The sequence below is a fragment of the Massilia sp. UMI-21 genome (assembly GCA_015277795.1).
Lineage (GTDB): Bacteria > Pseudomonadota > Gammaproteobacteria > Burkholderiales > Burkholderiaceae_D > Telluria.
The window spans coordinates 4,074,309-4,131,707 of record CP063848.1 but is presented as its reverse complement, the minus strand read 5'-3'; the positions used below and the strand labels follow the sequence as shown (position 1 = coordinate 4,131,707).

Sequence of the window (57,399 nt, the reverse complement as noted above, 5' to 3'; positions counted from 1 at the left end):
TACGTCGACCTGATCGAATCGTACAAGTCCCTCACCGAGGCGCTGCGCCACGCCGGCATCCACACCGAGAGCCGCGTCAACATCGAGTACCTCGACTCGGAAGAGATCGAAAGCCGTGGCTGCGAGCACCTGGCCAAGTACGACGCCATCCTGGTGCCGGGCGGCTTCGGCAAGCGCGGCGTGGAAGGCAAGATCATGGCTGCCCGCTACGCCCGCGAAAACAGGATCCCTTACCTGGGCATCTGCCTGGGCATGCAGGTGGCGCTGATCGAATACGCGCGCCACGTGGCCGGCCTGCCGAATGCGAACTCCACCGAGTTTGACCCGGAAACCGACCAGCCGGTGGTGGCGTTGATCACCGAATGGCAGAACCATGACGGCAAGGTCGAACGCCGCGACACGAATTCGGACCTGGGCGGCACCATGCGCCTGGGCGCGCAGACCTGCGCCGTGAACCCGGGCACGCTGGCCGCCGACATCTACGGCAACGTCGTGACCGAGCGCCACCGCCACCGCTACGAAGGCAACAACTTCTACCTGCCGAAGATCGAAGCGGCCGGGCTGGTGGTGTCGGCGCGCACCCCGAACGAAGACCTGCTCGAGATCATGGAACTGCCGCGCAGCGGCGACAATGCGCATCCGTTCTACATCGGCGTGCAGTTCCATCCGGAGTTCAAGTCGACCCCGCGCAACGGCCATCCGCTGTTCACGGCATTCATCAAGGCAGCGCTGGCGCACCAGGCGGCCAACACCAACGTGGCGGCGAACAATTCGCCGGCTTTGCAAGGAGACGCAGCATGAAACTTGCCGGATTCGACGTCGGCCTCGAGCACCCGATTTTCCTGATCGCCGGTACCTGCGTGATCGAATCGCGCCAGATGGCGCTCGATACCGCCGGTACGCTGAAGGACATCACGAGCAGCCTGGGCATCCCCTTCATCTACAAGTCGTCCTTCGACAAGGCCAACCGCTCCTCCGGCAAGACCTTCCGCGGTCCCGGCATCGACAAGGGCCTGGAGATCCTGGCCGACGTGCGCAAGCAGATCGGCGTGCCGGTGCTCACCGACGTCCACGACGAAGAAATGATCCCGCAGGTGGCCAGCGTGGTCGACGTGCTGCAGACCCCCGCGTTCCTGTGCCGCCAGACCGACTTCATCAACGCCTGCGCGCGTTCGGGCAAGCCGGTCAACATCAAGAAGGGCCAGTTCCTGGCGCCTGGCGACATGAAGAACGTGATCGACAAGGCACGCGCCGCCGCCCGCGAAGCGGGCCTGCCGGAAGATAACTTCATGGCCTGCGAACGCGGCGTCTCGTTCGGCTACAACAACCTGGTCTCGGACATGCGGTCGCTGGCCATCATGCGCGAATCGAACTGCCCGGTGGTGTTCGACGCAACCCACTCGGTGCAGCTGCCGGGCGGCCAGGGCACCTCGTCCGGCGGCCAGCGCGAGCACGTGCCGGTGCTGTCGCGCGCGGCCGTGGCGGCCGGCATCGCCGGCCTGTTCATGGAGACCCACCCGGACCCGGCCAATGCGATGTCGGACGGCCCGAACGCGGTGCCGCTCGGCCGCATGAAGGAACTCCTGAGTACCCTGGTCGAGATCGACCGCATCGTCAAGAAGACCGGCTTCCTGGAAGCCGACTTCAAGTAAGAACAGCAGCAGAGTATGCAATCGTACGAAGCAGCGCGGGCGCCCGGCGGCCGGGTGCGCGCGCGCTTTTGCTACAATGGCAAGTGCCTTGGCTACGAAGTAGCCGCTACAACATTCTTACCCTTCGGAGATTGAAAAACATGAGTGCTATCGTTGATATCATCGGCCGCGAAATCATTGATTCGCGCGGCAACCCGACCGTGGAATGCGACGTCCTGCTGGAATCGGGCGTGATGGGCCGCGCCGCCGTGCCCTCGGGCGCCTCGACCGGTTCGCGCGAAGCGATCGAACTGCGCGACGGCGACCCGAAGCGTTATTTCGGCAAGGGCGTGCTGCAGGCCTGCGAGAATATCAACACCGAGATCTCCGAAGCGATCATGGGCCTGGACGCCAATGAGCAGGCCTTCCTGGACCGCACCCTGATCGATCTCGACGGCACCGAAAACAAGGGTCGCCTGGGCGCCAACGCCATGCTGGCGGTCTCGATGGCGGTCGCCAAGGCGGCCGCCGAGGAAGCCGGCCTGCCGCTGTACCGCTACTTCGGCGGTTCGGGCGCGATGCAGCTGCCGGTCCCGATGATGAACGTCATCAACGGCGGCGCGCACGCGGACAACAACCTCGACATCCAGGAGTTCATGATCATCCCGGTCGGCGCGCCTTCGTTCAAGGAAGCGGTCCGCTGGGGCGCCGAGGTGTTCCACACCCTGAAGAAGATCCTGCACTCGAAGGGCCTGAACACCGCGGTCGGCGACGAAGGCGGTTTCGCTCCGTCGGTGGCCAACCACGAAGAAGCGATCAAGCTGATCATGCAGGCGATCGAGCAGGCCGGCTACGTGGCCGGCCAGGATATCGCGCTCGGCCTGGACTGCGCGGCCAGCGAATTCCACAAGGACGGCAAGTACGTGCTCGAAGGCGAAGGCGGCCTGCAACTGTCGGCGCAGGACTTCACCAACATGCTGGCCACCTGGTGCGACAAGTACCCGATCATCTCGATCGAGGACGCGATGGCCGAAGGCGACTGGGAAGGTTGGGCCACGCTCACCGCCGCGCTGGGCAAGAAGGTGCAGCTGGTCGGCGACGACCTGTTCGTCACCAACACCAAGATCCTGAAAGAGGGCATCCAGAAGGGTATCGCCAACTCGATTCTCATCAAGATCAACCAGATCGGCACCCTGACCGAGACCTTCGCCGCCATCGAGATGGCCAAGCGCGCCGGCTACACCGCCGTGATCTCGCACCGCTCGGGCGAAACCGAAGACTCGACCATCGCCGACATCGCGGTGGGCCTGAACGCCCTCCAGATCAAGACCGGCTCGATGTCGCGTTCGGACCGCATGGCCAAGTACAACCAGCTGCTGCGTATCGAGGAAGACCTGGGCGACGTCGCCTCCTACCCGGGCCGTGACGCGTTCTATAATCTGAAGTAATCCTGAGGTAAAGGAATGGAGCCGGACAGCCCCTGGGGCCGTCCGGCTTTTGCATGCCATGCGACTCATCACCATCGCGCTCACCGTCCTGCTGCTGCTGATCCAGTACCCGCTGTGGCTGGGCAAGGGCGGCTGGCTGGCCGTGGCCGACATGCGCGACCAGGTCGCGCAGACCCGCCAGAAGACCGACTTGCTGGAGGCGCGCAACGCCAAGCTCGAGTCGGAAGTGATCGACCTGCGCGAAGGCCTGGGCGCGGTCGAGGAGCGCGCCCGCTACGAGCTGGGCATGATCAAGCAGAACGAGATCTTCGTGCAGGTGCTGCGCAAGGACGAACAGCCGGTGGTCTCGATGACCGTGCCGCCGCCGCCGCCGCCGCCGAAGGAAAAGCAGGGCGGCCACTGACCGGCCGGCGAGATCAGGCGTCGCGACTCCCCTGTGGCGGCAGGTAGCCCGGCTGGAGCAGGCCGGCAATCGGCGCGTCGCCTTCGAACAGGACGATCTCGCCCATGTTCTGCGGGCTCAGGGCGATACGGTCGCCATTTTCGACGTGGCTGCCGACCAGCGCGATCGGCCGGTCGCCGAAGGTCGACGCATTGCCCGCTCCCGAAACGATGATGCTTTCGCTGCCGTCGGGATAGCGCACCCGGTCGCCGACGCAGGCGATGCGAAAGCCGTCCGCGTGCCGTTCATGATCGGCCGCGACGACCTTGCCGCCTTGTAGAGTGTGCGATCCGACGGTCGCGATCGGATAGCGGGCCATCAGCTTGCGGCCTGCCGGGGCAGGGCTTGCCGCTTCATGATCGATCGACGACATGGCAACTGCGGACATACGTTTCATTGACGCTCCTTGAGAAGTGACCAGTGAATTCTTGCTACGCAGGCGTATTGAAAGTCCTTGTGGCAAGTAGATCTCTGATTTATATCAAAGTAATCACCATGTAGGACTGGGACTACAAGAAATTTTCTGGAAGCGCCGGAAGCGCCCCATCCCGCGCCATGGCTGAAGCACCGCTTCGCCAGGCCGCTGGCGACGGTGTATGATCGACCGAATGAACTCTCCGCGCAGCAATGCGCCTTTTCACGAGAACCAGGCATGACCCAAGAAAACACGCCCCTGAACCCCGCCGAGCTCGATTCGCTCGACAGCATCGCCGACTGCCTGGCCGAGGCCTTCGAAGAAGGCGACGGCGCCGCCATTACCCTCGCGATGCAGGCCGTGGCGCGCGCGCCGGGCCTGGCGGCGCTGGCCGCCGCCGTGGGCATGCCGCGCGACGCCCTGCACGCCGCCCTGGTCGCGGAGGAGTTCAACCTCGAGCTCACGCTCGAGATCATGAAGGTGGTCGACCTGCACATGTCGGGCGGGCGCGGCTGATATCGCGATCCTGCCCGGACGCGACTGCAAAAAAAACGCGCCTCACGGCGCGTTTCTCGTTCTGGGCGCGTATCGCGGGCTCAGTCCGACGACGCGTCGCCCTGCGTCGCGCCGGCGCCCTGTTCCAGGAAGGAGCGCAGCATCCAGGCATTCTTCTCGTGCACCTCCATGCGGGTGGTGAGCATGTCGGCGGTCGGGAAGTCGTCCAGATCGTCGGCCACCTTCACGCCCGCGCGCATGGTGCGCACCAGGATTTCGTTGCCTTCGACCAGCTGGCGGATCATTTCCTTGGCCGACAGCACGTCCGGCTCTTCCTTGATGTTCGACAGTTCCGCATAGCGCTTCGAGGTCGCCGGTGCGAAGTGGCCCAGGGCGCGGATGCGCTCGGCGATGTCGTCCAGCGCATTCCATTGCTCGGTGTACTGCTCTTCGAACATCACGTGCAGGGTCGAGAACATCGGCCCGGTGACGTTCCAGTGGAAGTTGTGGGTCTTCAGGTAAAGCATGTAGGCGTCAGCCAGGACGGTCGAGAGCGATTCGACGATCTTGGCGCGGTCCTCGTTGCTGATTCCGGTATCCATGTGCATCGTTTTTCTCCTGATTAAGGGCAGTTATTTTAAAGAAATGACAACACTGCCAAAGATGCATCAGCTTAGCACCGTCGCGGAAAATGCGTATTTTGAGTGTCCCGGTTCATTAGCGGGGCGGTGGAAATGTGTGCGGATTGGCAGGCGCAGGGTCTGTCCAATGCTCCCGACCCTCACCGCCGAAGGATGTGCGTGAAGCGACTTTCCATCATCGCCACGCTGCCGGCGATGGCCGCGCCCTCGTTCGAGGCGCTGGCGGTGTACGAGTTCGCCGAGGCGCCGGCCGCCGGCAAACCCCAGGGTGGACAGGAACGCGCAGCCGGCGCCGCCGGCCGCGCGTTCGGCAGCGGCGTCAGTTGATGGAACCGCTCGGCGGCATCATGGTTTGCACCGGGGTGTCGCTGGCGAACAGCTGGGCGCAATCGACCTTGTCGAAGGCGTAGTGCTTGCCGCAGAAGTCGCAGTTGATACCCAGTTCGCCCAGGTCGGCCAGCGCCGAGTCGACTTCTTCCTGCCCCAGCATCTTGAGCATGTTGCCGACCTTCTCGCGCGTGCAGCTGCAGTGGAACTGCGGGTGCTGCGGATCGAACACGCGGATCGTCTCTTCCCAGAACAGGCGCTTGAGCAGGGTTTCGATGCCGGTGCTGAGCAGTTCCTCGCGCTTCAGGGTCTGGCCCAGCATCACGGCGCGGTTCCAGGTTTCCAGGTCTTCGGCCTCGGAGGCCTGTTTCTGCTGGTCGTCCTTGCCGCTGTGACGCGGCAGCTTCTGCAGCAGCAGGCCGCGCGAGACCCGGTCGTCGGCCGCCAGCCACAGGCGGGTGTCCATCTGCTCGGAACGCAGCATGTAGTTCTCGATGACGGTCGCCATGTCTTCGCCGATGAGCGGCACCACGCCCTGGTAGGGCTGCTGGCCGGGCACCTTGTCGACCGGGTCGAGGGTGATCACGAAGCGGCCCTTGCCGTGCGCGTTGAACATCTGGGTGAGCGTGGCGTCGTCGGCCAGCTCGGCGTCCGGCGCCAGTTTCGCGGTGGCGCGGATGCGCAGCTGGGCGTCGCACTCGACCACCAGCAGGCGCACCGGCCCGTCGCCGAAGATCTGCATCACGATGGCGCCGTTGAACTTCAGGTTGGCCGACAGCAGGGCGCTGGCCGCCACCATTTCGCCGAGCGCGGCGCGCACCGCCTTCGGGTAGGCGTGACGGGCCTGGATCTCGCGCCAGGTGTCGGAAATCTCGATCAGCTCGCCGCGCACGGCGGCGTTGTCGAAGATGAATTTTTGCAGGGTGTCGCGCGTGTCAGTCATCACTTCAGTCGTCATTCTTTATCCAATTTTCTTGAGCTGCGCCTTGAACAGCTGGCCGCGCGCCACGTAGCTCGCGGCGCTGGCCTGCAGGCGCAGCATGTCTTCTTCCGTCAGGGTGCGCACCACCTTGGCAGGCGAACCGAGGATCAGCGAACCGTCCGGGAATTCCTTGCCTTCGGTGACCAGCGCGCCGGCGCCCACCAGGCAGCCCTTGCCGATCCTGGCGCCATTGAGGATCACGGCCTGGATGCCGATCAGCGACCCGTCGCCGACCGTGCAGCCATGCAGCATGGCCTGGTGGCCGACCGTCACGTTCTTGCCCAGCGTGAGGGGAAAGCCCATATCGGTGTGCATCACCGTGCCTTCTTGCACGTTGCTGTTTTCGCCGATGGTGATCCGTTCGTTGTCGCCGCGCAGCGTTGCGCCGTACCACACCGAGGCATTCGCCTCCAGCGTGACCTTGCCGATCAGGGTTGCCGAATCGGCCACGAAACTCGAGGCGTCGATCTCGGGCGCATGCTCGCCCAGCTGGTAAATCGCCATGGATGTGCTCGGGGAAGGGTTGATATGCCGCTATTGTAAACCCTGCGCCCGCCATCGTCCGACCGCTGAAAGATGGGGCTGGCCAGCGCAATATCAAGCGCAGGGCTATAATGCGAACGACCGTACTTTTTTAGCCGCACTTTTGTCCAGACTCCCATGATTCCGTCCCGTTCAGAATTCCTCACCGTACGCGGCCTGCGCACGCACGTGCGCCACTGGGGCCGCGAAGGCGCGCCCAAGCTCTTCATGCAGCACGGCTGGATGGATGTCTCGGCCTCGTTCCAGTTCGTGGTCGACGCCCTGCAGGGCGACTGGCACGTGATCGCCTTCGACTGGCGCGGTTTCGGGCTGAGCGAACGCTCGCATTCGGATACTTACTGGTTTCCCGACTACCTGGCCGACCTCGAGGCGGTGCTCGACCATTATGCGCCGGGTGAACCCATCAATCTGCTCGGCCACAGCATGGGCGGCAACATCGTCAGCCTGTATGCGGGCGCGCGCCCGCAGCGCATCGCCAAACTCATCAACCTGGAAGGCTTCGGCCTGCCGGCCACCCGGCCGTCGCAGGCGCCCGGCCGCTTCGCCAAGTGGCTCGACGAACTGCGCGCCAAGCCCGAGATGCGCGGCTACGCCAGCCTGGAAGAGGTGGCGGCCCGCCTGCAGAAGACCAATCCGCGCCTGCCGGCCGAGCGCGCCGCTTTCCTGGCCGGGCACTGGTCCGCCAGGGACGCGGACGGCCAGTGGCGCATCCTGGGCGACCCGGCGCACAAGATGACCGGTCCGCTGCTCTACCACGCCGACGAGGTACTGGCCTGCTGGACCCAGATCACGGCGCCGGTGCTGTGGATCGAAGCGGAAGAAACCGAGATGTGGCGCTGGATGGGCCCGAAGGAGCAGGCCCGGGCCGAAATCGACCGCCGGCGCGAGCACCTGGCCGATGTGACGGCGCGCATGATGCCGGAGGCAGGGCACATGCTGCACCATGACCAGCCTGCGCTGCTGGCGCGGATGATCGAGGCCTTCCTGACCGGCGCCGAAGTGCCGGGCGCTTGACCGACGGCGTTTGGCGCGGCGTTGTCGGCAGCCCTCAGTATCCTCATCCATAATTGCCGCACGGAAACGCGTGTGCTACAGTCCCATCCCGAAGCGGCGCCATTTTGCGCCATCGAGACAGACTGACAGGACACACATGCGATTTCGCGCCGGCCTCGCGCTTTGCGGCGCCCTCTTGATGACGGGCTGCGCCGTTCCCTACAGCCCGGCCCCGGTGGCCACCAATTTCCCGAGCACCCAGCAGGCCAGGCTGCAGGCGGCGGCGCACTGGGGCGTGATCGCGCGCCACATGGCCGGCCAGCTCGCGCCCTCGCTCAAGGTGAACGCCAAGCGGCCGCTGTACGTCACCTCGCAGCAGTCGAGCGCCTTTGCCCAGGGCGTGAGCGCGCACCTGGTCACCGCCCTCGTCAACCAGGGCTATATCGTGGTGAAGGTGCCGGATGCGAACGCATTGCGCATCGAGCTCGACACCCAGGTGCTCGCTTTCTCGCCCGAGCGCCCGCAGTACAAATTTGCCGGCGAGCGCACCGCTTTGGTTGCGGGCGCCTGGGTACTGACCGGCATCGAGCACAGCATCGAATGGCTGGTGTCGAGCGCCATCGCGGGACAGGACGCCCATGCCTGGTTCCATTCCCAGTTCGCCACCGGCGCTACCCCGAAGACCGAGATCATCGTCAGCCTGTCGCTGGCCGACGACAGCCGTTACTATGCGCGCAGCACCGCGGTCTACTACACGCTGGATACCGACCGCGCCCTGTACGACGCCGCCTTCCAGCCGACCAGGACCTTCGCGGTCCGTAATCATTGAACCGAGCACTGAACCGAGCACCGAGGCCCTGATGCGATTCCCGACCCTTCGCGCGACCGCGCTTGTGCTACCTGCGCTGCTGCCCGCGCTGCTGCTGGGCGCCTGTTCCACGCAGCCGCAGGAAGACACCAACTACACCTCGGTCTCGGCCAACGCCTTCGTCGCCGCCAACTACCGCGCCGCCGACGCGCTGGCGCTGCAGCTGCGCGGCAAGCTGCAGGAGGACAAACCCCTGATCATGGCGACCATCGTCAACATCGACGCGCTCGAACAGACCTCGATGCTGGGCCGCCTGGTGGCCGAACAGCTCTCGACCCGCCTGGCCCAGGGCGGCATGAAGATGCTGGAGATGAAGCTGCGTAACAGCGTCTACCTCAAGCGCGGGCAGGGCGAGTTGATGCTCACGCGCGAGATCGGCGATGTGGCGCACACGCACAACGCCCAGGCGGTCGTGGTCGGCTCGTATGCCGAGACCCGCGACGCCGTGTTCGTGAACGTCAAGGTGATCCAGCCGAGCACCAACCTGGTGCTGGCCGGCCACGACTACGTGCTGGCGAAAGAGAACACCGTGCGCTCGATGCTGCAGTCGAACTAGCCGTTGCGCGATCCGCACGGCGGGGCGATTGACGCGTACAATGTTCCGCTCCATCGCCATCGAATACGCCAGCCAGGCGCCGTGCCATGAAAGCCGATCTCCACTGCCATTCCAACGTCTCCGACGGCGTGCTCGCGCCAAGCGCCGTCGCCGCCTACGCCCGCAAGGGCGGCGTCGAGCTGTGGGCGCTGACCGACCATGACGAGATCGGCGGCATCAAGGCGGCGCGCCAGGCGGCCGGCGCGCTCGGGATGCGCTTCGTGGCCGGCGTCGAGATCTCGGTGACCTGGGCCGGCGAGACCGTGCACATCGTCGGCCTGCAGGTCGACGAGGACGACCAGGCCCTGGTTGCCGGCCTGGCCGCCACCCGCAACGGGCGCGAGGCGCGCGCCCGCGAGATCTCGGCCCAGCTGGCCAGCGCCGGCATCCCCGGCGCCTATGAAGGCGCGCTGCGCTACGTCGGCAACCCGGACCTGATTTCGCGCACCCATTTCGCCCGCTACCTGGTCGAGATCGGCGCCTGCGGCTCGACCTCGGAGGTGTTCCGCAAATACCTCACCGAGGGCAAGCCGGGCTATGTGCCGCATCGCTGGGCCACGCTGGCGCAGGCGGTCGGCTGGATCCGCGGCGCCGGCGGCGTCCCCGTGATTGCCCACCCGGGCCGCTATCCGTTCACCGACACGGCCGAGGGCGCGCTGTTCGACGAATTCCGCCAGCTCGGCGGCAAGGCCATCGAAGTGGTGACCGGCAGCCATACGCCGGACCAGTACCAGATCTACGCCGAGCAGGCGCGGCGCTACGGCTTCCTGGCCTCGCGCGGCACGGATTTCCATGCGCCGGGCGAGGCGCGGGTGGAGTTTGCCGAGCTGCCGCCGCTGCCAAGCGGACTGACGCCGGTGTGGCACGACTGGTAGGGTGGTCCGGGGCGCGTGGCCGGCTTCGCCGACCGTGCGTCCAGAAATACCTTGGCTGCAGACCGCTCCTCTTTTCATGCGGCGCTTGAACGCGCGGTCGGCAGAGCCGACCACCCTACTTGAATTTCGGCTGGACAGCCCAATCTTGGCAGCCTGACATCATCAAGCTGCCAGGAGACCCTGCCATGAAACGCGTCGTTCTGTTCCTCGCCACCAACCTTGCCGTCGTGCTGGTGGTGTCGCTCGTGCTCAACCTGCTCGGCGTAGGCCGCGCCGTCACGGGGCAGGGCATCGATATCGCGAACCTGGCCGTGTTCTCGCTGGTGGTCGGCTTCACCGGTTCCTTCATCTCGCTCCTGATGAGCAAACCCATGGCCAAGTGGTCGACCGGCGCGCGCGTCATCGCCCAGCCGGCCAACAGCACCGAACTGTGGCTGGTCAATACCGTGCGCAGGCTGTCCGAGCGCGCCGGCATCAAGATGCCGGAAGTCGCGGTCTACGAGGGCGAGCCGAATGCCTTCGCCACCGGCGCCTTCAAGAACTCCGCGCTGGTGGCGGTGTCCACCGGCCTGTTGACCAGCATGAACCAGGACGAGGTCGAGGCCGTGCTCGGCCACGAGGTGGCCCACATCGCCAACGGCGACATGGTGACGCTGACCCTGATCCAGGGCGTGGTCAACACCTTCGTCGTGTTCCTGGCGCGCGTGGTCGGCTTCTTCGTCGACAAAATGCTGTTCCGCAGCGAGGACCGCGGCCCCGGCATCGGCTACATCGTCACCGTGTTCGTGTGCGAGATCGTGTTCGGCATCCTGGCCTCGATCATCGTGGCCTGGTTCTCGCGCAAGCGCGAATTCCGTGCCGACGCCGGCTCCGCCAAGCTGCTGGGCAGCCCGCTGCCGATGCAGCACGCGCTGGCCCGCCTGGGCGGCCTGGCGCCAGGCGCGCTGCCATCGTCGATGGCCGCCTCCGGCATCTCCGGCAGCGGCGGCGGCTGGGGCGCGCTGTTCTCGACCCACCCGCCGATGGAGCAGCGCATCGCGGCGCTGCAGGCGCTGCGTTGACATCCTGCGCTGCAGGCGCTGCGTTGACATCCTGCGCTGCAGGCGCTGCGTTGACATCCTGCGCTGCAGGCACTCCGATAACAAGATAAAGAAACTAAAGAAAGGCGACCCATGGCCCAGCACTTCCAGATCCATTCCGAGAACCCGCAGCCGCGGCTCCTGAAGCAGGCTGCCCAGATCATCAGCGCGGGCGGGATCGTGGCCGCGCCCACCGATTCGGCCTATGCGCTGGTGTGCCGCCTCGACGACAAGGCCGCAGTCGAGAAGCTGCGCCGCATCCGCGGCGTCGACGACCGCCACCACCTGACCCTGCTGGTGCGCGACCTGTCCGCCATCGCGCACTTCGCGCGCGTCGACAACACGCAGTACCGGCTGCTCAAGGCGACCATGCCGGGGCCCTACACGGTGATCCTGGAGGCGACGCGCGAAGTGCCGCGCCGCCTCTCGCATCCGTCGCGCAAGACCATCGGCGTGCGCGTCCCCGAGAATCGGATCATGCTGGCGCTGATCGAGGAACTGGGCGAGCCGCTGATCGGCACCACCTTGCAGCTGCCGGGCGACGAGCACATGCTGTCCGACCCGGACGAGGTGCTCGAGCGCCTCGGCAAGCAGATCGAACTGGTGATCGACGGCGGCGCCGGCACCCTGGAGCCGACCACGGTGATCGACCTGACCGGGCCGGCGCCGGAACTGGTGCGCGCGGGCAGGGGCGATCCGGCGGCCTTCGGGCTGTAGGGTGATCTGGTCCAGTAGACCGGATCACGCTCCCCGGCCTTCAGCATCGTCTAACTGCCGGGTCCCCGGGACCTGATAGAATCGCGCACATGGATCCAGAACTGATACGCAACATCGCCGTCTACGCGCTCCCCGTTCTTTTTGCGATTACCCTGCATGAAGCCGCCCACGCCTACGTCGCCCGTTATTTCGGCGACAACACCGCCTATGCCGCGGGGCGCATGACGCTCAATCCGCTGGTGCACGTCGACATCCTCGGCACCATCGTCATCCCCATCGCGCTGTACCTGACGAGCGGCTTCGTGTTCGGCTACGCCAAACCGGTCCCCGTCGACTTCAACCGCCTGCGCAACCCGAAGCGCGACATGGCCTGGGTGGCCCTGGCCGGTCCCGGCGCGAACTTCATCATGGCGCTGATGTGGCTGATCCTGGCCTTGCTGCTGGTGGCCTTTGGCGTGAGCGAGGAATTCCCGCACAAGGTGGCGCAGGCCGGCGTGTTCGCCAACCTCCTGATGTTCGCCTTCAACCTGCTGCCGATCCCGCCGCTGGACGGTGGCCGTGTGCTCACCAGCATGCTGCCCACCCGCCTGGCCTACAAGTTTTCGCGCATCGAGCCCTATGGCTTCTTCATCGTGCTGGCGCTGATTTTCATGAACCTGCTGGCATTCTGGGTGTTCCCCGTGATGCAGCTGGGCCGCATCCTGCTGCAGCTGATCGCTTCGCCCCTGACGCTGTTGCTCAACTAAGCTGCTGCCGACATGAACATGATGAACCTGCCGGTCTCGCCCTGGGTCGCGCGCTTCGCGCCGCTGGCGAAAGCGGGCGAAGCGCTCGACCTGGCTTGCGGCAGCGGCCGCCACACGCGCCTGCTGGCGGCGCAGGGCATGCAGGTAGTCGCGCTGGACCGCAATGCCGAGCTGTTGGCAACGCTCGCCGGTCCGGAGGTCAGCACGCTGGTGCACGACCTGGAAGCCGAGGGCGCCGTCTGGCCGTTCGAGGCGGGGCGTTTCGCGCTGGTCGTCGTCACCAATTACCTGTACCGCCCGCTGTTCGCGCGGCTGGCCGCCAGCCTGCGCCCGGACGGCATCCTGGTCTACGAAACTTTTGCGCAAGGTAACCAGGTCTACGGCAAGCCGTCGAATCCGGACTTCCTGCTGGCGCCTGAAGAACTGCTGGGTCTGGCACGCGAGGCCGGCCTGCAGGTGCTGGCCTACGAGGACGGCCATGTCGACCGTCCCCACCCGGCCCAGGTGCAGCGCCTGTGCGCGGCCGGGCCGGCCTTCGCCAAAACCGAAGCGAAGCTCGACCATTAATGTGGTCACGAATGAACCATAGAAGCGGGCGATCCGCTACAATCAGACTTTTAGTGCGACACGTAATGTGTTGCTCTTATGCATAAGCTGGCCGTGCGGGTTTGGGCGAGCATGAGACCGTAGTTTCTCTCTAGTGGAATACCGATTTTCTCCTGAAAATCGCTGTCATTCGGTTCCTCTTGGAACCACGTGAAGTCGTTGTAGACCGGCAAACTTTGCGGTCGAGGGCGAAGCCTTATCTCATCAAGATGTAAGAGGTAAGGTTGAGTGTGGTATTTATGTCAAAGTAGGCAGAGTCGTAACAAATGCTTACAACATTCCTTGCGTCATGTAGAGGGCGGACTCATTAATCTTTTCCACTAAGAGCATCCTGCTCTGCAATGCCTTGTCGGGCCCGGCTAATTGGTGCCCCGACCGGATGTACGACCATCTGTAGCCAACCTGAGCGGGCTCTACTGGTAACGGTAGGGTTTCGAAGCCTCGTGAATAACGTATCTCCCGTTTTACGGCACATAGTCTGCGTGAGCAGACGTGTGGAGGTCGTTCGCAGCAAGCGACCAAGAGGCTAGGCTAGTGCCGCATGGGTAAATTAATTGAACCATCGTGTGAACCCTCGTGATGATTGAAAGGCTTACGCTGCTCAAAGGCCTTGGCCAAATGGCGCGCGACCTGGTTACTCCGGTTAAAAGTCGGGGTACGTTCGTCTTAGTGTCGCCGGGGGAAAGATGGGCCCTAAACGGCTAGTCACAGTCCGCAATTGGGACTGTGTCGGTATTGCAGGGAACGTGGTAAGCCCGTTATCTCGCCTTACTCGGAGCAGTGGGTAAGGCAGGGAAACTGTTGAGGTAGCGGGTATGGGAGCGTGGAGAAAGCGAACGCCGGGTTGTAACCATCCGGATAGGGATTCCAACTTTGTCCTGTGTCAACGGCGATTGAAAACTGATACAGATTTCGTCGTGCCAGCGATTTAAAACTGATACACCGCCGTTGCCGAACACCGTCCGCGTTCAGCCAACTTCTGCAACATCGCTCCCCCTCATCATCCCGGCCTGGCGCTGGTGCTTCAGCCGGTAGCTTTCCCCTGCAATCGGCACGATGTGCGCGTGGTGCAGCAGCCGGTCGAGCAGGGCCGCGGTCAGCGTCGTGTCCTGCGCGAAGGTCGTGTCCCACTGCCCGAACGGCAGGTTGCTGGTCACGATCAGGCTGCTACGCTCATACAGGGCCGCGATCACCTGGAAGAACAGGTTGGCCTGTTCCCGGTTCATCGGTAAATAGCCGATCTCGTCGATGATCAAGAGCCGATACGCCTTGATCGCGCGGTGCATCACCGCTTTCAGATTGTTCTGCGTATGCGCCGTCGACAACGCCAACATCAAGTCGGCCGCCGTCGTGAAGCGCGTCTTGATGCCTGCCTGCGTGGCCTTGTAGCCCAGTGCCATTGCCAGGTGCGTCTTGCCTACGCCGCTGGGCCCGACCAGCACCACGTTTTCATGCCGTTCAACGAAGCCCAGGCCGGCCAGTTCCTCGACCTGGCTGCGCTTGACGCCTTTGGCGAAGTCATAGTTGAACTCGTCCAGCGTCTTCACTGCCGGGAACCCGGCCAGCCTGGTCATCATGCTCTGCTTGCGTACGTTGCGTCCGGCGGCTTCTTCCCTCAAGAGCCCCTCCAGGAAGTCGCTGTAGGCCATCTCCTGCTTCGCCGCCTTCTGGGTTGCGGCGCCATAGCCCTGTGCCACGAACGGCAGGTTCAGGCTCTCGCACAACGCCGCGATACGCTCATGCTGCAGGTTCATGCCGCCACCCCTTCAGTAACCCGCACCAGCAGCGCGTCGTACACCTGTAGCGGATGCTGTACTGGAGACGGTTGCGCGATCCGCTCCACCACCGCCGCCGGCCGCGGCGCCGCAGGTGCTGCAGTACTCGTTTGCGGCCTGGCTGCCGCGATGTCCGCCCGCCACGGTGCCGGTAGCGCTTGCAGGTGCTCCACCTCCCGCTTCAATGCTTCGGCTGGCGGCTCTCCGGTTGTTCCGTGGATGCGCGCATTGGCCACGTCGCGCAACCAGTGGGCCACTTCCACGTTGGCCGTCACGACGTCGAGCTTCTGGCCGCTCTGCGCGAGCCGGCTCGCCAGCGGCACGTAGAACGAACGACGCAGGTAGCCGTTGAATCGTTCGACCTTGCCCTTGGTCTTGGCCCGGTACGGCTGGCACAGCTTGATCACGAAACCGCTATGCCTGGCGTAGTCCAGGAAGCCGGCGTGGAAGCGGTGCTCGCCTTCGCCGTACGCATCGCGTTCCAGCACCACCGTCTTCATGTTGTCGTACAGGACCCGCCGCGTCACGCCACCGAACGCCGCAAAGGCGCGCTCGTGGCAAGCGATCAGGGTCTCCACCTTCATGTTGCTGACGAACTCCACGTAGCTCGCCCGGCTAAAGCCGAGCGTCGCGCAGAACGCGTGCAAGGGTGCGCTGCCTTTACGGAATTCGACCCAGTCCACCTGCAGCTGCTCGCCCATCGCCGTCTCGAAACGCACCACCGGGTCGGCTGGAGGCGCCGGGCGCAAGGTGCGCAGAAAGGCCCTCAACTGGCTCATGCCGCCCTCGTAGCCGCGAGCGGCGATCTCGCGGTACAGCACGGTGGCCGGAATCACGTCGGGCTGAGCGGCTTGCTGCCGATCTCTCAGGTACTGCTCGAATTGCGCCAGCTTCGTCTGGCGTTTGACCTTGCGTTCGTACTTCGGCACGGCCTCCAGGGCCAGATGCCGGCGTACCGTGTTCACTGCGCAGCCTACCTCGGCGGCGATCTGCCGAAGGCTTAACCCATGCCTCTTCAGGAGTTGAATTTCCACGTACACCTCTTTGGGTTTCAAGGCCGCTCCGCAAAGCGGCCATCTTCTCAAAATGGTGTATCAGTTTTCAATCGCTGCCTGTATCAGTTTACAACCGCTGCTGACATCCTGACCCGAAAGGGTGCAGACTTCCACGCGGCGTAGTAGTCGTTAGCGGCTGTATCGACTTTTGTAGTTTCAGGCTTCCCGAAGGGACGTTATCACCCCTGAGGGGGAGGATGCGTCTCCAAGGGGTTCCCACGGACTATTGGAGGTTCAGCATGAGAGTAACTGATCGTTCTATGATCGGTTCTGCGTCCTCACACAAACCGACGGGCTGGGCGAGCATCGACTGGCGTCTGGTCCAAAGGAATGTGAGAGCCATGCAGACACGACTAGCGAAGGCAACAGAGTGCGGCGACTGGCGTAGGGTCAAGGCCTTGCAACGGTGGCTCACCCGCTCGTTTTCAGCAAAGGCTTTAGCTGTCCGACGAGTTACCGAGAACCAAGGCAAACGAACGGCAGGTGTCGATCGGGAGCTGTGGGACTCGCCACAAAAGAAATTCGTGGCGATTTCCCAATTGAAGAGGCAGGGGTACCACCCTCTGCCATTGCGTCGGGTCTACATACCGAAGGCCAACGGCAAGATGCGGCCATTAGGAATACCCACAATGCGGGATCGAGCGATGCAGGCGCTGTACCTGTTTGCGCTAGACCCTGTGTTGGAGACGAAGAGCGATCCGAATTCTTATGGGTTCAGACGGAACCGCTCGACGGCTGATGCGATGTCCCAGATATTCATTCGTATGTCCAAACCGGGCTCTGCAAAATGGGCGCTCGACGCAGACATCGAGGGATTCTTCGACAACATCAACCACGAATGGATGCTGCAACATATCCGAATGGACCAGCAGGTCCTGAGGAAATGGCTGAAATGCGGAGTGGTTGATAAGGCAGGCCTGTTGGCGACAAGGGATGGGACGCCGCAAGGAGGAATTATCTCTCCGGCGTTGGCGAACTGGACGTTGAATGGTCTGGAAACCGAACTCCTGAAGGATTGCGTAAGCAAATGGGGAGTGGGGCGGACCAAGAGGCTGAAGATTGGTGTGATCCGATATGCGGACGATTTCGTTATCACAGGTGACTCGCGAGAGTTGCTGCAGGACGAGATACAGCCTTGGGTTGAAGCGTTCCTTGCGGAGCGTGGACTGAGGTTGGCGGCTGCAAAGACGAAGGTAGTCCACATCGACAACGGCTTCGACTTCCTCGGGTGGAACTTCCGAAAGTTGAATCGCCACGAGTTTTCTAGACACTCGACAGCCGTTGAAAATACTGCTTTTCGTACTCGACCGGCGACAAGTCATTGCTGAAGCTGTGCCGCCGCTTCGGATTGTAGAACATCTCGATATAGTCAAAGACGTCCTGCTTTGCTTCTTCACGGGTGCCGTATGTTTTGCGTCGAATTCGCTCCCGCTTGAGCAGTTGGAAGAAACTCTCAGCGACGGCGTTATCATGGCAGTTTCCGCGCCGGCTCATGCTTTGCTGCAGATTGTGCGCGTCCAGGAAATCGCGCCAATCATAACTGCTAAATTGACTGCCTTGGTCCGAATGCACCATCACCATATTCTTGGGTTGCCGGCGCCAGACGGCCATTAGAAGCGCGTTCATCGCCAACTCGCGATCAATACGTGAACTCATCGACCAACCGACTACCTGGCGCGAAAAAAGGTCGAGTACCACGGCCAGATAGAGCCAGCCTTCATACGTTCGGATATACGTAATGTCCGTCACCCAAACTCGATTGGGCTCCTGCACGTCGAACTGGCGCTGTAAATGATTTGGCGCCACAAGTGAAGGCACACCGCCACGTTTGTACTTGCGCTTGGCGTAGCCGGTCTGCGAGCGAATCCCGGCCGATCGCATCAGGCGGTGAACGCGATTGATGCCGCATTGTTCGCCCAGTTCGCGCAAGTCATCGCTGACCTTGCGGTAACCGTACACACTGCCGCTTTCGAGCCATGACTCCTTGATGGGAACCAGCAAGCGCTTGTCTTCCTTGGCGCGGCGGCTTTCGGGGTTCAGACGCCATGCATAGAAACCACTAGGATGCACGCCAAGCACCTTGCACAGCCGCCGCACCGGGAACTGGTCCTGTAACTCAACAATGAAGGTGTACCTTACCCGGACGTCTTGGCAAAGTACACCGCGGCTTTTTTCAAGATGTCGCGCTCCTCCGTGACGCGCTTCAACTCGGCCTTCAGGCGGCGCATTTCATCGGCCTGGGCATCAACCACCTTGCGCTCCTGTTCAGGCACACCGTAGCGTTTTGTCCAGGTGTAAAGGCTATGGATACTTACCCCCAGGCGCGCCGCTACTTCGCTTGCCGGGTGACCGCGCTCCGCCACTTGCTTGACCGCCGCAATCTTGAATTCTTCGGGATACCGCTTACCGCTCATACATTCTCCTTGTGCCCAACATTATGGCTCAGAAGTGTCTACGATAGTCGTGGCGATTCAAGTATTCAGGGAAGCTGCTCATCAAGCCGAGCAAGAAGAACGTGAAAGCGTTCTATGCGGAGCTAAGGGAGGTCATCAACAAGCGACTGCAGGTGACGCAGGAGGAGTTGCTCCGAGTGCTGAACCCGAAGCTGCGCGGATGGGCGCAATATCACCATCCCGTAGTGGCGAAGCGGACGTTCTCATACATCGACTCGCTGCTGTTCTGGCGACTGGTGCGATGGGCTAAACGTCGGCACCCAACGAAGAAAGCGGAGTGGATTCGCAAGAGGTATTGGCGGCCGCTGGGCAATCGGAAATGGGTATTTGCAGTCGATGTCAACAGGAAAGATGGTGCGGACAGTGTGCTAGAGTTATACTCACTGTCTAGCACGCGCATTACCCGTCATGTGAAGGTCAAGGGAGAGTACAACCCCTACGACCCGAAGGACGAAATGTACGGCGAGACCTTGCTCCAACGTCGCATGCTTCTCAAGCGGCGCGATTACAAGGAGTGGGCGACGCTGTACCTACGTCAGGAAGGGAAGTGCGCGCATTGTGGTTTCGAACTGGATGATGTCACCGGGGCAGACATACACCACGTCGTGAGGCGGGTGGATGGCGGATCGGAGGCGTTGTCTAACAAGAGACTGGTACATCCAACCTGTCACAAGCAGATCCACAGCTAAAGGTTTTCAGGTTGTTAGCTGGCTCCTGATTGGGAGCTTTTTATTACGCTCGAGCCGTGTGCAACGAAAGTTGCAAGCACGGTTCTACGGGGGGAGGGGGCCGGTAACGACCTCTTCCTACCCAACTTTACTTTCCGGCACGGCCAACGCATATGATTAAGGGCAGCATCGTAGCAATCGTCACCCCGATGTTCGAGGACGGCAGTCTTGACCGCGACTCCCTGCGCAAGCTGATCGACTGGCACATTGCGGAAGGCACCGATGGCATCGTCATCGTCGGTACTACCGGCGAATCGGCCACCGTCTCCCCGGAGGAGCACGCGGAACTGATCAAGATTGCGGTGGACCACGTCGCCGGCCGTATTCCGGTGATCGCCGGCGCGGGTGGCAATTCCACCGCCGAGGCCATCGCACTGACCCGCCACGCCAGGGACGTCGGCGCCGACGCCACGCTGCAAGTGGTGCCGTACTACAACCGTCCGACCCAGGAAGGCATGTACCGCCACTTCAAGGCCATCGCCGAAGCGGTCGACCTGCCGGTCATCCTGTACAACGTCCCGGGCCGTACCGTGGCCGACATGAGCAACGAGACCGTCGCGCGCCTGGCGCCGATCGACAACATCGTCGGCATCAAGGACGCCACCGGCAACATCGGCCGCGGCATCGAACTGCTGCGCATGGTCGACCAATCCTTCGCCGTGTACTCGGGCGACGACCCGACCGCGATGGCCCTGATGTTCTGCGGCGCTAGCGGCAACATCTCGGTGACCGCCAACGTCGTCCCGCGCGCGATGCACGAACTGTGCGCCGCCGCCATGGCCGGCGACGTGGCGCGCGCCGTCGAGATCAACAACCGCGTACTCGACCTGCATGCCAAGCTGTTCGTCGAGCCGAACCCGGTGCCGGTCAAGTGGGCCCTGGCCGAGATGGGCAAGATCCCGTCCGGCCTGCGCCTGCCGCTGGCGCCGCTCTCGAGTGCGTTCCACGATACCGTGCGTGGCGCACTGGCCCAGTCTGGCCTTCTCCAGCCCTGAACCCGCAAGGGTTCCGGTTCCTAGCAACTGACATCGAACGACATGACTATTCGCACCAACAAGACCCTGGTTTCCGTTCCCGCCGCCGCGCGCGTGCTGACGCTCGGCGCCGTCGCGCTGAGCCTGGCGGCCTGCACCACCATCTTCGAGTCGGACAAGGTCGACTACCGCGGCGCCAAGAAGGCCGCCAACCTGGAAGTTCCGCCAGACCTTACCGCGCTGCAGCGCGACAACCGCTACGCCATTCCTGACGGTAAGGGCGTGGCCACCGCGTCCGGCTTCCAGCAGCAGATGGGCGCGCAGAGCGCCGGCGTGCCGGTGGCCGCTTCGATGCAGCCGGTCGGCCCGGTCTCGACCGATGCGGTCAGTGTCCAGCGCAACGGCGACCAGCGCTGGCTGGTGGTCAAGCAGACCCCGGAACAACTGTGGCCGCAATTGCGCCAGTTCTGGGAAAACCAGGGCTTCGCCATCGAGACCGAATCGGCCACGACCGGCACCATGGAAACCAGCTGGGTCGAGAATCGCTCGAAGATCCCGCAAGACTTCATCCGTGGCGCGCTGGGCAAGGTGTTCGATCGTGCCTACTCGACCGGTGAGCGCGACAAGTTCCGCACCCGCCTCGAGCGCCTGCCGGACGGTTCGACCGAGGTCTACATCAGCCACCGCGGCGCCGAGGAAGTCCTGCAAGGCCCCCAGAAGGAAACCACGATCTGGACCGTGCGTCCGAACGATCCGGGCCTGGAAGCGCAATTCCTGGGGCGCCTGGTTGCACAGCTGACGGGCGTCAAGGAAACCAAGCAAGCCGAGAGCATGGTCGCGAACGCCCCGGTGGCGCCGCAGCAGGCCACGCTGGTGGGCAGCGCCATCGAGCTCAATGAAGGTTTCGACCGCGCATGGCGCCGTGTCGGCCTGGCGCTCGACCGCGTCGGCTTCACCGTGGAAGACCGCGACCGCGTGCAGGGCGTGTACTTCGTGCGTTACGTCGACCCGGACGCGGCCAACAAGGAAGGCTTCTTCAAGAAGCTGTTCACCTTCGGCAGTGCGGAAGACAAGGCCAAGGAAGCGCAGCGTTACCGTGTGATCGTCAAGGGCGAGCAGGGCGCGGCAAGCAGCCAGGTGACCGTGCAGACCAATGACGGCAAGTCGGACACCGGCGACACCGGCGCGAAGATCCTGAAGCTGCTGACGGATGAGCTGAAGTAATACGGGCGTTTTCGTCCAGTGCAAAAACCGGCCCGCGCGGCCGGTTTTTTCATGCGCCGGCGGTAGGCGTGATGCCGGTGCGGACCGGCGGCGCACGCAGCGTACCGGCGAAAAAAAACCGGCCCGCAGGCCGGTTTTGAATCAGAGTGTGCTGATTACTTGGTTGCTTCAGCAGCTTGCGAAGCAGCGTCCGAAGCGGCAGCAGCTGCGTCAGCAGCTTGCGAAGCAGCTTCCGAAGCGGCAGCAGCAGCAGCGTCAGCCGGAGCGGCGACGGTTGCGTCGGTCATGGCTGGAGCGACGGTTGCGTCGGTTGCAGCTGGTGCTTCGACAGCAGCCGGAGCGACCGGAGCGGCTTCTTCTTTCTTGCTGCAAGCTGCCAGAGCGACGGCCATCAGGGAAACGATCAGCAGGGATTTTTTCATGATTTTCCTTAATATTTCAAAAGTAAGTACAGCTTGTTTGAATAATAATTACCGGTAATTATTGCTCAGAGGAATTCTCGTGCTTTTTTAGGAAAAAGCAAGACTGCCAGTTAGGCAACGGATCCTTCCTGACCTGATATTATAGCCAAATTTACTGAATCGCAATAGCGAACTCATGCTCTAGCGAAAGTTATTTGCGACTTAACAAAATTTAGTTTGTTACAAGTTGCTACCGCAATGAAAACTCACCAGAGATTGGCTTTCCTTTAACGTTCACAGGCCGGTTCTGGTTGACGCCAAAGTGAGAATTGATGCTTCCCAGATCGCGTCGAAGCGATCGCGCGGCAACTTCACCGCCTCTGGCGACGCCAAGGCCAGTTCGCCGCGCATGTGCGCGCTGTGGAAACGACGCAGGACGTGGTCTTCGTCCACGATGCAGAACGAATCGGTGAGCTGGCGCAGGCTGGTGGGAGTCGCCCGGCAAACCACGGCGTGGCCGTAGTCGCGCAGCAGGCGCAGGAAGCGCGGGTAATGGCGCTCGATATGGGCGGGCGTATGCATTGCCAGGCGCAGCGTGCCGCCGCGCCCGAGAAAGGCGCGCAGCGCCGCATCGACGTCGCTCGCGCCCAGCGGGAAGACCGCGAAGTCCGGATCGAACAGGTCGAGGCGGGCGTGGGCGGCGGCCAGGCAGGCGCGAAACTGCGCCTCGAACGCCAGCCGGGTGTCGAAACGCATCGCTTGCCCGCCAGTGGTCTGCTCCTGCATGGTCCCTCCCGCTCCTTGCGGCGCTTTACTTCATTGTCAGCCGAGTTCGATCCAGCCGTCCTGGTACCAGGTGTACAGCGCTTCGAGCACGTCGTCGGTGGCGCTGGCCAGCAAGGCCCCGCCGATGCGCCGCTCGTTGGCCAGGACATCCAGCACCGCCTTGTCGGCGCGGCCGACGGCGAAGGACTCGCCGTTGATGAAGACGTTCTTGCCGCGGTAGAGCATCAGGGTCTTGCTCGACAGCTTCAGGCCCTTTTTGCCGGCGGTCTCCATGAAGCGGCCGACCGTCAGCGGCTTGGCCGGACCGGTGAAGAACACGTTGTGCTTGGGCTCGGACAGGTGTTCGCCCAGGAAGATCGTCACGTCTTCCTCGTCCCAGCGCACCTTGTTCAGTTCTTCGGTGACGGTGGACAGCATCGCGCGCGGGATCTCGGCCGGGTTCTTGCTGTGTTGCAGGTCCGGGTCGGCATAGCGGCCGGGCAGGTCGATCGAATCGGCCATGAACTGCAGGAAGGCTTCGCCCAGTTCCTGGAACGAGGGCGAGCGGAAGCCGATCGAGTAGGTCATGCATTCGCCTTCGGCCACGCCGTCGTGGGCGTAGTGCGGCGGCAGGTAGAGCATGTCGCCCGGTTCCAGCACGAACTCTTCTTCCGCCTCGAAGTTGGCCAGGATCTTGAGCGGCAGGCCTTCGACCAGGTCGAGATCCTGTTGCGCGCTGATGCGCCAGCGGCGCCTGCCCTGGGCCTGCAGCAGGAATACGTCGTAGGAATCGAAGTGCGGACCGACGCCGCCGCCGTCGGTGGCGAAGCTCACCATCAGGTCGTCGAGCCTGGCGTCCGGCACGAAGCGGAACTGGCGCAGCAGCTCGTCGGCGCGCGCGTCGGCCAGGTTGACGCCCTGGACCAGCATGGTCCATTCGCGCTCGCTGCGCGCCGGCAGTTCGGTGAGCGGACCGTGCTGCATGTCCCACTGGCCGTCACGCAGGGAAACCAGGCGCGACTCGACGTGGTTCTGGCGCGCGAGCTCGGCCAGTTTTTCGAACGTGAGCAGGGGCTTGAAGCCGGGGACGGCCTGGCGGATCAGCAGCGGTTTCTTGTGCCAGTAATCGCGCAGGAACTGGGCGGGAGTAATGTTCCCGAGAAGCTGTAATTTTTTCATGCGCCATTATAACCAGCCTGCGAGGTAAGCTAGCCAAAGGTGCCCCCGCCTGGTGAGGGTATAATCCGGGGCTTACAACGAAAGGATCTGCGATGAAGATTGCCAAGAATACGGTCGTGTCGGTCAACTACAAGCTGTCGGACGCCCAGAACAACCTGATCGAAGAGGGCTCCCAGCCGATGGTGTACCTGCACGGCGGCTACGAGAACACTCTGCCGAAGATCGAAGAAGAACTCGACGGTAAGGAAACCGGCTATTCGTCGACGATCCAGGTCGAGCCGGAAGATGCCTTCGGCGACTACGATTCCGAGCTGGTCAAGGTCGAAGACCGCAAGCGCCTGCCGGAGCCGCTCGAAGTCGGCATGCAGTTCGAAGGCGTGGCCGAAGGCGTGGACGACGAACCGACCATCTTCACCGTGACCGACATCGCGGACGACAAGGTGGTCCTGGACGGCAACCACCCGCTGGCCGGCATGGCGCTGCGTTTCGACCTGTCGGTAATCGACGTGCGCGAAGCCACCGCCGAAGAGATCGCCCACGGCCACGTGCATGGCGCGCACGGCCACCATCACGAAGAGATGGGCGACAGCGAAGAGGGCGACCACTTCCGCACCAAGCCGCTGTAATGTACCGATTGCCTGCGGCGCGCTGCTGCGCTGCGGGTTCGCGCAGGAAACCCGGTCCCGGCTTTGGCCGGGACCCGGCCTCGTCGGGCAGCCGCCGGCATGCCCGCTCGGCGCTCAGCGCACGGCCTCTCCCAGGCTGAACACATTCTCCCCCTTGCCCGCCACCCGCAGCGCCACCACGTGCGCGCCGACCGACAAGTGCCCCAGGTTGCCGCGCCAAGCGATCGCCGGACGCGCCTCCTTCGGCAGCCCGGCGCTGTCGACCACCAGTACCTGGCCCTTGAACTTTGCCGCCTGCATCTGCACCTGGCGCCGCGTGTCGGCGAAGCCGTCGTGCGCGGTGGGTGTCCGCTGCAGCAGCGCGCGCAGGCCGTTGGCCGGCTCCAGGAGCGGGCGCATATTCCCTTCTGAAAACAGCACCACCGCATCGACCTTGTCCTGCCGGGCGATCGCGAACAGGCGGTTGAGCCAGAAGCGGTTGGCCACCGCCCGGTCCTCGTACTCGCTGTTGCGCCCGGCGGCCGCCAGATAGTGGTTGTTGACTGCCGGCAGGTTGATGCTGGCGTACAGCACCTTGCCGACCTGCCAGTGGGCGTTCTCGGCGTAGCTGCGAAAGCGCGGGCTGCTCGACAGGCGGGTTACCGGAAGCTTGCGCTTGCCGAGCGATTCCGGCTCGGCGTAGAACAGCTCGCGCAGCCGGTTCAGGCGTTCGATGGCATTCGTGCGGCCGGCCGAGTTGCGGCAGCCGGTCCAGTCGTTGCCGCTCAGGGACAGCATGACGGGGCGCCTGGCCTTGTCAAACAGGGCGCGCCGCCGCTGGTAGAGGCGGTCGCCGCAGCTTTCATCGGCCCCCTTGATGCCGGTGACGACCAGGAAGGCCAGGTCTTTGTCCTTGGCTTCCTGCAGTACCTCCTCGAGCGCCGCCTCGCCGCCCTCGGCCGCGCGGTGGCCGGCCACGGCGAAGCGGTGCGCGTCGGGGTCTTGCGCGCTGATTTTCTCCTTCTCCTTCTCCCTCTTCTTGTCGTGCGCGCCGGCCGGCGCCGCGACCAGGGCGGCCGCGAGCAGGCCGGCCAGGAGGAGGGGACGGCGCGCCGGCATCAGGCCGCGAGCCGTTTCAGCTCGTAGAGCCGCTCGAGTGCTTCACGCGGCGTCAAGGCGTCCGGGTCGATCGCGGCCAGGGCGTCTTTCAGCTCGCTCCGCTGTGGGTCCTGCGCGCCATCGGTCTCGGGCATTGCCGCCGGCGCCTCGTCGCGGTCGTCGGCGGGCGCGGCGAACAGGTCGAGCTGCGGCGTCGCGTCCAGCGCCTGCGATTCCAGCCGCGCCAGGTGCTTGCGCGCGGCGCGGATCACGGCCGGGGGCACGCCGGCCAGTTGCGCCACCTGCAAGCCGTAGCTCTGCGAGGCCGGGCCGTCCTGCACCGCGTGCAGGAACACGATGCTGTCCTTGTGCTCGACCGCCGACAGGTGCACGTTGACCGCGCTCGGGTGGGCCTCGGGCAGTTGGGTGAGTTCGAAGTAATGGGTCGCGAACAGCGTGAAGCTGCGGCTGCTCTCGATCAGGTGGCGCGCGATGGCCCAGGCCAGCGCCAGGCCGTCGAAGGTCGAGGTGCCGCGGCCCACTTCGTCCATCAGCACCAGGGACTGTTCGGTGGCGCCGTTGAGGATGGCCGCCGACTCGGTCATCTCGACCATGAAGGTCGAACGGCCGTTGGCCAGGTCGTCGCTGGCGCCGATGCGGGTGAAGATGCGGTCGATCGGGCCGATGACGGCGCTGGTGGCCGGCACGTAGCTGCCGACGTAGGCCAGCAAGGTGATCAGGGCGACCTGGCGCATGAAGGTCGACTTACCGCCCATGTTCGGGCCGGTGATCAGCAGCATGCGGCGCTCGTCCGCCAGGCGGCAGTCGTTGGCGATGAAGCGCTCGATCTGGTTCTCCACCACCGGATGGCGGCCTTCGACGATGTTCAGGCAGGGCTCGTCCACCAGTTGCGGCGCGCACCAGTTGTTGCGCACCGCGTGGCTGGTCAGCGCCACCAGGGTGTCGAGCTGCGCCAGGCCGCCGGCGATCGACTGCAGGCAGCCGATGAAGGGCGCGAGCTCGCCAAGAAGCTGGTCGTACAGCATCTTCTCGCGCGCCAGCGCGCGGTCCTGGGCCGACAGCGCCTTGTCCTCGAAGGCCTTGAGTTCGGGCGTGATGTAACGTTCGCAGTTCTTCAGGGTCTGGCGGCGGCGGTAGTCTTCCGGCACCTTGTCGGCCTGGCCGTTGGTGACTTCGATGTAGAAGCCGTGCACGCGGTTGTACTCGACGCGCAGGTTGGCGATGCCGGTACGGGCGCGCTCGCGCGTTTCCAGGTCGACCAGGAACTGGCCGGCGTTCTCGGACAGCGCGCGCAGTTCGTCCAGTTCGGCGTCGAAGCCGCGTGCGAACACGCCGCCGTCGCGCACCATCACGCTCGGTTCTTCCATGATCGCGCGGCTGAGCAGGTCGACGCAGGCATCGGGCGGGGACAGCAGCGCGTGGATCTCGCGCAGCAGGCTGGTGTCGCCGGGGACGAAACAGCGCGCCACCCCTTCGCACAGGGCCGGCAACTGCTTCAGGCCGTCGCGCAGGCAGGACAGGTCGCGCGGGCGCGCCGACAGCAGGGCGATGCGGGTGGTGATGCGCTCGATGTCGGGCACGTTCGCCAGCGTGGCGGACAGGCCGTGGGTGGCGTCAAGCCGGGCCAGCGCCGCGATCGCCTCATGGCGCGCGCGCGCCACGCCCTGGTTGCGGCGCGCATGGTGCAGCCAGTGGCGCAGCATGCGCGAACCCATCGCGGTGCGGCAGCCGTCCAGCAGCGAGAACAGGGTCGGCGCTTCCTGGCCGCGGATGGTCTCGGTCAGTTCCAGGTTGCGGCGCGTCGCCGCGTCGAGGCCGATGTATTCGTTTTCCTGTTCACAGGCCAGGCTCTTCACGTGCTGCAGCCCGCGTCCCTGGGTCGATTGCGCGTAGCGCAGCAGCGCGCCGGCCGCACCGAAGGCCGCGCCCAGGCCGTCCGCGCCGAAACCGGTGAGGGTGGCCACGCCCAGCTGCTCCAACAGCGCCTGGTGGCCCTTGAGCACGTCGAAGTGCCATTCCGGCACCCGGTTGGTGTGCGCGACCGGCTCGGATTCGAACAGGTCGGCGCCGCCGTTGCCGCATTCGGCGCGCAGGATCTCGGCCGGCGAGATGCGTTCGAGCTCGTGCGCGAGGCGGGCCTCGACGGCGCGCGCGTCGCCCGAGAACTCCATCAGGCGCAGCACGCCGCTGGCCAGCGACAGCCAGGCCAGGCCGACGCTGAGGTTCTTGCGCTGGGGGAGCATGCACATGGCCAGCAGCGGGCGATCGGCCTTTTCCGGCAGCAGGTCGCTGTCGGTCAGGGTGCCCGGCGTGACCACGCGCACCACCTTGCGCTCGACCGGGCCCTTGGACAGGGCCGGGTCGCCGATCTGCTCGCAAATCGCGCAGGATTCGCCGATTTTCACCAGCTTGGCCAGGTAACCGTCCAGCGAGTGGAAGGGCACGCCGCACATCCTGATCGGCTGGCCGTTCGCGCTGCCGCGCGCCGTCAGCGTGATGCCGAGGATGCGCGCCGCCTTCTCGGCGTCGTCGTGGAACAGCTCGTAGAAATCGCCCATGCGGTAGAACACCAGCATGGAGGGGTAATCGGCCTTGATGCGCAGGTATTGCTGCATCATGGGAGTGACTTTTTCCGCCGGGCTGCTCTTGATGGCGGCGGCGTTGATTTCGTTAGGAGCGTTCATTTCTGTGTGATTCGGTGCGGCGGGCGGGTGCTGGGCCAGGGCTCGTCATTTTACCGCGATCGGGTGGGCGGGCGCTGTATAAAACGGACAAGCCGGCCGGATCTCGTGCCGCTTGCCCCGCCCCACGTCCCACGTCCCACATTCCACGTTCCACGTCCTCCGCGCAGGCGAACCCTGGCTTCGCCTGTCACTCGGCGACCGAAGTCGGCTTGATCTTGCCGCAGTCGCTGCTCAGCCATTTGCCGGAGCCGCTGGTTTTGTGGGTCATTGGCTTTCCGTCCGGACCTGTCACGGTTGTCAGCGACTCGAAGGTGTAGGCTTTCTCCCCTTGGTATTTCAGGCTCGCCTCGATGCTCATCCGAGGACGCGTGCAGTGCATGCTCACTTGCATGCCGCCAGGCAGCGGCGATGCCTTGCGCGTGCACGACTCCGTTCCCTTGTTGCCGAGGAAGTCCAGGTTGGCGAGGTTTTCCCGCGTGACGCAGGTTTTCGTGCGTACGCCTTCGCTCGTGAATTCCGTCCCTCGCGCCTCCAGTTCGGCCAGCGTCGATGCGATCCGCTTGCGCTGCTCGGGCGGCATCGAGGCCATCTGCTCTTTCATTTGTCCCACGTAGGCCGCCATCGGATTGCCTTTGGCCTGGCCGGGCATGGTCATGTCGAACTGCCACAGTCCAGGCTTGATGTTGACCTGTTGCGCCGCTGCGTTGGAGGCGCAGATGCCGGCAAGCGCAAAGAGGGGGAGTGCAATCAGTCTCGTTCTCATGGTTTCTCCTGAAAGGATAGGCAGCAGTGGCCAGTGTAGTCGATTCGTTGCGGTATTTATACTGCCGGCCCGACTCCGCGTCCGGGTGTGGTCCGGGGAAGGAAGTGTCACGCCAACGTGCAAGTTCCGGTCAGCGCGGGTTTGGCCGCCGCTTCCACCACGAATTCACCTGCGCCGGAGGTCCTGCGTAAAGTAACCAGGCTGCCCAGCGTGATCGGTGCGCGAAAGCGGCAACTGATGCGAATCGCCTGGCGGTCGCCGTCGTGTTCGAGCGCTGCACAGGCCTTCGCCAGCGTGTGCATGCCATGGATGATCGGCGTCCGCATGCCCATCAGGCGCGCGCTCCAGCGGTACAGGTGGATCGGATTCCAGTCGCCGGACAGGCGGGCATAGCGGCGGCCTGCCGCAGCGTCCAGCGTCCATTGCGCCAGCGCTGCGCCGGACGGCGCAAGGGCGGCCTCCGCCGGCTTTGCCCCACCGCGTTCGCCCCGTCGGATCAGGTAGGTGCTGCTGCAGGCGAACACCGGCGCGTCGTCGGCGCTGCCGTTCGTCTCGAGCACGCAGCGCAAGGCACCGCTGGACGAGGGCGGCAGCAGGCGCAGCACGGTGCGCAGCAGCAGCGGCTGATCGGGTGCGACAGGGCCGAACTCCTCGAGCGTATTCTCCATGTGGACCAGGCCAGCGATCCGGAAAGGAAAGCGCCGGTCGAGCATGGTCGCCAGGTGGGCGCGCTGGGCCGGCAGGTACCACCAGGTCAGCGGAATGTGCTCACCCGGGAAAGCGAAGGCCGCGCGGTAACGCGCAATCTCTTCCAGCGGCAAGCGGTCGAGGCGATATTCGGTGACCAGTTCCGGCAGCGCCGAAGGAAGGGGACGCTGCGGACGCTTGAACAAGGCCCGCAGCAGCGTGACAACCCCCATGGCCGGCAGCGCCGGCACATGGGACTGCATGGAACCAGGCATCAGCCCTCGGCCACGCGCTGCGCGATGTGCGCCAGCGCCGCGTCCACCTGGTCGATCAGGATCAGGCACAGGTCGCCGGTGTCCAGGCGCGACAGCGCGCGGTCGATGGCGACGAATTCGCCGTTTATCTCTTCCACGTGGCTGGTGCGGGTGGCGCCATCGAGGCCTTTGCGCAGGAGCGCGATGACCTCGCCGTCGGCGCGGCCGCGCTGGCACTGGTCCTGGTACAGCAGCACCTCATCAAAAGCCTTGCCGAGGATCGCGGTCTGCTCGCTGATGTCCTGGTCGCGGCGGTCGCCGGCGCCGCTGATCACCACCGAGCGGCGCTTGCCCGGCATGCTTTCCACGGCGTTGACCAGGGCGGCGATCGCGTCCGGGTTGTGGCCGTAGTCGGCGATCACGGTGGCGCCCCGGTAGTCGAACACATTGAAGCGGCCCGGCGCGTTGTCGCTCTCGCCCACGAAGGTCTTCAGGCCGACGCGGATCTTGTCCCAGGCGATGCCCACGCCCCAGGCGGCGGCCACCGACGCCATCACGTTCTCGACCTGGAAGCCGACCGCGCCGTTGCGGGTGATCGGCACTTCGCCCAGCGGCACGCGCTGCTCGAACTTGCCCTCGGCCGCGACCAGCTGATTGTCTTCGACGAAGACCACGCGCCGGCCCTGGGCGCGGTGCATCGCCATGACCGGGTTGCCGACGTCGAGCGCGAAGAAGGTGACGTCGCCGCGGGTGGTCTCGGCCATGGCGGCCACGGTCGGATCGGCCGCGTTCAGCACGGCCACGCCGCCCTCCGCCACGTTCTGCACGATCACGCGCTTGAGCACCGCCAGGTCTTCCAGGGTGGTGATGTAGTTCAGGCCGAGGTGGTCGCCGGCGCCGATGTTGGTCACCACCGCCACCTGGCAGCGGTCGAAGGCCAGGCCTTCGCGCAGCAGGCCGCCGCGCGCGGTCTCGAACACGGCCGCGTCGACGTCCGGGTGCAGCAGCACGTTGCGCGCGCTGCGCGGGCCCGAGCAGTCGCCGCTGTCGATGCGGCGGCCTTCGATGTAGACGCCATCGGTGTTGGTCATGCCGGTGCGCAGGCCGGAGGCGGTGAGCAGGTGCGCGATCAGGCGCACGGTGGTGGTCTTGCCGTTGGTGCCGGTCACGGCCACCACCGGGATGCGGCCGTCCTCGCCGTCCTTGAACAGGGTCGAGACGATGGCTTCGCCGATCGGGCGGGGCTTGCCGAACGAAGGCGACAGGTGCATGCGCAGGCCCGGCGCGGCGTTGACCTCGACGATGCCGCCGTGCTGCTCTTCGATGGGTTTCAGGACGCTGTCGCACACCAGGTCGACGCCGCAGATGTCCAGGCCGATCATGTGGGCGGCCGCGATGCAGCGCTCGGCGACCTCCGGATGGACGTCGTCGGTGACGTCGGTGGCGCTGCCGCCGGTCGACAGGTTGGCGTTATTGCGCAGCACCACGCGCTGGCCGTGGCTGGGCACCGAGTCGGCGTTCATGCCGTGCTTGGCGAGCGTGGCCAGGGCGATGTCGTCGAAGCGGATCTTGGTCAGCGAGGTGGCATGGCCGTCGCCGCGGCGCGGGTCCTTGTTGACCTGCTCGACCAGCTCGCGCACGCTGTGCACGCCGTCGCCCACCACCTGGGGCGGGTCGCGGCGTGCCGCCGCCACCAGCTTGTCGCCGATGACCAGCACGCGGTAGTCGTGGCCCGGCAGGTAGCGCTCGACCAGGATGTCGTCGCGGAATTCCGACGCGGCATGGAAGCCCGCCGTCAGCTGTTCTTTCGTCGTGACGTTGACGGTCACGCCCTTGCCCTGGTTGCCGTCCTTCGGCTTGATCACGACCGGCAGGCCGACTTCCAGTGCCGCCGCCCAGGCGTCCTCCGGGTCGCGCACGCCGCGGCCCATCGGCACCGGCACGCCGGCGGCGTCGAGCAGCTTCTTGGTCAGCTCCTTGTCCTGGGCGATGGTTTCGGCGATCGCGCCGGTGGCGTCGATCTCGGCTGCCTGGATGCGGCGCTGGCGGCTGCCCCAGCCGAACTGCACCAGGCTGCCCTCGGTCAGGCGGCGGAACGGAATGTTGCGGCTGACTGCAGCCTGCACGATGGCGCCGGTGGAGGGGCCGAGGCGCACGTCCTCGTCCAGTTCGCGCAGGCGCGCCAGGGCGGCGTCCAGGTCGAAGGCGGCGTCCTGGCGGGCCGCATCGATCAGTTCCCGGGCCAGCGCCAATGCCAGGCGGCCGACGTCTTCCTCGCTGTACTCGACCACCACCTGGTAGATGCCGCGCTCCAGCGTGGCGGTGGTACGGCTGAAGGTGACCGGGCAGCCGGCTTCGGCCTGCAGCACCAGCGCGACGCGCTCGAGCACCTGGGCCATCGGGACCCTGTCGTCGTGGCCGTAGGGCTGCAGGTGGCCCAGTTGCGGGAAGCGGGCGCGCAGGCGCGTCGCGAAGCCGGGCAGGTCGCCGACCGATTCTTCGTCAAGGGTGCAGGCGACGATCGCTTCCACCGAGGTGTGATGGCTCCAGAGGTTGGGACCACGCAGGGCCCGTACGCGAGATACTTCCATAAACCTTCAGTCTTTTCAGTCTTGTTAGTGAGTCGGTTTCTTCGGCGTGGCGTCGAACGCACGCAGGCCGCCGCAGATCAGGTCGGTGGGCACGCCCAGCGCCCAGGCCGCGGCCACCGCCGCCAGCACGCTGTCCGGATGCTTCACCGTCGCCGGCGGGATCCGGGCCAGGTCGAGCAGCGCGGTCTCGATGCCGCCTTCGGCCAGGGTGATGCGATTGTCGCGCACGAACACGACGCGCTCGCCGGCCGCGCGGTGCGCCGCCACCACCGGGTTGTGCTCGTCGAGCGCATAGAAGATCACGCGCCCGTCCGACAGTTCGGCCAGCGCCGCCACCGCGTCGTTGGCGGCGTTCAGCACGGCCGCGCCTTCCGGCAGGATCACGTCGACCTGGCTGCGGATCACGTTGCGCAGGCCGTCCTGGTCCTGGATGTGGAGATCGGCCAGGCCGTCCAGGCCTTCCATGTCGGTGACGATGCCGACCAGGCAGCGGTCGTAGGGCAGGCCTTCGAGCAGGATCGAGCGCGCGTTCGACTCGAACACGGCGGTCTGCACGGTGCGGTTGATCAGGAGGCGCTGGCCGGCCTCGAAGCCGGTCGCATCGCGGCTGGAAACTTCGCGCGCGTCGAGGTACAGGCCCTCGCCGTTGGCCACGCCGACATGCTTGCCGGTGATGTGGACCAGGCAGCCCACCAGGCGCGCGATCAGGCTGGTGCCGAGCGTGCCGGTGACGCCGACCACCGGGATGCGGCCGTCGTTGTCGTCCTGGCCTTCGCCGAACAGGTGATCGATGATGGCCTTGCCGACGTTGCGCGGCTGGCCGCTGGCCGGCTTGATGTGGGCCAGCAGGCCCGGGCTCGAATTGACTTCGATGATCGCGCCGCGCTGTTCTTCCAGTGGACGCGAGATGTCCTCGCACACCAGGTCGATGCCGGCCACGTCCAGGCCGACGATGCGCGCGGCCAGCGCCGCCGCGTGCGCGACCGAAGGATGGACCAGGTCGGTGACGTCGTCGGCGACGTTGCCGTTCACCTGGATCAGCACCTTCTGTCCGGGCTGCGGTACGGATTCCGGCGTGAGACCCTGGCGCTTCAGGTCGAGCATGATTTCTTCGCTTTCGTGCGGCCGGACGGGGCCGAGCGGGAATTCCTCGCTTTCGCCGCGACGCGGATCGGTGTTGATCTGGCTGTCGCACAGCTGGCTCACGGTCTGCTTGCCGTCGCCCACGGCCCACAGCGACTCGCCGCGGGCGGCGGCCACCACCTCGCGGCCCACCACCAGCAGGCGGTGCTCGTTGCCGGGGATGAAGCGCTCGACCAGCACCGACTTGCTGTCGCCCTCGTGCGAGGCGATCGCGTAGGCGGCGACGATATCGGCTTCGGTCATCAGGTTGAGCGTCACGCCGCGCCCGTGGTTGCCGTCGACCGGCTTGACCACGACCGGCAGGCCGATGTCCTGGGCTTCTTCCCAGGCCTGTTCGGCGCTGCGCACCAGGGCGCCTTCCGGCACCGGCACGCCGCAGGAGGCGAGCAGGGTCTTGGTCAGGTCCTTGTCGCTGGCGATGCCTTCGCCGATGGCGCTGGTGCGGTCGGTCTCGGCGGTCCAGATGCGGCGCTGGGCGGCGCCATGGCCGAGCTGCACCAGGTTGCCTTCGGTGAGGCGGATCGCGGGAATGCGGCGTTCGGTGGCGGCGTCGACGATGTGCGCGGTCGACGGGCCCAGGCAGTAGCGGTCCACCAGGCTTGTCAGGTGCTGCACGGTGGCGGCCATGTCGAACGGGGTGTCGTTGATGGCCGCCATCATGAGCCGGTGGCCGGCATCGAGGGCGGCGCGGCCGACGACTTCGTCGCGGGTGCGGAAGGCCATCTTGTAGACGCCGCGCCGGCCGGTCGAGCGGGTCTTGCCGAAGCCGGTCTTCATGCCGGCCATGTTCTGCAACTCGAGCACGACATGCTCGAGGATGTGGCCGGCCCAGGTGCCGTCGCGCAGGCGCTCCAGGAAGCCGCCGCGGTGGCCGACGCCGCAATGGTGTTCGACCAGGCCCGGGAGCCAGGCGGCCAGGCGCTCGGCGAAGCCGGGCAGGGTGTTGGACGGGAAGTCTTCGAGCTCGCCGATGTCGAGCCAGGCCTCGATTACCGGTCGGTAGGTCCAGATGTTCGGGCCGCGCAGGTGGTTCACGCGGAGGAACTTGATGTCGTTCTTCTTGTTCATGAAAAAATGTCTTTGCCGGCTGCGGGCGTCCTGCGCGCCGCCGTCTTTACCTTTGGTTGCCTGCCTGTTACTCACGGTAGCCCGAGTCGGCTTTCCGCAGCGCACATCAGGTTTACTTGCTGGCCCGAAATTACCGCGCCGCTTGCTTTTTTTCCTAGCGGGACTATTCCTGTCATCCAAAAGATACGCAGAAACGTTAAGCCTGTTTGTGGAGCGTTTGATCCAAACAGGCATTCCGGCAGTCCCGTGCCAAGCTGCTATTTACTGCTTGTAGCTACATGACTGCTTGTAGCCGCATTTGCCGCATTGCTAGCTCCCACCAGAACCCATGCCTGATCTCGGGCGCAAACCATGACAACTCAACAACTTGCTATTCCGTCGTCCCTGGCGGTCGCCGCCGCCGTGTTGCCCCAACATTGGCAAAATGACGTTACGAAACAGCTTGCACCAGGGGAAAACGTTTTAGGCAGCGTCGAGGTTGACCTCGATACGAAATTACGTTTCAAGAAAGGCCTGGTGGTGGTGACCAGCCGCCGCCTGCTGGCCAAGGCCCCGGGCGAAGACGCCTGGCGCGACTGGGCCTACCGTCCCGGGCTGGCCCTGCGCCACCACGACCATGCCGGCGTCGGCCACCTGGAGCTGGTCGATGCCGAGGGCCTGCTGGCGGCCTGGCGCTTCACCCTGGGCCAGAACCTGGGGGCGATCCGGGTGGTCGACCATTTCGTCGAACAGCTCAAGAGCGCCGTGAGCGGCGTGCCGGTGAGCTTGCCGGACCAGCACAGTTGCCCAAGCTGCAAGGCGCCGCTCGAGGCCGACGACGCCGAATGCGCGGTGTGCGCCAAGGTGCTGCACACGCCGCCGTCCACCTGGACCCTGTTCCGTTTGTGGCGCTTCGCCCGGCCCTACAAGGGCCAGCTGCTGGTCGGCTTCCTGCTGATGCTCGGCTCGACCGGCGCGCACATGATTCCGCCTTACCTGACCAAGCCGCTGATGGACAACGTGTTGATTCCGTACCAGAACGGCGAGACCATCGACACCGCGCTGGTCTACCTGTACATGGGCGGCCTGTTCGGCGCGGCGATGCTGGCCTGGGCGCTGGGCTGGGGCAAGACCTACGTGCTGGCGCTGGCCTCCGAGCGCATCAGCGCCGACTTGCGCTCGACCACCTACGAACACCTGCTGCGCCTGTCGCTGGAATACTTCGGCGGCAAGCGCACCGGCGACCTGATGTCGCGCATCGGCAGCGGTTCGGACCGGATCAGCGTGTTCCTGTCGCTGCACCTGCTCGACTTCCTGTCGGACGTCCTCCTGATCATCATGACGGGCGTGATCCTGTTTTCCATGAACCCCTGGCTGGCACTGGTGACGCTGGTGCCGCTGCCGTTCATCGCCTGGATGATCCACGTGGTGCGCGACAGGCTGCGCACCGGCTTCGAGAAGATCGACCGGGTCTGGGGCGAGGTCACCAACGTGCTGGCCGATACCATTCCCGGCATCCGGGTGGTCAAGGCCTTCGCCCAGGAGAAGCGCGAAGCGGCGCGTTTCCGCGAAGCGAACAAGCACAATTTGGCCGTCAACGACAAGTTGAACAAGGTCTGGTCGCTGTTCTCGCCCACCGTCTCGCTGCTGACCGAAATGGGCCTGCTGGTGATCTGGTGCTTCGGCATCTGGCAGGTGTCGCAGGGCGACATCACGGTGGGCACCCTGACCGCCTTCATCGCCTACAGCGGCCGTTTCTACGTCAAGCTCGACTCGATGAGCCGCATCGTGTCGGTGACCCAGAAATCGGCCTCGGCCGCCAAGCGCATCTTCGACATCCTCGATCACGTCTCGAGCGTGCCGGACCCGGCCAACCCGGTGCGGGTCGACAAGGTGGCCGGCAACATCGAGCTGCGCGAAGTCGGTTTCCGCTACGGCAACCGGGCCGTGAACCGCGGCATTTCGCTGAAGATCAAGGCCGGCGAGATGGTCGGCCTGGTCGGCCATTCGGGCTCGGGCAAGAGCACGCTGGTGAACCTGATCTGCCGCTTCTACGACGTGGCCGAAGGTGCGATCCTGCTCGACGGGACCGACATCCGCAGTTTCGCGGTGGCCGACTACCGTCGCCACATCGGCCTGGTGCTGCAGGAGCCCTTCCTGTTCTTCGGCACCATCGCCGAGAACATCGCCTACGGCAAGCCGGGCGCCACCCGCGAAGAGATCATCGCGGCGGCGCGCGCCGCCCACGCCCACGAGTTCATCCTGCGCCTGCCGCAGGGCTACGATTCGATGGTGGGCGAGCGCGGCCAGGGCCTGTCGGGCGGCGAGCGCCAGCGTATCTCGATCGCGCGCGCGCTGCTGATCGACCCGCCGATCCTGATCCTGGACGAGGCGACGTCCTCGGTGGACTCGGAGACCGAGAAGGAAATCCAGAAGGCGCTCGACAACCTGGTGCAGGGCCGCACCACGATCGCCATCGCGCACCGCCTGTCCACGCTGCACCGGGCCGACCGCCTGGTGGTGCTGGACCGCGGCGTGGTGGTGGAAGAGGGTAGCCACGATGTCCTGATGGCGCGCGAGGGCGCCTACCACCGCCTCTACGAAGCGCAGGCGCGCAACGTGGACCAGGATCCGGACGATGTTGAATGAATGCGGGACGAATGATGACGACGACTTTTCAACTGCGCCGCGATGCGTTCGGCAAACTGGTCTTGACCACCCCTGAGGGCGAGGAGCACCTGGGCGTGATCCCGGTGCGCGCCTTCCCGATCCAGGCGCCCACGCGCGGCATTTCGATGGTGCGCGAGGGCGGCAAGGAAGTGGCCTGGATCGACGACCTGGACACGCTGCCGGAACAGGTCCGGCACCTGATCCAGGAAGAGATCGAGGGGCGCGAGTTCATCCCCGAGATCGAGCACATCAAGGAGGTGTCGAGCTTCGCCACGCCCTGCACCTGGTATGTGCGGACCGACCGCGGCGACACCGAGTTCGTGCTGAAGGTGGACGAGGACATCCGCCGCATCGGCGAAGCCTCGCTGCTGATCTCGGACAGCCACGGCATCAACTTCCTGGTGCGCGACATGTTCCATATCGACAAGCACAGCCGCAAGATCCTGGACCGCTTCCTGTAAGACGCGCCGTTTCGACGCATCCGTGCTACCGTTTTCCTTTGACATGAACGGGAGAAGGCAATGCAACGGACTGCACTGGTCGTGGGCGCAAGCGGCATCGGTGGGAATCACACGGCGCGCGCGCTGCTGGCGGAGGGCTGGACGGTCTACGGCCTGGCGCGCCGGCCCGGCAGCGACATCCCGGGGCTGATCCCGGTCGCGGCCGACCTGCTCGACGAAGCGGGCCTGGCCGCCGCGCTGAAGGACGTGGCGCCGACCCACGTCTTCATCACCACCTGGATGCGCCAGGCCACGGAGAGCGAGAACATCCGCGTCAATGCGGCGATGGTGCGCAACCTGCTGTCCGCGCTGTCGGATCGAAAAACGCTGCGCCACGTCGCCCTGGTCACCGGCCTGAAGCACTACCTCGGCCCGTTCGAGGCCTATGCTGCCGCCGGCACGCTGCCGGACACGCCGCTGCGCGAAAGCCAGCCGCGCCTGCCCGTCGAGAATTTCTATTACGCGCAGGAAGACGAGGTGTACGCGGCGGCCGCGCGCGACCGCTTCACCTGGAGCATCCACCGCCCGCATACGATCGTCGGCATGGCGGTCGGCAATGCGATGAACCTCGGCACCACGCTGGCGGTATACGCCAGTATCTGCAAGGAGACCGGGCGCCCGTTCCAGTTCCCCGGTTCCGGCGCGCAGTGGAACGGCCTGTCCGACGTGACCGATGCGCGCATGTTGGCCCGGCAGCTCGTGTGGGCGGCCGATACCGACGCCGCGCGCAACGAAGCCTTCAATATCGTCAACGGCGACCTGTTCCGCTGGAGCTGGCTGTGGGGGCGCATCGCCGACTGGTTCGGCGTGCAGGCCGCCGGCTTCAGCGGCACGGTACAGCCGCTCGAAGCGGCCATGGCGAACGACCATGCCCTGTGGCGCGACATCGCCGGCCGCCACGGACTGCTCGAATCCGATCTCGACCGCCTGGCCTCGCCCTGGCATACCGACCTCGATCTGGGCCGCCCGATCGAGGTGATGACCGACATGGCGCGCAGCCGCAAGCTCGGGTTTTCGGCCTACCAGGCCACCGACGACTCGTTCTTCGACCTGTTCGCCCAGCTGCGCGCGGCGCGCCTGATTCCTTGAATGGAAGGTCGCTGCCGCCGCTTGCCGCGGCGGCGCGGCGGTGCTAAATTAGTTAACACGTTAACTAATTCCGCACCATGGTTCCGGACCACTTTTCGATTTCCGCCATCGATGGCGTCGCCCTCGGGGCCAGCTGCTGGACCGTGCCCGGCGCCGTCGCCACCGTCGTGCTGCACCCGGCGACGGCGGTGACGCAAGGGTTCTATGCACCCTTCGCCGGCTACCTGGCCGGGCTCGGGTTCAACGTGCTCACCTACGATTACCGCGGCACCGGGCGCTCGCGCCCGCGCAGCCTGCGCGGCTTCCAGGCCAGCATGTCGGACTGGATCGACCGCGATGTGGCGGCCGTCATGCGCTGGATCGAGGAGCGCTTCCCCGGACTGCCGCTGCTGGCGGTCGGCCACAGCGTGGGCGGCCATGCGATCGGCCTGTCGCCACACACGGCGTCGCTGGCGGCCGCGGTGCTGGTCGCCTCGCATGCCGGGGCCAGCCACGGCGTGCGCGGCCGCTTCGAACGGCTGCGCGTGCGCTTCGTGCTGCGGGTGCTGGCGCCGCTGCTGTGCGCGCTGTTCGGCTACATGCCGGGGCGCCGCATCGGCCTGGGCGAAGACCTGCCGCGCGGGGTCATGCTGCAGTGGGCCGGCTGGACCGCGCTGCCGCGCTATTTCTTCGACGACCCCGCCGTCGACGCGGCCGGGCGCATGGCGCGGGTCACGACCCCGCTGCTGGTGCTCGGCTTCAGCGACGATCCCTGGGCCAATCCGCAGGCGGTGGACATGCTGGTGTCGCACCTGGTCAACGCGCCGGTCCACCGTCACACCGTCCACCCGCGCGAGGCCGGGGTGCCGGCGGTCGGGCACATGGGTTTCTTCCGCCGCCGCTGCGAGGCCGGGCTGTGGAAGGAAGTAGGCGGCTGGCTGCTGGCCCAGGTCCAGCACCAGGACGAACAGCAGCGAGCGCACCATGGCGGCCGCTAGACCGCGCTTCGTTCAGCTGCTGGGCCGCGCCCAACGCGCGCTGCAGCGCTGGATCGAGGCGCGCCCCGAATCCTGGGAAGGCATCAGCGCCGCCCAGGTCGGCCTGTTGTTCGTGCTGCGCTCGCGCCAGGGGCAGCCGGCGGCGGTCGGCGAGATTGCCGGTGAACTGGGCGTGGCGCCGGCCGCCGTGACCAACCTGTCCAAGCGCATGCAGGCAGCCGGCATGCTCGAACGCGTGGCCGATGAGCAGGACGCGCGCCTGACGCGCCTGCGCATGACCGGTAGCGGCCGCGAGGCGAGTGCGCGGGCCGGCGCGGTGCTGGTGGAACTGAATGCCCGGCTGGCCGAAGGATTCACGCCGGCGGAGCTGCAGATCGTGGCGCGCTGGCTGGCTCGGGCCGCCGCGCTGGAGCCGGACGCGGGGCCGCGCTAGCCTGCGCCGGGCGTCAAGTAGCGTCCAATGTACGCGCGCCCACATACCTGCGAGCACGGAACAGCTAGAGTCGTCCCATCCGCCAAACCATACGGGAGACGCCATGGACTCGATCAACCGCAATCAGCCGGAACAGAACCGCCTCGACCTGAGCGGCCAGGAGGCCGCGCAGCGCCTCAAGGACATGGCGCAGGATGCCGACAGCTGCTTCTTCGTCACCCATGGCGGCGTCGGGCCGAGCCGGGGCGTGCGGCCGATGAGCGTGCGCGAGGCCGACGACGCCGGGCAACTGTGGTTCCTGAGTGCCGGCGACAGCCACAAGAACGCTGAAATCGCCGCCAATCCGGCGGTCAAGCTGTACTTCCAGAAAAATGCCCATGCCGGTTTCCTCGAACTGGAAGGCTATGCCGAGGTGATCACGGATCGCCGCCGCATCAAGGAGCTGTGGAACTTCATGCTCAAGACCTGGTTCACCGAAGGCGAGGACGACCCGCGCATCACCGCCATCCGGGTGATTCCGCGCCGCGGCTACTACTGGGACAACAAGCACGGCGACGCGGTGGCCGGGGCCAAGGTGGTGGTCGGCGCGGTGCTGGGCAAGACCCTCGACGATTCGATCGAGGGTACGCTCAGCTTCTGAGCGAAGCGGGCGATGTCCACGCTCCATTTCGTCGTCGTCAGCATCGGCTCGGCCGGCGACCTGTTCCCCTTCATGCGGGTGGCGCTGGCGCTGCGCGACCGTGGCCAGCGCGTCAGCATGCTCGGCCCGGAGCAGCACGCGCCCTTCGTGGCGCCCACCGGCCTGCCTTTCCACGGCCTGCCGGCCGACGAGGCGGTGCTCGACCATCCCGACCTGTGGCACCCGACGCGCGGCCTGGCCGTGGTCTGGAATGCGACGCGTCCGGCGATGGCGCGCATTCCCGCCTGGGTCGCGGCGCTGCCGCCGGACGAGCGCATCGTGCTGCTGGTGCATCCGCTGGCCCTGCCCGAAGCGGACCTGTGCCGCGCGGCCCGGCCCGGCCTGAAGGTGGCGGCGGCCTACCTGGCGCCGTCGAACCTGCCGACCGTGCACGATCCGCTGCTGCTGGGGCCATATCCCGTGCCGCGCTGGGTGCCGCCGGGCGCACGCCGCTGGCTGTGGCGCCGGCTGGGCGAGGCCCTGATCGATCCGGTCGCCTTGCCCAGCCTGAACGCCGCGCGCGCCGCGCATGGGCTGGCGCCGGTGGGCGACCTGATCGATTTCATCGTGAACGTGCCGGACCTGTCGGTGACCCTGTTCCCGGAATGGTTCGCGCCCACCCAGCCCGACTGGCCTCAGCCGCTGCTGCGCACCGGCTTTCCCCTGTACGACCCGTCCCCCCAGGACGCGCTCCCGCCCGACGTGGCGCGCTTCATTGAAGGAGGCGCGCCGCCGGTGGTGTTCACGCCGGGCACCGGCAACCGCCAGGCCGCGCATTACTTCCACTGCGCCCTGGACGCCTGCGCGCGGCTCGGCGCGCGCGCCATCCTGCTCACGCCCCACCGCGCGCAGCTGCCGGCCCACCTGCCGACGCCAGCGCTGTGGCGCGACTACCTGCCCTTGCGTGCGCTGCTCCCGCACGTGGCGGCCCTGGTCCACCACGGCGGCATCGGCACCACGGCCGAAGCCCTGCGCGCCGGCACGCCGCAACTGGTGGTGCCGCTGGCGCACGACCAGTTCGACAATGCGGCGCGGGTGCGGGCGCTGGGTGTCGGCGCCAGCCTGCGCGCCGCGCGCCTGCAGCCCGGGCGGCTCAGGAAACGCCTGGCGAAAATCGTCGATAATCAAGCGGTGGCCGATGCCTGCCGCCGGGCCGCGGCGGTGTGCGCGCCCGCCGAGCTCGGGCCCCTGTGCGACCGGCTGGCGGCGCTTGCCTTGTGAACTGTTGGCAAACGCACGGAAAATTCCCTGCGGATGGGATCAAATAGGCCTTCGAATCACGCTGCCGGGGAATCCATGCGTCACAAGCACAACGCGCCACAGGCCGCTGGCGAAAGCCGCGAAGGCTATGTCCGGGTGCGCGGCGCCCGCGAGCACAACCTGAAGAATGTCGACGTCGACATCCCGCGCGGCGCGCTGGTCGTCTTTACCGGCGTATCCGGTTCGGGCAAGTCCTCGCTGGCCTTCGGCACCCTGTACGCGGAAGCGCAGCGGCGCTACCTGGAGTCGGTGTCGCCCTACGCGCGGCGCCTGTTCCACCAGATGCCGGTGCCGGAAGTCGACGAGATCGACGGCCTGCCGCCGGCGGTGGCCCTGCAGCAGCAGCGCGGCTCGCCCACCGCGCGCTCCTCGGTAGGCAGCGTCAGCACCCTGTCGAATTCCCTGCGCATGCTGTACTCGCGCGCCGGCGACTATCCGCCCGGCCAGGAGCTGCTGTATGCCGAATCGTTCTCGCCGAATACCCCGGAAGGGGCCTGCCCGCAGTGCTCGGGCCTGGGCCGCGTCTATGAAGTCACCGAGCAGTCGCTGGTGCCGGACGATACGCTCACCATCCGCGAGCGGGCGGTGGCGGCCTGGCCGCCGGCCTGGCACGGCCAGAACCTGCGCGATATCCTGGTGACCATGGGCTACGATGTCGACACCCCCTGGCGCGACCTGCCGAAGAAGGACCGCGACTGGATCCTGTTCACCGACGAGACCCCGACCGTGCCGGTGTATGCCGGCCTGAGTCCGAAGGAAACGCGCGCCGCGCTCAGGCGCAAGGACACGCCCAGCTACCAGGGCACCTTTACCGGCGCGCGCCGCTACGTGCTGCAGACCTTCGCCAACACCGAGAGCGCCTCGATGAAGAAGCGCGTGGCGCGCTACATGGTGAGCACGGAGTGCCCGCTGTGCCACGGCAAGCGCCTGCGCCAGGAAGCGCTGTCGGTGACCTTCGCCGGCATCGACATCATGGACCTGTCGCGCATGCCGCTGGCGCGCCTGAGCGAACTGCTCGGACCCTACGCCGCCGGCAAGGCCGCCAGGGACAAGACGCGCGCAAAGGAACACCCGGAGCAGATGATCGTCACCCGGCGCATCGCCCAGGACCTGTGCGCGCGCCTGGGCGTGCTGCTCGAGCTCGGCCTGGGCTACCTGGCGCTGGACCGCAGCACGCCGACCCTGTCGCCGGGCGAGTTGCAGCGCCTGCGCCTGGCGACCCAGGTGCGCTCCAACCTGTTCGGCGTGGTCTACGTGCTGGACGAACCCTCGGCCGGCCTGCATCCGGCCGACACCGAAGCCCTGCTCGACGCCCTGGCCCAGTTAAAAAGCGCCGGCAACTCGCTGTTCGTGGTCGAGCATGCGCTGGATGTGATCCGGCGCGCCGACTGGATCGTCGACGTCGGCCCGGCCGCGGGCGAGCTGGGCGGACAGGTCCTGTACAGCGGCGTCCCCGATGGCCTGAAGAAAATCCAGGATTCGCAGACCCGCCGCTACCTGTTCGGCGAGGCGCCGCCGGCACGGCGCACGCCGCGCCAGCCGAGCGGCTGGCTGCGCCTGGAGGGCGTGCGGCGCAACAACCTGGACGGCATCGACGCCGCATTCCCGCTCGGCGTGATGAGCGCGGTGACCGGGGTCTCGGGCTCCGGCAAGTCCAGCCTGGTCAGCCAGGTACTGGTGGAGCTGGTCGGCGCCGCCCTGGGCCAGGCCAGGCCGGAGCATGAGGCGCCGGACGCCGACGAATCCGGCCTGGAGCAGGAAGCCGCGCTGCCGCTCGAGGGCCGCATCGTCGCCGGCATGGAGGGCATCCGGCGCATGGTGCGGGTCGACCAGAAGCCGATCGGCCGCACCCCGCGTTCCAACCTGGCCACCTACACCGGCCTGTTCGACCAGGTGCGCAAGCTGTTCGCCGCCACGCCGGACGCCCGCAAGCGCCGCTACGACGCCGGCCGTTTTTCCTTCAACGTGGCCAAGGGCCGCTGCGAGCACTGCGCGGGCGAGGGTTTCGTGATGGTCGAGCTGCTGTTCCTGCCCAGCGTCTACGCCCCGTGCCCGACCTGCGAGGGCGCGCGCTACAACGCCAAGACCCTCGAGGTGCGCTATCGCGACAGGAACATCGCCGAGGTACTGGGCATGACGGTGGGGGAGGCGATCCGCTTCTTCGAGGGCGAGCCGCTGGTCGAGCGTTCGCTGGCGGTGCTGGCGGAAGTGGGCCTGGACTACCTGCGCCTGGGCCAGCCTGCCACCGAGCTGTCGGGCGGCGAGGCGCAGCGCATCAAGCTGGCGGCCGAGTTGCAACGCGCCGGACGCGGCAACACCCTGTATGTGCTGGACGAACCGACCACCGGCCTGCATCCGCGGGACGCCGACCGCCTGGTGACCCAGCTCAATCGCCTGGTCGATGCCGGCAACACGGTCATCGTGGTCGAGCATACGATGCGGGTGGTGGCAGGCTGCGACTGGGTGATCGACGTCGGCCCCGGCGCCGGCGACCAAGGCGGCAAGCTGGTCTGCGCCGGGCCGCCGCAGGAGGTGGCGCGCTGCAAGGCGAGCCGGACCGCCCCCTACCTGGCGGCCCATCTGGCGTAGCGCCGCTGCGACAGCAGGACATTTCCTGGTCGACAAACCGATGTCCTCAGCACACTCAATTGTGTGACGGAAAACTGTTGTATCCGTTACACTTAGGATATTTTTCCCTTCACTTCCCCTCGCGCATGGCCGGCACCTCCATCGATAATCTACAGTTTCGCCGCATCCTGACCCGGAATGTGGCCTTGCCGCTGGCAATGAGCGTGGTCACGGCAATCGTGTTCATCGGCATCATTGCTTACCTGATCAGTATCCTGAACCGGGTCGAGCACTCCGAACGCGTGATCGGCAACGCACAGGAGGTCAGCAAGCTGGCCGCGGACATGGAAACCGGCATGCGCGGCTACCTGCTGGCCGGTGACGAGGCCTTCCTGTCGCCCTACCTGCTGGCGCTGCAGCGTGTGCGGAGCGGGCTGGACGGAGTGGCGGAGATGGTCGCCGACAATCCGGCCCAACGCGAGCGCGTCAAGCGTATCCAGGCCGCCCAGGCCCAATGGAAGGACTTCGCGGCCGAAATGGTCGAGCGCCGCCGGCGCAACGACCCCGCCTATATCGACGCCGTGCGCACCGGCCGCGGCAAGATCCTGACCGACGAGATCCGCCGCACCTTCGACGAGTTCCTGGACGTGGAGCGGCGCCTGCTGCGCGAGCGGAACGAGGATGCGCGCCGCGTCACCACCTGGTCGGTGGCCAGTTTCCTGCTGCTGAGCCTTTCGGTGGGAGGCGGGCTGGCCATGTTCGGTCGCCGCCAGCTGGTCACCCTGTCCACCTCCTACCAGGAGACCATCGAACACGAAGCCGAGCACAATGCCCAGCTGCGCCACCAGGACTGGCTGCGCACCGGCCAGGCCGAACTGGCCAGCCGCAGCGCCGGCATCCACACGCTCGAGCCGCTGGCCGAGGCGGTGCTGGGGCACGTGACGCGCTACCTGGACGGCGTGGTCGCGGCCATGTACGTGCGCAGCGAAGAAGGCACCCTGCGCCGCATCGGCGCCTACGGATTCGCCTACGACGCCACCGAGCATGCCCAGCTGATCCAGCCGACCGAATCGCTGGCCAGCCAGGCCGCCAACGAGAACCGCATCGTGCACCTGCGCGAGCTGCCGGACGACTATATCAAGGTCGGCTCGGCGCTGGGCGAAGCCTCGCCGCGCGAAATCCTGATCGCGCCCGTCTACAACTACGGCAAGGTCAAGGGTGTGATCGAAATCGGTTTCCTGCATGCGGCGACGGCGCGCGACCGCGAATTCATGGAGCTGATCGCGCCAAGCGTGGGGTCCTCGATGGCGGCGGTGCTGTACCGCCAGCGCCTGCAGCATGCGCTGGAAGAAACCCAGACCCTGAACGAGGAACTGCAGGTGCAGCAGGAAGAGCTGCGCACCGCCAACGAAGAGCTGGAGGAGCAGTCGCGCGCGCTCGAGGAGTCGCAGACCGCGCTGGAAAACCAGCAGTCCGAGCTGCGCGCCACCAACGACCAGCTGGCCGAGCAGGCGCTCAACCTCGACATGAAGAACACGGCGCTCACCGGCGCCCAGGAGCAGCTGCGCCAGCGCGCGCTGGAACTGGAACGCGCCAGCCGCTACAAGTCGGAATTCCTGGCCAATATGTCGCACGAACTGCGCACGCCGCTCAACAGTTCGCTGATCCTGGCCAAGCTGCTGGCCGATAACGTGGCCGGCAACCTCAACGAAGAGCAGGTGCGCTTCGCCCAGACCATCTACTCGGCCGGCAACGACCTGCTGCACCTGATTAACGACATCCTCGACATCTCCAAGGTCGAGGCGGGCAAGCTCGAACTGGTGCCGGAAGAGGTGCCGGTGCGCCGCATGGTCGAGGGCCTGGCGCGCAGTTTCGAGCCGCTGGCGCGTCAGAAGTCGCTCGACTTCAGCGTGGCCATCGAGCCGAACGTGCCGGCCGCGATCACCACCGACCGCCAGCGCGTGGAGCAGATCCTCAAGAACCTGCTGTCCAACGCCGTCAAGTTCACCGACAGCGGGGCCGTGCGCATGAGCGTCTCGGTCACGCCGGAAGGCTGGGTGCAGTTCGGGGTGCGCGACTCCGGCATCGGCATCGCCCCGGACCAGCACGACAAGATCTTCGAGGCCTTCCACCAGGCCGACGGCACCACCAGCCGCCGTTTCGGCGGCACCGGCCTGGGCCTGTCGATCTCGCGCGACCTCACCAGCCTGCTGGGCGGCACCCTGGGCGTGTCCAGCCAGCCGGGCGAGGGCAGCCTGTTCACCCTGAGCCTGCCACGCAACGGCGCGGTGTCGGCCACCCCGCCGGCCGCCCCGGCCATGGCGCAGGGCTTGCCGGCAGCGCCGGCCGCGCCGGCGATCGCGGCGACGCCGGCCCCGACCGCCGCCCCGGCGCCCTTCGAGCCCGCCGCCAGCTTCCCGGACGACCGCGACAAGCCGGCGGCCGTGTCGGGCGCCCGCTCGCGCACCGTGCTGGTGATCGAGGACGAACCGGAATTCGCGCGCATCCTGTTCGACCTGGCGCACGAACTCGACTACCGCTGCCTGGTGGGCCTGAGCGCCGGCGAAGGACTGGCCCTGGCCGCCAGCCAGAAGCCGGACGCCGTGCTGCTCGACATCCGCCTGCCGGACAGCTCGGGCCTGTCGGTGCTGCAGCAACTGAAGGACAATCCGGCCACCCGCCATATCCCGGTGCACATCGTGTCGAGCATGGACAACGGCGCCGAGGCGCTGCACCTGGGCGCGATCGGCTATGCGCTCAAGCCGACCAGCCGCGAACAGCTGGAGGAAGTGTTCCGCAAGCTGCAGGAAAAATCGAGCCAGAAGATCAAGCGCGTGCTGCTGGTCGAGGACGACGAGCGCCAGCGCGAGAGCGTGGTGCAGCTCATCGCCGATGCCGACGTCGAGATCGCGGCGGTGGGCACCGCCGGCGAAGCCCTGGCCCTGCTGCACGACCGGATCTTCGACTGCATGATCATCGACCTCAAGCTGCCCGACATGCAGGGCCGGGAGCTGCTCGAACGCATGTCGCACGAGGAGTTGTGCTCGTTCCCGCCGGTGATCGTCTACACCGGCCGCAACCTCACGCGCGACGAAGAGGCCGAACTGCTCAAGTATTCGCGCTCGATCATCATCAAGGGCGCCCGTTCGCCCGAGCGCCTGCTGGACGAGGTCACGCTGTTCCTGCACAAGGTCGAGAGCGAGCTCTCGTCCGAGCGCCAGACCATGCTCAAGGCCGTGCGCGGGCGCGACCGGGTGTTCGAAGGGCGTACCATCCTGCTGGTGGACGACGACGTGCGCAACGTGTTCGCACTGACCAGCGCGCTGGAGTCGCGCGGGGCGAAGGTCGAGGTCGGCCGGAACGGATTCGAGGCAATCGACAAGCTCGACCAGGTTCCAGGCATCGACCTGGTGCTGATGGACGTCATGATGCCGGGCATGGACGGCCTGGAAGCGACCCGCCGCATCCGCGCGGACGGCCGCTTCGACCGCCTGCCGATCATCGCGATCACCGCCAAGGCCATGAAGGACGACCAGGAACAGTGCCTGGCGGCCGGCGCCAACGACTACCTGGCCAAGCCGATCGACCTGAGCCGCCTGTATTCGCTGCTGCGCGTCTGGATGCCCGCACTGGAACGTATGTGAGCATACCGATGAACCCGAACAATCCCCCGGCGCCGCCGGACGACTTCGACATCGAGCTGAAGATGCTCATGGAAGCGGTCTACCTGAAATACAACTACGACTTCAGGGACTACACGGGGGCGTCGCAGAAGCGCCGCATCCTGGTCGCCATGCGCGAGATGGAGTGCGAGACCGTGTCCGCCCTGCAGGCCAAGGTGATGCATGCGCCGGACGGCTTCGCCCAGTTGCTGCAGTACCTGACGATTCCGGTCACCGAGATGTTCCGCGACCCGGAGTACTGGCAGGCGCTGCGCGAACACGTGCTGCCTTTCCTGAAGACCTATCCATCGCTGAAGATCTGGGTGGCCGGCTGCAGTACCGGAGAAGAGGTGTATTCGCTGGCGATCCTGCTGCAGGAAGAAGGGCTGCTCGAACGCACCATCATCTACGCCACCGACATCAATCCGGCATCGCTGGACGCGGCGCGCAAAGGCGTGTTTCCGCTCGACCGCATGCGGACCTATACCGAGAACTACCAGAAGGCGGGCGGCAAGGGTTCGTTCTCGGACTATTACACGGCAGCCTACAACGGCGCCCTGTTCAACCGCGTGCTGATCGAGAACGTGACCTTTGCCGACCACAGCCTGGCGACCGACAGCGTGTTCGCGGAGACCCACCTGGTCAGCTGCCGCAATGTGCTGATCTACTTCAACCGCAAGCTGCAGGACCGCGTGCTCGGCCTGTTCCACGAATCCTTGTGCTACCGCGGCTTCCTGGGGCTGGGCAGCAAGGAGAGCATCGAGTTCTCCAGCCACGCCGGGCGCTTCGACGTGCTGTTGCGACGCGAGCGCATCTACCGCAAGGGTGTCGCGTGACGGTCGAGCACAATGCGCCGGACGGTTCGCCGCAGCGGATCGACCAGGCCCTGGCGGGGCGCCGTACCGAACTGGTCGTGATCGGCGGCTCGGCCGGCGGCGTCGACGCGCTCTTCAAGCTGCTGCCGGCGATTCCCGCCGACTACCCCTCGGCGGTGGTGTGCATCCTGCACGTGCCGGCCGACCGCGGCAGCCGCCTGGCCGAACTGTTCGAACTGCGCGCCGCCGTGCCGGTGCGCGAGGCGCGCGACAAGGAGCCGGTCGAGCCGGGCGTCATCTACTTCGCCGGTTCGGGGTATCATCTCTCGGTCGAGCGTGACCGCTGCTTTTCGCTCAGCTGCGAGGCGCCGGTGCAGTTTGCGCGTCCGGCGATCGACGTGCTGATGGAATCCGCCGCCGATGCCTACGGCCCCCGGATGGCCGGCGTCCTGTTGACCGGCGCCAACCACGACGGCGCCGACGGCATGTGCCGGATCCGCGAGCGCGGCGGCCTGACCGTCGTGCAGGATCCCCTTGAAGCCCAGGCAAGCGCGATGCCGGAGGAAGCCATCCGCCGCTGCGCCCCCGATCTCGTGCTGCCCCTGTCCGGTATTCGGGCACTGCTTCCCATGCTGAGGAACCCATGAGCGTCCAAGACCCAAGCAAACTCCTGATCGTCGACGACCTGCCGGAGAACCTGCGCGCCCTCGACGCGCTGATCCGCGGCGAAGGACGCCTGGTCTACCAGGCCTCGTCGGGCGACCAGGCGCTGGCCCTGATGCTCGAACACGAGTTCGCGCTCGCCATCCTCGACGTGCAGATGCCGGGCATGGACGGCTTCGAGCTGGCCGAACTGATGCGCTCGACGACCCGCACCCGCAACATCCCGATCGTGTTCGTGTCCGCCGCCGGGCGCGAGCTGAACTACGCCTTCAAGGGCTACGAGACCGGGGCCGTCGACTTTCTCTACAAGCCGCTCGACCCGGACGCGGTGCGCAGCAAGGTCAACGTGTTCGTCACGCTCGACCAGCAGCGCCGCCAGATGCAGCGCCAGATGGCCGCGCTCGAGCGCAGCCGCCAGGAGCAGGAAACCCTGCTGCGCGAGCTGAACCAGACCCAGGAAGAGCTGCAGCGTTCCCTGCGCATGCGCGACGAATTCATGTCGCTGGTGGCGCACGAACTGCGGACCCCGCTCAATACCCTGTTCCTGGAAACGCAGATGCGCAGCCTGCAGCTCAAGCGCGGCACGCTGGCCTCGATCAATCCCGACCAGTTCGAGGCCATGATCCGGCGCGACGAGCGCCAGATCAAGTCGATGATCCGCCTGATCGACGACATGCTCGACGTCTCGCGCATGCGCAGCGGCCAGCTGTCGATCCGGCCCGGCCAGGTCCAGCTGATGGACCTGCTGGAACGGGTGGTGAGCGACCTGTCGCTGCAGGCCAGCGCCACCGGCTGCAAGCTGTCGCTGCAGTCCCATCCGCCGATCGAGGGCTGCTGGGACGAATTCCGCATCGAGCAGGTGGTGGTGAACCTGCTCACCAACGCGCTGCGCTATGGCGGCGGCCAGCCGGTCGAAGTCAGCGTGCAGTATGTCAAGGACACGGTCAGCATCCATGTGCGCGACGAAGGCAAGGGCATCTCGCCCGGCGACCTGGAGCGCATCTTCGAGCCCTACGAACGCGGCGCGCGCAACGGCGAGCCGAAAGGCCTGGGACTGGGCCTCTACATTTCGCGCCAGCTCGCCATTTCGCATGGCGGCGAACTGCGCGTGACCAGCAAGCCGGGCGAGGGCTCGACCTTTACCCTGACGCTGCCGACCTGCGAGCAGACGGCGGCGGTGACCACGGCGGCGTAGAGTCCCCGGCCGGCCGCGCCGGCCACCTGCCGAACCCGTGTCCGCAATCGAAACGCGGTTGCAAGCCGCTGTCGTTTCGTCCACACTTCACGGATCGCGCCGGCTGGCCGGCCGATTTTCCCCCGAAAGCGGGGAAACGACGTCCTCTCGATAGTTAAAATTAATCGACAGTATCGCGTCAATCAATTTCACAAAAGATGACGCGCGCAGTACACTGGCGTCTATCAAATCTTTCAACCACCCGAAAACAGGAGATTACATGTCCCTCATCAACACCCAGATCAAGCCGTTCAAAGCCACCGCTTACCACAACGGCAAGTTCGTCGATCTGACGGAAGAGAACTTCAAGGGCACCTGGTCGGTTCTGATGTTCTACCCGGCTGACTTCACCTTCGTCTGCCCGACCGAACTCGAAGACCTGGCTGCATTCCAGCCGGAATTCGAAAAAATGGGCGTGAACGTGTATGGCGTGTCGACCGACAGCCACTTCGCGCACAAGGCATGGCACGACACCTCGGACGCCATCAAGAAAGTGAACTACCCGCTGATCGGCGACCCGACCGGCACCCTGTCGCGCAACTTCGAAGTCATGATCGAAGAAGAAGGCATGGCACTGCGCGGCACCTTCGTGATCAATCCGGAAGGCGAGATCAAGCTGATGGAAGTGCACGACAACGGCATCGGCCGCGACGCGTCGGAACTGATGCGCAAAGTCAAGGCTGCCCAGTACGTCGCCGCCCACCCGGGTGAAGTGTGCCCGGCCAAGTGGACCGAAGGCGCCGAGACCCTGACCCCGTCGCTGGACCTGGTCGGCAAGATCTAAGTTGGCTGTTCTGTAGTACTGTCCCGGGCCGCCGTGGCGGCCCGGTGCATTTCAGGGACTGGTTTCCAGTCCCGGGCCCCGTATTCAACGTCATAGTCAAGGAAAAACATCATGCTGGACGCAACCCTCAAGAAGCAGTTGCAAGCCTATCTGGAAAAAGTGGTGCAGCCGATTGAGCTCGTTGCATCGCTGGATGATTCGCCCAAGGCGCGCGAAATGGATGAACTGCTCCGCGAAATCGCCGCGCTGAGCGACAAGATCGCCGTGCGCCGGGACGGCGACGATGCGCGCAAGCCCTCGTTCGCCATCAATCGCGTGGGCACCGACATCGGCGTGCGTTTCGCCGGCATTCCGCTCGGCCATGAATTCAGCTCGCTGGTGCTGGCGCTGCTGCAGGTCGGCGGCCACCCGATCAAGCTCGACCAGGCCGTCATCGACCAGATTAAAAACCTGGATGGCGACTATCGCTTTGAAACGTTTATCTCGCTGAGCTGCCATAACTGCCCCGAAGTGGTGCAGGCCCTCAACGCGATGTCGGTGATTAACCCGCGCATCCAGGTCGTCACCATCGACGGCGGCGTATTCAAGAGCGAAGTCGAAGCGCGCCAGATCATGGCGGTACCGATGATGTTCCTGAACGGCCAGCACTTCGGCCAGGGCCGCACCAGCGTGGAAGAAATCCTGGCGAAGATCGATACCGGCGCCGGCGCCCGCAAGGCGCTTGAACTGAACAAGAAAGACCCGTTCGACGTCCTGATCGTCGGCGGCGGCCCTGCCGGCGCGGCCGCGGCGATCTACGCCGCCCGCAAGGGCATCCGCACCGGCGTGCTGGCCGACCGCTTCGGCGGCCAGGTGCTGGACACGCTCGCCATCGAGAACTTCGTCTCGATGAAGGAAACCGACGGCCCGAAATTCGCCGTCGCCCTGGAAGAACACGTCAAGCACTACGACGTCGACATCATGAATACCCAGCGCGCCAACAAGCTGGTGGAAGGCAAGCTGATCGAAGTACACACCGAGACCGGCGCCGTGCTCAAGTCGAAGTCGGTGATCATCGCCACCGGCGCCCGCTGGCGCGAGATCAACGTGCCGGGCGAACGCGAGTACCGCAACCACGGCGTGGCCTACTGCCCGCACTGCGACGGTCCGCTGTTCAAGGGCAAGCGCGTGGCGGTGATCGGCGGCGGCAACTCGGGCGTGGAAGCGGCCATCGACCTGGCCGGCATCGTCAAGGAAGTGACGCTGATCGAATTCGGCGCCGAACTGCGCGCCGACGCGGTCCTGCAGCGCAAGCTCTATTCGCTGCCGAACGTCACGGTGATCAAGTCGGCGCAGACCACCGAGATCCACGGCGACGGCAAGATCGTCAACGGCATCTCCTACAAGGACCGCGGTACCGGCGCCTTGCACCGTCTCGCGCTGGAGGGCGTGTTCGTGCAGATCGGCCTGGTGCCGAACGCCGAATGGCTCAAGGGCACGATGGACCTGTCGGCGTACGGCGAGATCGAAGTCGACGCCAAGGGCCAGACCTCGATTCCGGGCGTGTTCGCGGCGGGCGACGTCACCACGGTGCCGTTCAAGCAGATCGTGATCGCGGTGGGCGAGGGTGCGAAAGCCTCGCTGGCGGCCTTCGATTACCTGATGCGCCTGCCGGTCGAAGAAGCGAGCACGGCCGAGGAAGCCAAGGCGGCTTGATGACAGCGGGCCGGCCCGGCCCGCTTTTTTTTACCAGATGGTAAAAAAACGCCATCTCCGTGCCGGGGATGGCGTTTTTCGCATGGGTGCGCCATGATCGGCGCCCGCTGTCGTATGATTAGTGGAAGGCGACCAGCAGGGCGCCGGTGAGCGCTTCGGTCTCCAGCAGCAGCCATGTCGCCGCACTGGCGAGGGCCAGGTGGACTGCGGTCCAGGTCATTGGATGATGGCGTGCCATGATGAGACTCCCTGATCGATAAAATCGTAGTGACGATGGTGTCATCTTAGAAGCAGCATCGATTCGTTACCATCGGCAAAAACTCCGCGAGTTTGTAGGAATAAACCTTGTGACATTGTCACGATGAGTTCGTGTCCTGAACCCGTGCCCCGGATCTGGCTGAGTTCCTACGCGGGCGCTGGGCTGCGTCCTATAGCGAGCGCCATGGCGCGGGCATAGAGTAGCCTCCACCATGACCCGACACGAACCCACACTCCTGCACCGCGGCCTGCTTGCCGTGCGTCGCAACACCATCCGTCGCCTGCTGCGCTCGGTCTTCGGCATCGAACAGCTGCGCGACGGCCAGCAACACGTCATCGACAGTGTCCTCGACGGCAAGGACACGCTGGCGATCATGCCCACCGGCGGCGGCAAGTCGCTGTGCTACCAGATTCCCGCCAAGATGCTCGAGGGGATCACCATCGTGGTCTCGCCCCTGATCTCGCTGATGAAGGACCAGCTCGAAAAGCTCGAAGCGCTGGGGATCCGTTCGGTCCAGGTCAACAGCAGCCTGAACGCCGAAGAAGAAGCGGCGGCGCTCGAGGCGATCGCCAGCGAAGCCTGCGAGATCGTGTTCTGCACGCCCGAGCGCCTGGTCTCGCCCGAATTCATCGCCGTGCTGCAGGGCGTGACGCTCGACATCGTCGTCATCGACGAGGCCCATTGCATCTCGCAATGGGGCCACGACTTCCGCCCGGCCTACATCGGCATCGCCGCCGCCATCGATGCGCTCGGCAGGCCGCCGGTGCTGGCGCTGACCGCCACCGCCACCGAGGACGTGGTGGCCGACATCCGCAAGCAGCTGGGCCGCCCGAAGATGAATGTCATCAATACCGGCATCTACCGGCCCAACCTGCACTACAGCGTGGTGCAGGTCACCAATGCGCAGGAAAAGCTGACCCAGGCCTTGCGGCTGGTGCGGGAGACCGCCGGCGTCGGCATCGTCTACGCCGCCACCGTCAAGCTGGCCGAGGAAATGCTGGCGGTGCTGGAAGAAGCGGGCGAGTCGGTCACCATCTACCACGGCAAGCTGGCAGCCGGCGAGCGCAAGCACAACCAGGACATGTTCATGAACGGCGAGCGGCGCGTGATGGTGGCGACCAACGCCTTCGGCATGGGCATCGACAAGAGCGACACCCGCTTCGTGATCCACCTGCAGATTCCCGCCAACCTCGAGTCCTACTACCAGGAATCGGGCCGGGCGGGACGCGACGGGCTCGATGCCCGCTGCACCCTGCTGTTCCTGCAGGACGACAAGCGCATCCAGCAATTCTTCCTGGCCAAGCACTATCCCTGCGCCGCCGAGCTGCAGACGGTGTACACGGTCGCGCGCGAACTGGCCGAACACGGAGCGCTCACGGCCGAACGGCTGGAAACCGTCCTGACGGAGGCGGGCGAAGCCAAGCTCAAGGTCTGCCTCAAGCTGCTCAAGGACGGCAAGCTGCTGCGCCAGAACCGCAAGCTCGAATTCTTGCTGACGAGCAAGGAGCCTGACCCGGAGATGTTCGGCAAACTGGCGCAGGTCTACGTCCAGAAAGCCGAACGGGACCGCGAAGCGCTCGAGCAGATGGTAGGCTATGCCGTCAGCGGTTTTTGCCGCTGGAAGCTGTTGCTGGATTATTTCGACGACGAAGTCGCGGGCTTCGAGAAGTGCTGCAAGTGCGATAACTGCCTGAACCCGCCGGCGGCGCTGCTGGAGGACATCGAGATCCGCGACGACGAGTTCGACCGCGAGCCGGCCGCGGCCCCCGCCGGCCCGCGCTTCGAGGTCGGTGCGCGCGCCAGGGCGCCGAAGTACGGCGAAGGCGTGATCGTCGGCGTCGCCGGCCAGCAGGTGACCATGGAATTTCCCGACCAGGAAGCGCCGCATACCTTCCTGGCGGAGTTCCTCGAGCCTGCTTGAATGAGTTTGACCGACCCGCTTGAACGCTGAGAAAGGACTGCATGGGAGACATGGTCGTTGTCCGCAAGGAGGGGCTGTATTGCGTGCCCGGCGGGTTCTACATCGATCCCTGGCGCCCGGTCGACCGGGCCGTGATCACGCATGCCCACGGCGATCACGCGCGCTACGGCCATGGCCACTACCTGTCGGCGGCGCCCGGCGTCGGCGTGCTCGAGTCGCGCCTGGGCGACATCCACGTGCAGGGACTCGACTACGGCGAATCGATCACGCATAACGGCGTCACGATCTCGCTGCACCCGGCCGGCCATGTGCTGGGCTCGGCGCAAGTGCGCATGGAATGCGGCGGCGAGGTCTGGGTCGCGTCGGGCGACTACAAGGTCGAACCCGACAAGACCTGCGCCCCCTTCGAGCCGGTGCGCTGCCATACCTTCATCACCGAATCCACCTTCGGGCTGCCGATCTATCGCTGGGATCCCGAGCAGCAGGTGATCGACGACATGAATGCCTGGTGGCGCCGCAATGCCGAGGCGGGCCGCTGCAGCGTGGTGTTCGCCTATTCCTTCGGCAAGGCCCAGCGCATCCTGTCGCGCCTCGACCCTTCCATCGGGCCGATCGTCTGCCACGGTGCGGTGGAGCCGCTCAACCGCGTGTACCGCGCCGGCGGCGTCCACTTGCCGGAGACAGTCATGGTCAGCGAGATCGAGAAGGCCGCGCTGCGGCGCGCGATCGTGATCGCCCCGCCGTCCGCCAGCGGCTCGACCTGGATGAAGCGCTTCGGCGACTACAGCGACTCCTTCGCCAGCGGCTGGATGCTGCTGCGCGGAGCGCGCCGGCGGCGCGGCGTGGACCGCGGCTTCGTGCTGTCCGACCATGCCGACTGGCCCGGGCTGATGAGCGCCATCAAGGCGACCGAGGCGCAGCAGGTCATCGTCACGCACGGCGCGATTCCGACCATGGTGCGCTGGCTGTGCCAGAACGGGCTGGACGCCAAGGGTTTCGATACCGAATACGGCGACGAGGAAGAAGACGAAGCGCCGCCGCCGGACGGGGCCGCGGCGGCCGGGGAAGCGGAGGCGCCGGCACCGGAGGGGACGCCCGATGCGTGAATTCGCCCGCCTGTACGCCGACCTCGACGAAACCACCTCCACCACCCGCAAGCTCGACGCCCTGCAATCCTACTTCGCGCATGCCGCGCCCGAGAACGCGGCCTGGGCGGTCTATTTCCTGGCCGGCGGCAAGCCGCGCCAGGCGGTGCCGACCAAGCTGCTGCGCCAGTACGCCATCGAGTACGCGGGCCTGGACGACTGGCTGTTCGACGAGTCCTACCATGCGGTGGGCGA

Annotated in this window: 52 protein-coding genes (2 of these 52 running past the window's edge); 36 read left to right on the top strand and 16 right to left on the bottom strand. The window is 65.7% G+C overall.

The genetic code is table 11. The features are described from left to right. From IM543_18240 to ftsB, 4 genes are all read left to right on the top strand, one after another. Positions 1–801, top strand: the 3' end of a protein-coding gene (locus IM543_18240; GenBank protein QOY93479.1) for a CTP synthase. Its footprint begins 888 nt before the window's first position; the window shows 801 of its 1,689 coding nt (coding positions 889–1,689); the start codon falls outside the window, past its left edge; it ends in the stop codon at positions 799–801. After that, complete coding sequence (kdsA, locus tag IM543_18235) at positions 798–1,652, top strand: 3-deoxy-8-phosphooctulonate synthase (GenBank protein QOY93478.1); 855 nt, start codon at positions 798–800, stop codon at positions 1,650–1,652. The genes IM543_18240 and kdsA overlap by 4 nt, the downstream gene beginning before the upstream one ends. Before the next feature lie 140 nt (positions 1,653–1,792). Then, positions 1,793–3,079, top strand: coding sequence for a phosphopyruvate hydratase (gene eno, locus IM543_18230; GenBank protein QOY93477.1), 1,287 nt, complete (start codon positions 1,793–1,795; stop codon positions 3,077–3,079). Between the two features lie 58 nt (positions 3,080–3,137). Then, positions 3,138–3,482: a cell division protein FtsB gene (gene ftsB, locus IM543_18225; GenBank protein QOY93476.1), complete on the top strand. Its 345-nt coding sequence runs from the start codon at positions 3,138–3,140 to the stop codon at positions 3,480–3,482. Positions 3,483–3,495: 13 nt separating this feature from the next. On the opposite strand, the gene IM543_18220 is transcribed toward ftsB, so the two are convergent. After that, positions 3,496–3,918 (bottom strand): PAAR domain-containing protein, encoded by a 423-nt coding sequence (locus IM543_18220; GenBank protein QOY93475.1) that lies wholly within the window; start codon positions 3,916–3,918, stop codon positions 3,496–3,498. A 255-nt stretch (positions 3,919–4,173) separates the two neighbouring features. Between IM543_18220 and IM543_18215 the strand changes: the two genes are divergently transcribed. Beyond that, positions 4,174–4,452, top strand: a complete 279-nt coding sequence (locus tag IM543_18215; GenBank protein QOY93474.1) for a hypothetical protein — start codon at positions 4,174–4,176, stop codon at positions 4,450–4,452. 80 nt (positions 4,453–4,532) lie between these two features. On the opposite strand, the gene IM543_18210 is transcribed toward IM543_18215, so the two are convergent. Then, complete coding sequence (locus IM543_18210; GenBank protein ID QOY93473.1) at positions 4,533–5,039, bottom strand: DNA starvation/stationary phase protection protein; 507 nt, start codon at positions 5,037–5,039, stop codon at positions 4,533–4,535. A gap of 192 nt (positions 5,040–5,231) precedes the next feature. Between IM543_18210 and IM543_18205 the strand changes: the two genes are divergently transcribed. Further along, positions 5,232–5,399, top strand: coding sequence for a hypothetical protein (locus tag IM543_18205; protein ID QOY93472.1), 168 nt, complete (start codon positions 5,232–5,234; stop codon positions 5,397–5,399). Here the strand turns inward: IM543_18205 and hslO are convergent. Together hslO and IM543_18195 are read right to left on the bottom strand one after the other, a co-directional pair. Further along, complete coding sequence (gene hslO, locus IM543_18200; GenBank protein QOY93471.1) at positions 5,392–6,357, bottom strand: Hsp33 family molecular chaperone HslO; 966 nt, start codon at positions 6,355–6,357, stop codon at positions 5,392–5,394. The two genes, IM543_18205 and hslO, sit on opposite strands and share 8 nt — an antisense overlap. 3 nt (positions 6,358–6,360) lie before the next feature. Then, entirely contained in the window at positions 6,361–6,885 is a 525-nt protein-coding gene (locus tag IM543_18195) for a gamma carbonic anhydrase family protein (protein ID QOY93470.1), read from the bottom strand. 156 nt (positions 6,886–7,041) lie between these two features. Here IM543_18195 and IM543_18190 point away from each other — a divergent pair, with 156 nt between their 5' ends. From IM543_18190 to IM543_18155, 8 genes are all read left to right on the top strand, one after another. Continuing rightward, a complete protein-coding gene (locus tag IM543_18190; protein QOY93469.1) occupies positions 7,042–7,938 on the top strand; it encodes an alpha/beta hydrolase in 897 nt (298 codons plus the stop codon). 136 nt (positions 7,939–8,074) lie between these two features. After that, on the top strand, positions 8,075–8,746 hold the full coding sequence (locus IM543_18185) for a hypothetical protein (protein ID QOY93468.1): 672 nt from the start codon (positions 8,075–8,077) through the stop codon (positions 8,744–8,746). A gap of 31 nt (positions 8,747–8,777) precedes the next feature. Continuing rightward, positions 8,778–9,341 (top strand): hypothetical protein, encoded by a 564-nt coding sequence (locus tag IM543_18180; GenBank protein QOY93467.1) that lies wholly within the window; start codon positions 8,778–8,780, stop codon positions 9,339–9,341. Positions 9,342–9,427: 86 nt separating this feature from the next. Continuing rightward, positions 9,428–10,255 carry a PHP domain-containing protein gene (locus IM543_18175; GenBank protein QOY93466.1) on the top strand — a complete coding sequence of 276 codons (828 nt, stop codon included), beginning with the start codon at positions 9,428–9,430 and terminating at the stop codon, positions 10,253–10,255. A 185-nt stretch (positions 10,256–10,440) separates the two neighbouring features. Further along, positions 10,441–11,316 carry a protease HtpX gene (htpX, locus tag IM543_18170; GenBank protein QOY93465.1) on the top strand — a complete coding sequence of 292 codons (876 nt, stop codon included), beginning with the start codon at positions 10,441–10,443 and terminating at the stop codon, positions 11,314–11,316. Between the two features lie 111 nt (positions 11,317–11,427). Further along, on the top strand, positions 11,428–12,051 hold the full coding sequence (locus IM543_18165; GenBank protein QOY93464.1) for a threonylcarbamoyl-AMP synthase: 624 nt from the start codon (positions 11,428–11,430) through the stop codon (positions 12,049–12,051). A gap of 89 nt (positions 12,052–12,140) precedes the next feature. Then, entirely contained in the window at positions 12,141–12,797 is a 657-nt protein-coding gene (locus tag IM543_18160; protein QOY93463.1) for a site-2 protease family protein, read from the top strand. Between the two features lie 21 nt (positions 12,798–12,818). Continuing rightward, complete coding sequence (locus IM543_18155; GenBank protein QOY96743.1) at positions 12,819–13,364, top strand: class I SAM-dependent methyltransferase; 546 nt, start codon at positions 12,819–12,821, stop codon at positions 13,362–13,364. A gap of 1,007 nt (positions 13,365–14,371) precedes the next feature. Here the strand turns inward: IM543_18155 and IM543_18150 are convergent. After that, on the bottom strand, positions 14,372–15,157 hold the full coding sequence (locus tag IM543_18150; GenBank protein ID QOY93462.1) for an AAA family ATPase: 786 nt from the start codon (positions 15,155–15,157) through the stop codon (positions 14,372–14,374). Continuing rightward, positions 15,154–16,233 (bottom strand): IS21 family transposase, encoded by a 1,080-nt coding sequence (locus IM543_18145; GenBank protein QOY93461.1) that lies wholly within the window; start codon positions 16,231–16,233, stop codon positions 15,154–15,156. Before IM543_18145 ends, IM543_18150 begins: the two co-directional genes overlap by 4 nt. Positions 16,234–16,472: 239 nt before the next feature. On the opposite strand from IM543_18145, the gene ltrA reads away from it, so the two are divergent. Next, positions 16,473–17,561 carry a group II intron reverse transcriptase/maturase gene (ltrA, locus tag IM543_18140; protein ID QOY93460.1) on the top strand — a complete coding sequence of 363 codons (1,089 nt, stop codon included), beginning with the start codon at positions 16,473–16,475 and terminating at the stop codon, positions 17,559–17,561. Here the strand turns inward: ltrA and IM543_18135 are convergent. Further along, a protein-coding gene (locus IM543_18135) for an IS3 family transposase (GenBank protein QOY93459.1) occupies positions 17,497–18,647 on the bottom strand; the annotation gives its coding sequence in 2 pieces (ribosomal slippage) (positions 17,497–18,401 and positions 18,401–18,647; 1,152 coding nt in all). The two genes, ltrA and IM543_18135, sit on opposite strands and share 65 nt — an antisense overlap. A gap of 74 nt (positions 18,648–18,721) precedes the next feature. Here IM543_18135 and IM543_18130 point away from each other — a divergent pair. The 3 genes from IM543_18130 (at position 18,722) to bamC (ending at position 21,612) form a co-directional block, all read left to right on the top strand. Continuing rightward, positions 18,722–19,375: an HNH endonuclease gene (locus tag IM543_18130; GenBank protein QOY96742.1), complete on the top strand. Its 654-nt coding sequence runs from the start codon at positions 18,722–18,724 to the stop codon at positions 19,373–19,375. Between the two features lie 152 nt (positions 19,376–19,527). Then, positions 19,528–20,409, top strand: coding sequence for a 4-hydroxy-tetrahydrodipicolinate synthase (locus IM543_18125; protein QOY93458.1), 882 nt, complete (start codon positions 19,528–19,530; stop codon positions 20,407–20,409). Between the two features lie 42 nt (positions 20,410–20,451). Further along, a complete protein-coding gene (bamC, locus tag IM543_18120) occupies positions 20,452–21,612 on the top strand; it encodes an outer membrane protein assembly factor BamC (GenBank protein QOY93457.1) in 1,161 nt (386 codons plus the stop codon). A 155-nt stretch (positions 21,613–21,767) separates the two neighbouring features. Here bamC and IM543_18115 read toward each other — a convergent pair whose 3' ends face one another. From IM543_18115 to IM543_18105, 3 genes are all read right to left on the bottom strand, one after another. Then, positions 21,768–22,034 carry a hypothetical protein gene (locus tag IM543_18115; protein ID QOY93456.1) on the bottom strand — a complete coding sequence of 89 codons (267 nt, stop codon included), beginning with the start codon at positions 22,032–22,034 and terminating at the stop codon, positions 21,768–21,770. Between the two features lie 273 nt (positions 22,035–22,307). Continuing rightward, positions 22,308–22,769 carry a hypothetical protein gene (locus IM543_18110; protein QOY96741.1) on the bottom strand — a complete coding sequence of 154 codons (462 nt, stop codon included), beginning with the start codon at positions 22,767–22,769 and terminating at the stop codon, positions 22,308–22,310. A gap of 66 nt (positions 22,770–22,835) precedes the next feature. After that, on the bottom strand, positions 22,836–23,957 hold the full coding sequence (locus tag IM543_18105) for a cupin domain-containing protein (GenBank protein ID QOY93455.1): 1,122 nt from the start codon (positions 23,955–23,957) through the stop codon (positions 22,836–22,838). Positions 23,958–24,049: 92 nt separating this feature from the next. Between IM543_18105 and IM543_18100 the strand changes: the two genes are divergently transcribed. After that, a complete protein-coding gene (locus IM543_18100; GenBank protein QOY93454.1) occupies positions 24,050–24,583 on the top strand; it encodes a peptidylprolyl isomerase in 534 nt (177 codons plus the stop codon). Between the two features lie 114 nt (positions 24,584–24,697). Here the strand turns inward: IM543_18100 and IM543_18095 are convergent, their stop codons facing one another. From IM543_18095 to cphA (IM543_18070), 6 genes are all read right to left on the bottom strand, one after another. Then, complete coding sequence (locus tag IM543_18095; protein ID QOY93453.1) at positions 24,698–25,681, bottom strand: hypothetical protein; 984 nt, start codon at positions 25,679–25,681, stop codon at positions 24,698–24,700. Next, on the bottom strand, positions 25,681–28,365 hold the full coding sequence (gene mutS, locus IM543_18090; protein ID QOY93452.1) for a DNA mismatch repair protein MutS: 2,685 nt from the start codon (positions 28,363–28,365) through the stop codon (positions 25,681–25,683). Before mutS ends, IM543_18095 begins: the two co-directional genes overlap by 1 nt. A 187-nt stretch (positions 28,366–28,552) precedes the next feature. Continuing rightward, positions 28,553–29,128, bottom strand: a complete 576-nt coding sequence (locus tag IM543_18085) for a DUF3617 domain-containing protein (protein ID QOY93451.1) — start codon at positions 29,126–29,128, stop codon at positions 28,553–28,555. A 107-nt stretch (positions 29,129–29,235) separates the two neighbouring features. Continuing rightward, positions 29,236–30,090: a hypothetical protein gene (locus IM543_18080; GenBank protein ID QOY93450.1), complete on the bottom strand. Its 855-nt coding sequence runs from the start codon at positions 30,088–30,090 to the stop codon at positions 29,236–29,238. Further along, a complete protein-coding gene (cphA, locus tag IM543_18075; protein QOY93449.1) occupies positions 30,090–32,660 on the bottom strand; it encodes a cyanophycin synthetase in 2,571 nt (856 codons plus the stop codon). The genes IM543_18080 and cphA (IM543_18075) overlap by 1 nt, the downstream gene beginning before the upstream one ends. Before the next feature lie 24 nt (positions 32,661–32,684). Then, positions 32,685–34,871: a cyanophycin synthetase gene (gene cphA / locus IM543_18070; protein QOY93448.1), complete on the bottom strand. Its 2,187-nt coding sequence runs from the start codon at positions 34,869–34,871 to the stop codon at positions 32,685–32,687. 351 nt (positions 34,872–35,222) lie between these two features. Between cphA (IM543_18070) and IM543_18065 the strand changes: the two genes are divergently transcribed. The 17 genes from IM543_18065 to IM543_17985 all read left to right on the top strand — a co-directional run. Further along, positions 35,223–37,499, top strand: coding sequence for an ABC transporter ATP-binding protein (locus IM543_18065; protein QOY93447.1), 2,277 nt, complete (start codon positions 35,223–35,225; stop codon positions 37,497–37,499). Positions 37,500–37,510: 11 nt separating this feature from the next. Then, on the top strand, positions 37,511–37,981 hold the full coding sequence (locus IM543_18060) for a DUF1854 domain-containing protein (protein ID QOY93446.1): 471 nt from the start codon (positions 37,511–37,513) through the stop codon (positions 37,979–37,981). 60 nt (positions 37,982–38,041) lie between these two features. Next, positions 38,042–39,109, top strand: a complete 1,068-nt coding sequence (locus tag IM543_18055; GenBank protein QOY93445.1) for an SDR family oxidoreductase — start codon at positions 38,042–38,044, stop codon at positions 39,107–39,109. 77 nt (positions 39,110–39,186) lie between these two features. Next, positions 39,187–40,086: an alpha/beta fold hydrolase gene (locus IM543_18050; GenBank protein ID QOY93444.1), complete on the top strand. Its 900-nt coding sequence runs from the start codon at positions 39,187–39,189 to the stop codon at positions 40,084–40,086. Then, positions 40,073–40,519: a MarR family transcriptional regulator gene (locus IM543_18045; protein QOY93443.1), complete on the top strand. Its 447-nt coding sequence runs from the start codon at positions 40,073–40,075 to the stop codon at positions 40,517–40,519. Before IM543_18050 ends, IM543_18045 begins: the two co-directional genes overlap by 14 nt. Positions 40,520–40,622: 103 nt before the next feature. Continuing rightward, a complete protein-coding gene (locus IM543_18040) occupies positions 40,623–41,159 on the top strand; it encodes a pyridoxamine 5'-phosphate oxidase family protein (protein QOY93442.1) in 537 nt (178 codons plus the stop codon). A 12-nt stretch (positions 41,160–41,171) separates the two neighbouring features. After that, positions 41,172–42,419 carry a glycosyltransferase family 1 protein gene (locus tag IM543_18035; GenBank protein QOY93441.1) on the top strand — a complete coding sequence of 416 codons (1,248 nt, stop codon included), beginning with the start codon at positions 41,172–41,174 and terminating at the stop codon, positions 42,417–42,419. A gap of 75 nt (positions 42,420–42,494) precedes the next feature. Beyond that, entirely contained in the window at positions 42,495–45,047 is a 2,553-nt protein-coding gene (locus IM543_18030) for an excinuclease ABC subunit UvrA (GenBank protein QOY93440.1), read from the top strand. A 125-nt stretch (positions 45,048–45,172) separates the two neighbouring features. Next, positions 45,173–48,670, top strand: coding sequence for a response regulator (locus IM543_18025; protein ID QOY93439.1), 3,498 nt, complete (start codon positions 45,173–45,175; stop codon positions 48,668–48,670). Between the two features lie 8 nt (positions 48,671–48,678). Next, a complete protein-coding gene (locus IM543_18020; protein QOY96740.1) occupies positions 48,679–49,524 on the top strand; it encodes a protein-glutamate O-methyltransferase CheR in 846 nt (281 codons plus the stop codon). A 38-nt stretch (positions 49,525–49,562) separates the two neighbouring features. Next, positions 49,563–50,150, top strand: coding sequence for a chemotaxis protein CheB (locus tag IM543_18015; protein ID QOY96739.1), 588 nt, complete (start codon positions 49,563–49,565; stop codon positions 50,148–50,150). Then, positions 50,147–51,361 (top strand): hybrid sensor histidine kinase/response regulator, encoded by a 1,215-nt coding sequence (locus tag IM543_18010; GenBank protein ID QOY93438.1) that lies wholly within the window; start codon positions 50,147–50,149, stop codon positions 51,359–51,361. The genes IM543_18015 and IM543_18010 overlap by 4 nt, the downstream gene beginning before the upstream one ends. A 259-nt stretch (positions 51,362–51,620) precedes the next feature. Beyond that, positions 51,621–52,184 (top strand): peroxiredoxin, encoded by a 564-nt coding sequence (ahpC, locus tag IM543_18005; protein ID QOY93437.1) that lies wholly within the window; start codon positions 51,621–51,623, stop codon positions 52,182–52,184. 111 nt (positions 52,185–52,295) lie between these two features. Beyond that, a complete protein-coding gene (gene ahpF, locus IM543_18000; protein QOY93436.1) occupies positions 52,296–53,879 on the top strand; it encodes an alkyl hydroperoxide reductase subunit F in 1,584 nt (527 codons plus the stop codon). A gap of 470 nt (positions 53,880–54,349) precedes the next feature. Beyond that, on the top strand, positions 54,350–56,059 hold the full coding sequence (locus tag IM543_17995) for an ATP-dependent DNA helicase RecQ (protein ID QOY93435.1): 1,710 nt from the start codon (positions 54,350–54,352) through the stop codon (positions 56,057–56,059). Positions 56,060–56,100: 41 nt separating this feature from the next. Continuing rightward, the gene (locus IM543_17990) at positions 56,101–57,165 is read left to right on the top strand and encodes a ligase-associated DNA damage response exonuclease (GenBank protein ID QOY93434.1); all 1,065 of its coding nucleotides are present in this window, start codon (positions 56,101–56,103) and stop codon (positions 57,163–57,165) included. Next, positions 57,158–57,399, top strand: the start of a protein-coding gene (locus tag IM543_17985; GenBank protein QOY93433.1) for an ATP-dependent DNA ligase. The gene runs 1,402 nt beyond the window's last position; the window shows 242 of its 1,644 coding nt (coding positions 1–242); its start codon is at positions 57,158–57,160; its stop codon lies beyond the right edge, outside the window. The genes IM543_17990 and IM543_17985 overlap by 8 nt, the downstream gene beginning before the upstream one ends.

Coding starts and splice junctions, on each gene's coding strand:
- mutS (QOY93452.1), bottom strand. CDS start 28,365: ATGAACGCTCCTAACGAAATCAACGCCGCCGCCATCAAGAGCAGCCCG.
- IM543_18155 (QOY96743.1), top strand. CDS start 12,819: ATGAACCTGCCGGTCTCGCCCTGGGTCGCGCGCTTCGCGCCGCTGGCG.
- IM543_18095 (QOY93453.1), bottom strand. CDS start 25,681: ATGCCGGCGCGCCGTCCCCTCCTCCTGGCCGGCCTGCTCGCGGCCGCC.
- IM543_18085 (QOY93451.1), bottom strand. CDS start 29,128: ATGAGAACGAGACTGATTGCACTCCCCCTCTTTGCGCTTGCCGGCATC.
- IM543_18180 (QOY93467.1), top strand. CDS start 8,778: ATGCGATTCCCGACCCTTCGCGCGACCGCGCTTGTGCTACCTGCGCTG.
- IM543_17990 (QOY93434.1), top strand. CDS start 56,101: ATGGGAGACATGGTCGTTGTCCGCAAGGAGGGGCTGTATTGCGTGCCC.
- ahpF (QOY93436.1), top strand. CDS start 52,296: ATGCTGGACGCAACCCTCAAGAAGCAGTTGCAAGCCTATCTGGAAAAA.
- kdsA (QOY93478.1), top strand. CDS start 798: ATGAAACTTGCCGGATTCGACGTCGGCCTCGAGCACCCGATTTTCCTG.
- IM543_18195 (QOY93470.1), bottom strand. CDS start 6,885: ATGGCGATTTACCAGCTGGGCGAGCATGCGCCCGAGATCGACGCCTCG.
- IM543_18125 (QOY93458.1), top strand. CDS start 19,528: ATGATTAAGGGCAGCATCGTAGCAATCGTCACCCCGATGTTCGAGGAC.
- IM543_18035 (QOY93441.1), top strand. CDS start 41,172: ATGTCCACGCTCCATTTCGTCGTCGTCAGCATCGGCTCGGCCGGCGAC.
- bamC (QOY93457.1), top strand. CDS start 20,452: ATGACTATTCGCACCAACAAGACCCTGGTTTCCGTTCCCGCCGCCGCG.
- IM543_18105 (QOY93455.1), bottom strand. CDS start 23,957: ATGAAAAAATTACAGCTTCTCGGGAACATTACTCCCGCCCAGTTCCTG.
- IM543_18010 (QOY93438.1), top strand. CDS start 50,147: ATGAGCGTCCAAGACCCAAGCAAACTCCTGATCGTCGACGACCTGCCG.
- IM543_18215 (QOY93474.1), top strand. CDS start 4,174: ATGACCCAAGAAAACACGCCCCTGAACCCCGCCGAGCTCGATTCGCTC.
- IM543_18115 (QOY93456.1), bottom strand. CDS start 22,034: ATGAAAAAATCCCTGCTGATCGTTTCCCTGATGGCCGTCGCTCTGGCA.
- htpX (QOY93465.1), top strand. CDS start 10,441: ATGAAACGCGTCGTTCTGTTCCTCGCCACCAACCTTGCCGTCGTGCTG.
- IM543_18040 (QOY93442.1), top strand. CDS start 40,623: ATGGACTCGATCAACCGCAATCAGCCGGAACAGAACCGCCTCGACCTG.
- IM543_17995 (QOY93435.1), top strand. CDS start 54,350: ATGACCCGACACGAACCCACACTCCTGCACCGCGGCCTGCTTGCCGTG.
- IM543_18175 (QOY93466.1), top strand. CDS start 9,428: ATGAAAGCCGATCTCCACTGCCATTCCAACGTCTCCGACGGCGTGCTC.
- hslO (QOY93471.1), bottom strand. CDS start 6,357: ATGACGACTGAAGTGATGACTGACACGCGCGACACCCTGCAAAAATTC.
- IM543_18185 (QOY93468.1), top strand. CDS start 8,075: ATGCGATTTCGCGCCGGCCTCGCGCTTTGCGGCGCCCTCTTGATGACG.
- IM543_18025 (QOY93439.1), top strand. CDS start 45,173: ATGGCCGGCACCTCCATCGATAATCTACAGTTTCGCCGCATCCTGACC.
- eno (QOY93477.1), top strand. CDS start 1,793: ATGAGTGCTATCGTTGATATCATCGGCCGCGAAATCATTGATTCGCGC.
- IM543_18060 (QOY93446.1), top strand. CDS start 37,511: ATGATGACGACGACTTTTCAACTGCGCCGCGATGCGTTCGGCAAACTG.
- IM543_18020 (QOY96740.1), top strand. CDS start 48,679: ATGAACCCGAACAATCCCCCGGCGCCGCCGGACGACTTCGACATCGAG.
- IM543_18030 (QOY93440.1), top strand. CDS start 42,495: ATGCGTCACAAGCACAACGCGCCACAGGCCGCTGGCGAAAGCCGCGAA.
- IM543_18065 (QOY93447.1), top strand. CDS start 35,223: ATGACAACTCAACAACTTGCTATTCCGTCGTCCCTGGCGGTCGCCGCC.
- IM543_18055 (QOY93445.1), top strand. CDS start 38,042: ATGCAACGGACTGCACTGGTCGTGGGCGCAAGCGGCATCGGTGGGAAT.
- IM543_18110 (QOY96741.1), bottom strand. CDS start 22,769: ATGCGTTTCGACACCCGGCTGGCGTTCGAGGCGCAGTTTCGCGCCTGC.
- ltrA (QOY93460.1), top strand. CDS start 16,473: ATGAGAGTAACTGATCGTTCTATGATCGGTTCTGCGTCCTCACACAAA.
- IM543_18190 (QOY93469.1), top strand. CDS start 7,042: ATGATTCCGTCCCGTTCAGAATTCCTCACCGTACGCGGCCTGCGCACG.
- IM543_18050 (QOY93444.1), top strand. CDS start 39,187: ATGGTTCCGGACCACTTTTCGATTTCCGCCATCGATGGCGTCGCCCTC.
- IM543_18150 (QOY93462.1), bottom strand. CDS start 15,157: ATGAACCTGCAGCATGAGCGTATCGCGGCGTTGTGCGAGAGCCTGAAC.
- cphA (QOY93449.1), bottom strand. CDS start 32,660: ATGGAAGTATCTCGCGTACGGGCCCTGCGTGGTCCCAACCTCTGGAGC.
- IM543_18165 (QOY93464.1), top strand. CDS start 11,428: ATGGCCCAGCACTTCCAGATCCATTCCGAGAACCCGCAGCCGCGGCTC.
- IM543_18220 (QOY93475.1), bottom strand. CDS start 3,918: ATGAAACGTATGTCCGCAGTTGCCATGTCGTCGATCGATCATGAAGCG.
- cphA (QOY93448.1), bottom strand. CDS start 34,871: ATGAACAAGAAGAACGACATCAAGTTCCTCCGCGTGAACCACCTGCGC.
- IM543_18160 (QOY93463.1), top strand. CDS start 12,141: ATGGATCCAGAACTGATACGCAACATCGCCGTCTACGCGCTCCCCGTT.
- IM543_18100 (QOY93454.1), top strand. CDS start 24,050: ATGAAGATTGCCAAGAATACGGTCGTGTCGGTCAACTACAAGCTGTCG.
- IM543_18210 (QOY93473.1), bottom strand. CDS start 5,039: ATGCACATGGATACCGGAATCAGCAACGAGGACCGCGCCAAGATCGTC.
- IM543_18045 (QOY93443.1), top strand. CDS start 40,073: ATGGCGGCCGCTAGACCGCGCTTCGTTCAGCTGCTGGGCCGCGCCCAA.
- IM543_18080 (QOY93450.1), bottom strand. CDS start 30,090: ATGCCTGGTTCCATGCAGTCCCATGTGCCGGCGCTGCCGGCCATGGGG.
- ftsB (QOY93476.1), top strand. CDS start 3,138: ATGCGACTCATCACCATCGCGCTCACCGTCCTGCTGCTGCTGATCCAG.
- ahpC (QOY93437.1), top strand. CDS start 51,621: ATGTCCCTCATCAACACCCAGATCAAGCCGTTCAAAGCCACCGCTTAC.